This window comes from Mesorhizobium sp. WSM4850 (genome assembly GCF_055811735.1).
In genome coordinates, this window is sequence record NZ_JBVVPV010000052.1 from 1 (window position 1) to 44,080 (window position 44,080).

At 61.9% G+C, this 44,080-nt stretch carries 43 protein-coding genes and 3 pseudogenes; 25 read left to right on the forward strand and 21 right to left on the reverse strand.

Annotated elements, in window-relative coordinates; genetic code table 11:
- Positions 1–829, forward strand: an 829-nt coding sequence (locus AC0L2Z_RS30400; RefSeq protein WP_473630090.1) for a peptidylprolyl isomerase, incomplete at its 5' end; no start/stop codon positions are given.
- A gap of 79 nt (positions 830–908) precedes the next feature.
- On the opposite strand, the gene AC0L2Z_RS30405 is transcribed toward AC0L2Z_RS30400, so the two are convergent.
- Positions 909–1,550 (reverse strand): TetR/AcrR family transcriptional regulator, encoded by a 642-nt coding sequence (locus AC0L2Z_RS30405; protein WP_051505619.1) that lies wholly within the window; start codon positions 1,548–1,550, stop codon positions 909–911.
- A gap of 195 nt (positions 1,551–1,745) precedes the next feature.
- Here AC0L2Z_RS30405 and argJ point away from each other — a divergent pair, with 195 nt between their 5' ends.
- The 5 genes from argJ to AC0L2Z_RS30430 all read left to right on the forward strand — a co-directional run bounded on the left by argJ (position 1,746) and on the right by AC0L2Z_RS30430 (position 4,917).
- Positions 1,746–2,987 (forward strand): bifunctional glutamate N-acetyltransferase/amino-acid acetyltransferase ArgJ, encoded by a 1,242-nt coding sequence (gene argJ, locus AC0L2Z_RS30410; RefSeq protein ID WP_473630091.1) that lies wholly within the window; start codon positions 1,746–1,748, stop codon positions 2,985–2,987.
- Positions 2,987–3,766, forward strand: coding sequence for a GNAT family N-acetyltransferase (locus AC0L2Z_RS30415; RefSeq protein ID WP_473630092.1), 780 nt, complete (start codon positions 2,987–2,989; stop codon positions 3,764–3,766). The genes argJ and AC0L2Z_RS30415 overlap by 1 nt, the downstream gene beginning before the upstream one ends.
- A complete protein-coding gene (locus AC0L2Z_RS30420) occupies positions 3,763–4,185 on the forward strand; it encodes a (deoxy)nucleoside triphosphate pyrophosphohydrolase (protein ID WP_023797288.1) in 423 nt (140 codons plus the stop codon). The genes AC0L2Z_RS30415 and AC0L2Z_RS30420 overlap by 4 nt, the downstream gene beginning before the upstream one ends.
- A 112-nt stretch (positions 4,186–4,297) precedes the next feature.
- Complete coding sequence (locus AC0L2Z_RS30425; RefSeq protein WP_023797289.1) at positions 4,298–4,639, forward strand: hypothetical protein; 342 nt, start codon at positions 4,298–4,300, stop codon at positions 4,637–4,639.
- 98 nt (positions 4,640–4,737) lie between these two features.
- A complete protein-coding gene (locus AC0L2Z_RS30430) occupies positions 4,738–4,917 on the forward strand; it encodes a Flp family type IVb pilin (RefSeq protein WP_473630093.1) in 180 nt (59 codons plus the stop codon).
- A 28-nt stretch (positions 4,918–4,945) separates the two neighbouring features.
- On the opposite strand, the gene AC0L2Z_RS30435 is transcribed toward AC0L2Z_RS30430, so the two are convergent.
- The gene (locus AC0L2Z_RS30435) at positions 4,946–5,833 is read right to left on the reverse strand and encodes a methyltransferase domain-containing protein (RefSeq protein WP_473630094.1); all 888 of its coding nucleotides are present in this window, start codon (positions 5,831–5,833) and stop codon (positions 4,946–4,948) included.
- A 53-nt stretch (positions 5,834–5,886) separates the two neighbouring features.
- Here AC0L2Z_RS30435 and AC0L2Z_RS30440 point away from each other — a divergent pair.
- The 3 genes and pseudogenes from AC0L2Z_RS30440 to AC0L2Z_RS30450 all read left to right on the forward strand — a co-directional run.
- Positions 5,887–6,321 (forward strand): annotated as a pseudogene (locus AC0L2Z_RS30440) (ComF family protein); the annotation flags it as partial.
- Between the two features lie 417 nt (positions 6,322–6,738).
- Positions 6,739–6,951, forward strand: coding sequence for a helix-turn-helix domain-containing protein (locus tag AC0L2Z_RS30445; RefSeq protein WP_473630095.1), 213 nt, complete (start codon positions 6,739–6,741; stop codon positions 6,949–6,951).
- A 207-nt stretch (positions 6,952–7,158) separates the two neighbouring features.
- Complete coding sequence (locus AC0L2Z_RS30450; protein WP_473630096.1) at positions 7,159–7,467, forward strand: hypothetical protein; 309 nt, start codon at positions 7,159–7,161, stop codon at positions 7,465–7,467.
- 35 nt (positions 7,468–7,502) lie between these two features.
- On the opposite strand, the gene AC0L2Z_RS30455 is transcribed toward AC0L2Z_RS30450, so the two are convergent.
- From AC0L2Z_RS30455 to AC0L2Z_RS30475, 5 genes are all read right to left on the reverse strand, one after another.
- Positions 7,503–8,144, reverse strand: a complete 642-nt coding sequence (locus tag AC0L2Z_RS30455; protein ID WP_473630097.1) for a hypothetical protein — start codon at positions 8,142–8,144, stop codon at positions 7,503–7,505.
- A 31-nt stretch (positions 8,145–8,175) separates the two neighbouring features.
- Positions 8,176–8,976: a hypothetical protein gene (locus tag AC0L2Z_RS30460; protein WP_473630098.1), complete on the reverse strand. Its 801-nt coding sequence runs from the start codon at positions 8,974–8,976 to the stop codon at positions 8,176–8,178.
- Positions 8,973–11,174, reverse strand: coding sequence for a hypothetical protein (locus tag AC0L2Z_RS30465; protein WP_473630099.1), 2,202 nt, complete (start codon positions 11,172–11,174; stop codon positions 8,973–8,975). Before AC0L2Z_RS30465 ends, AC0L2Z_RS30460 begins: the two co-directional genes overlap by 4 nt.
- A 189-nt stretch (positions 11,175–11,363) precedes the next feature.
- Positions 11,364–13,838 (reverse strand): phage tail length tape measure family protein, encoded by a 2,475-nt coding sequence (locus AC0L2Z_RS30470; RefSeq protein WP_473630100.1) that lies wholly within the window; start codon positions 13,836–13,838, stop codon positions 11,364–11,366.
- Positions 13,822–14,055, reverse strand: coding sequence for a hypothetical protein (locus AC0L2Z_RS30475; RefSeq protein WP_473630101.1), 234 nt, complete (start codon positions 14,053–14,055; stop codon positions 13,822–13,824). The genes AC0L2Z_RS30470 and AC0L2Z_RS30475 overlap by 17 nt, the downstream gene beginning before the upstream one ends.
- 125 nt (positions 14,056–14,180) lie before the next feature.
- Between AC0L2Z_RS30475 and AC0L2Z_RS30480 the strand changes: the two genes are divergently transcribed.
- Positions 14,181–14,966, forward strand: a complete 786-nt coding sequence (locus AC0L2Z_RS30480; protein WP_473630102.1) for a hypothetical protein — start codon at positions 14,181–14,183, stop codon at positions 14,964–14,966.
- Between the two features lie 362 nt (positions 14,967–15,328).
- On the opposite strand, the gene AC0L2Z_RS30485 is transcribed toward AC0L2Z_RS30480, so the two are convergent.
- The 10 genes from AC0L2Z_RS30485 to AC0L2Z_RS30530 form a co-directional block, all read right to left on the reverse strand.
- Positions 15,329–15,670: a P27 family phage terminase small subunit gene (locus AC0L2Z_RS30485; protein ID WP_473630103.1), complete on the reverse strand. Its 342-nt coding sequence runs from the start codon at positions 15,668–15,670 to the stop codon at positions 15,329–15,331.
- A 114-nt stretch (positions 15,671–15,784) separates the two neighbouring features.
- Positions 15,785–16,303, reverse strand: coding sequence for an HK97 family phage prohead protease (locus AC0L2Z_RS30490; RefSeq protein ID WP_473630104.1), 519 nt, complete (start codon positions 16,301–16,303; stop codon positions 15,785–15,787).
- Positions 16,304–16,473: 170 nt separating this feature from the next.
- Positions 16,474–17,097 (reverse strand): hypothetical protein, encoded by a 624-nt coding sequence (locus AC0L2Z_RS30495; protein WP_473630105.1) that lies wholly within the window; start codon positions 17,095–17,097, stop codon positions 16,474–16,476.
- A 3-nt stretch (positions 17,098–17,100) separates the two neighbouring features.
- Complete coding sequence (locus AC0L2Z_RS30500) at positions 17,101–17,619, reverse strand: hypothetical protein (RefSeq protein ID WP_473630106.1); 519 nt, start codon at positions 17,617–17,619, stop codon at positions 17,101–17,103.
- 212 nt (positions 17,620–17,831) lie between these two features.
- Positions 17,832–18,971 (reverse strand): hypothetical protein, encoded by a 1,140-nt coding sequence (locus AC0L2Z_RS30505; protein ID WP_473630107.1) that lies wholly within the window; start codon positions 18,969–18,971, stop codon positions 17,832–17,834.
- A gap of 123 nt (positions 18,972–19,094) precedes the next feature.
- Positions 19,095–19,229 carry a hypothetical protein gene (locus AC0L2Z_RS30510; RefSeq protein WP_473630108.1) on the reverse strand — a complete coding sequence of 45 codons (135 nt, stop codon included), beginning with the start codon at positions 19,227–19,229 and terminating at the stop codon, positions 19,095–19,097.
- A gap of 9 nt (positions 19,230–19,238) precedes the next feature.
- Positions 19,239–19,457, reverse strand: coding sequence for a hypothetical protein (locus AC0L2Z_RS30515; protein ID WP_292223656.1), 219 nt, complete (start codon positions 19,455–19,457; stop codon positions 19,239–19,241).
- Between the two features lie 175 nt (positions 19,458–19,632).
- Positions 19,633–20,925 carry an AAA family ATPase gene (locus tag AC0L2Z_RS30520; RefSeq protein WP_473630109.1) on the reverse strand — a complete coding sequence of 431 codons (1,293 nt, stop codon included), beginning with the start codon at positions 20,923–20,925 and terminating at the stop codon, positions 19,633–19,635.
- Between the two features lie 301 nt (positions 20,926–21,226).
- Positions 21,227–21,433, reverse strand: coding sequence for a helix-turn-helix transcriptional regulator (locus AC0L2Z_RS30525; RefSeq protein ID WP_473630110.1), 207 nt, complete (start codon positions 21,431–21,433; stop codon positions 21,227–21,229).
- Between the two features lie 193 nt (positions 21,434–21,626).
- Positions 21,627–22,781 carry a tyrosine-type recombinase/integrase gene (locus AC0L2Z_RS30530; RefSeq protein ID WP_473630111.1) on the reverse strand — a complete coding sequence of 385 codons (1,155 nt, stop codon included), beginning with the start codon at positions 22,779–22,781 and terminating at the stop codon, positions 21,627–21,629.
- A 125-nt stretch (positions 22,782–22,906) separates the two neighbouring features.
- Between AC0L2Z_RS30530 and AC0L2Z_RS30535 the strand changes: the two are divergent.
- The 4 genes and pseudogenes from AC0L2Z_RS30535 to AC0L2Z_RS30550 form a co-directional block, all read left to right on the forward strand.
- Positions 22,907–23,281, forward strand: a pseudogene (locus tag AC0L2Z_RS30535) (ComF family protein); the annotation flags it as partial.
- A gap of 27 nt (positions 23,282–23,308) precedes the next feature.
- Positions 23,309–23,578 carry a glutaredoxin 3 gene (grxC, locus tag AC0L2Z_RS30540; protein WP_027153348.1) on the forward strand — a complete coding sequence of 90 codons (270 nt, stop codon included), beginning with the start codon at positions 23,309–23,311 and terminating at the stop codon, positions 23,576–23,578.
- 10 nt (positions 23,579–23,588) lie between these two features.
- Positions 23,589–24,470, forward strand: coding sequence for a carbon-nitrogen hydrolase family protein (locus AC0L2Z_RS30545; protein WP_473630112.1), 882 nt, complete (start codon positions 23,589–23,591; stop codon positions 24,468–24,470).
- On the forward strand, positions 24,467–24,892 hold the full coding sequence (locus tag AC0L2Z_RS30550; RefSeq protein ID WP_473630113.1) for a DUF1178 family protein: 426 nt from the start codon (positions 24,467–24,469) through the stop codon (positions 24,890–24,892). Before AC0L2Z_RS30545 ends, AC0L2Z_RS30550 begins: the two co-directional genes overlap by 4 nt.
- A gap of 146 nt (positions 24,893–25,038) precedes the next feature.
- Here AC0L2Z_RS30550 and AC0L2Z_RS30555 read toward each other — a convergent pair whose 3' ends face one another.
- Together AC0L2Z_RS30555 and AC0L2Z_RS30560 are read right to left on the reverse strand one after the other, a co-directional pair.
- Positions 25,039–25,305 (reverse strand): ankyrin repeat domain-containing protein, encoded by a 267-nt coding sequence (locus tag AC0L2Z_RS30555; RefSeq protein WP_473482546.1) that lies wholly within the window; start codon positions 25,303–25,305, stop codon positions 25,039–25,041.
- On the reverse strand, positions 25,302–25,793 hold the full coding sequence (locus AC0L2Z_RS30560) for a MarR family winged helix-turn-helix transcriptional regulator (protein WP_287245796.1): 492 nt from the start codon (positions 25,791–25,793) through the stop codon (positions 25,302–25,304). Before AC0L2Z_RS30560 ends, AC0L2Z_RS30555 begins: the two co-directional genes overlap by 4 nt.
- Positions 25,794–25,881: 88 nt before the next feature.
- On the opposite strand from AC0L2Z_RS30560, the gene AC0L2Z_RS30565 reads away from it, so the two are divergent.
- Positions 25,882–26,811 carry a DMT family transporter gene (locus AC0L2Z_RS30565; RefSeq protein ID WP_287286337.1) on the forward strand — a complete coding sequence of 310 codons (930 nt, stop codon included), beginning with the start codon at positions 25,882–25,884 and terminating at the stop codon, positions 26,809–26,811.
- A gap of 19 nt (positions 26,812–26,830) precedes the next feature.
- Here the strand turns inward: AC0L2Z_RS30565 and ubiG are convergent, their stop codons facing one another.
- Positions 26,831–27,580, reverse strand: coding sequence for a bifunctional 2-polyprenyl-6-hydroxyphenol methylase/3-demethylubiquinol 3-O-methyltransferase UbiG (gene ubiG, locus AC0L2Z_RS30570; protein WP_473630114.1), 750 nt, complete (start codon positions 27,578–27,580; stop codon positions 26,831–26,833).
- Between the two features lie 358 nt (positions 27,581–27,938).
- Here ubiG and AC0L2Z_RS30575 point away from each other — a divergent pair, with 358 nt between their 5' ends.
- From AC0L2Z_RS30575 to AC0L2Z_RS30615, 9 genes are all read left to right on the forward strand, one after another.
- Entirely contained in the window at positions 27,939–29,192 is a 1,254-nt protein-coding gene (locus AC0L2Z_RS30575; RefSeq protein ID WP_023797301.1) for an aspartate kinase, read from the forward strand.
- A 181-nt stretch (positions 29,193–29,373) separates the two neighbouring features.
- Positions 29,374–31,644 carry a phosphoenolpyruvate--protein phosphotransferase gene (gene ptsP / locus AC0L2Z_RS30580; RefSeq protein ID WP_473630115.1) on the forward strand — a complete coding sequence of 757 codons (2,271 nt, stop codon included), beginning with the start codon at positions 29,374–29,376 and terminating at the stop codon, positions 31,642–31,644.
- A 9-nt stretch (positions 31,645–31,653) separates the two neighbouring features.
- The gene (gene prfA, locus AC0L2Z_RS30585; protein ID WP_473630116.1) at positions 31,654–32,733 is read left to right on the forward strand and encodes a peptide chain release factor 1; all 1,080 of its coding nucleotides are present in this window, start codon (positions 31,654–31,656) and stop codon (positions 32,731–32,733) included.
- Positions 32,734–32,873: 140 nt separating this feature from the next.
- Positions 32,874–33,764 (forward strand): peptide chain release factor N(5)-glutamine methyltransferase, encoded by an 891-nt coding sequence (gene prmC, locus AC0L2Z_RS30590; protein ID WP_473630117.1) that lies wholly within the window; start codon positions 32,874–32,876, stop codon positions 33,762–33,764.
- Between the two features lie 302 nt (positions 33,765–34,066).
- Positions 34,067–35,026 (forward strand): DUF4167 domain-containing protein, encoded by a 960-nt coding sequence (locus tag AC0L2Z_RS30595; RefSeq protein WP_473630118.1) that lies wholly within the window; start codon positions 34,067–34,069, stop codon positions 35,024–35,026.
- A 224-nt stretch (positions 35,027–35,250) separates the two neighbouring features.
- Entirely contained in the window at positions 35,251–37,857 is a 2,607-nt protein-coding gene (gene clpB / locus AC0L2Z_RS30600) for an ATP-dependent chaperone ClpB (protein WP_473630119.1), read from the forward strand.
- Positions 37,858–37,901: 44 nt separating this feature from the next.
- Positions 37,902–38,267, forward strand: coding sequence for an MmcQ/YjbR family DNA-binding protein (locus tag AC0L2Z_RS30605; RefSeq protein WP_027153335.1), 366 nt, complete (start codon positions 37,902–37,904; stop codon positions 38,265–38,267).
- Positions 38,268–38,519: 252 nt separating this feature from the next.
- Complete coding sequence (locus tag AC0L2Z_RS30610; RefSeq protein ID WP_473630120.1) at positions 38,520–39,998, forward strand: L,D-transpeptidase family protein; 1,479 nt, start codon at positions 38,520–38,522, stop codon at positions 39,996–39,998.
- A gap of 137 nt (positions 39,999–40,135) precedes the next feature.
- Entirely contained in the window at positions 40,136–41,683 is a 1,548-nt protein-coding gene (locus AC0L2Z_RS30615) for an MFS transporter (protein WP_473630121.1), read from the forward strand.
- A 20-nt stretch (positions 41,684–41,703) separates the two neighbouring features.
- Here the strand turns inward: AC0L2Z_RS30615 and AC0L2Z_RS30620 are convergent, their stop codons facing one another.
- Positions 41,704–43,665: a M23 family metallopeptidase gene (locus AC0L2Z_RS30620; protein ID WP_023797309.1), complete on the reverse strand. Its 1,962-nt coding sequence runs from the start codon at positions 43,663–43,665 to the stop codon at positions 41,704–41,706.
- Between the two features lie 234 nt (positions 43,666–43,899).
- Between AC0L2Z_RS30620 and AC0L2Z_RS30625 the strand changes: the two are divergent.
- Positions 43,900–44,080: pseudogene (locus AC0L2Z_RS30625) on the forward strand (hypothetical protein); the annotation flags it as partial.

The following is a 44,080-nucleotide window of genomic DNA, read 5'->3' on the forward strand; positions in this document are numbered from 1 at the left end:
GTTCCAGTCGGTCCCGCCGACCAGGACGGCGCCCCAGCCGGCCGCGCCGGTCGATCCGAACGCCGTGGTCGCCACGATCAACGGCCAGTCGCTGACCGAGGCAGATCTTGCGCTTGCCGAAGGCGAGTTGTCGCAGCAGTTCGCGCAGATGCCGCCCGAACAGCGCCGCGCCGCAGCCCTTTCGGCAGCGATCGAAATCAAGGTCATGGCCGCCCAGGCGGTCACCACCGGCCTCGACAAGGATCCCGACTTCCAGCGCCGCATGGCGTTCCTGCAGCAGCGCGCCCTGCATGGCGAAATGGTCGAGAAGGATGTCGTCGGCAAGATCACCGATGCCGAGGTTCGCGCCCGCTACGACCAGGAAATCGCCAACACGCCGCCGGCCAACGAGGTCCATGCCCGTCACATCCTCGTGAAGACGAAGGAAGCGGCCGATGCGATCATCAAGCAGCTCGATGGCGGCGCCGATTTCCAGAAACTCGCCAACGAGCACACCAGCGATCCGAGCGGCAAGACCAGCGGCGGCGATCTCGGCTGGTTCGGACCCGGTCAGATGGTGCCGGAATTCGACAAGGCGGTGTTCGCGCTGGCGGTCGGCAAGTACACCGAGCAGCCGGTGCAGTCGCAGTTCGGCTGGCACGTCATTCAGGTCGAGGACAAGCGCGCCAAGCAGCCGCCGGCCTTCGACCAGGTCAAGGATCAGGCCCGTCAGGCAGTCATCCGCGACAAATACATCGCGCTGGTCAAGTCGCTGCGCGCCCAGGCCAAGGTCGAGATCCCGGACGAGAAGCTGAAGAAGACGGTCGACGCGCTGGAAAACACGAAGTAGGCGAGGGCGAGGCTAGGGCAGTCGGTTCTTCCCTTCTCCCACAACAAGGGGAGAAGGGAAGCGCGGCGCCGAGATCGCCCTATCCTACGATGCGTCGACGCCTTGAACGCTGCCGGATCGCCGGCGGCGAGTTCCCCGGTGGAGCTATGCCCTTCAACAGATAGCCAACCGCCTTGCGCAGCGTCGTTTCGTCTTCGTCGAGGCGATTGGTCAAAAGATGCGTCCAGGCAAACGAGGCGACCAGGTCGGCGACGAGCGTGGAATCGACGTCGGCCGCGACTTCGCCTCTTGCCTTGGCGCGTTCGATCATCTGGCCGGAATGGGCATGGCGTCCTTTGGTGTATTCGGCAAGCACGGCGGCCACGGTCGCGTCCGACTGCGCCTCGGCGATCAGCGATCTGAAGATGCTGCCTGACGATGTTTCGCGCCAGTGCGAGAACAGGCTTTTGAGGAAGCCGACGAGATCGTCCTCGAGGTTGCCAGTATCGGGATAGTCGACGCGCTTTAGCCGCTGATAGACGTCGAACAGCAAGGCGGCCTTGCTCGGCCACCAGCGATAGATTGTCGGCTTTCCCGCACGCGCCCGCCGCGCCACCGCTTCGATCGAGAAGCCGGAATAACCGGCCTCGACCAGAACTGCCTCGGCGGCGTCGAGAATGGCGTCGGCGCTGTCGGGGTTGCGCCGCGCGCCGATCGACCTGCGCCCCCGATCCAGCCCCATCCTGTTTTCCTTCGATGCTTTTTCGTCGGCAGATCGTACACGCTCTCTCGACGAAACGAAACGGTCCGTTTCGCGCAACTGAGCGTTTCGTTTCGATGAGAAAGGGCATGTGCCCAACCATCAAACGCCCTTGCGCCGGCGCCCGCTATCGGGCAAACCGGCGTTCCCGTTGCGTTTTTCCCGCCCGAGGTCTTCATGTCAGCCACGATTTCGCCGCTTGCGCCGAAGAAATATCCCAAAATGCCTGACATCGAGGGCGTCCGCATCGCCACAGCCGAGGCCGGGATAAAGTACAAGAACCGCACCGACCTGCTGACCATGGTCTTCGATGCCGGCACCACGGTCGCCGGCGTGTTCACCAAGTCGAAATGCCCGTCGGCGCCGGTCGATTTCTGCCGGCAGAATCTTTGCGCCGGCAAGGCGCGCGTCCTGGTCGTCAATTCCGGCAATGCCAATGCCTTCACCGGCAGTAAGGGCCGAGCCTCCACGGTAATGACCGGCGAAGCTGCGGCCAAGGCTGCGGGCTGCACGCCGGACGAGGTGTTTCTGGCCTCGACCGGCGTCATCGGCGAGCCGCTGGATGCCGGCAAGTTCGGCCATTTGCTCGCCGGACTGGTCAAGGACGGCAGGCCGGACCTGTGGACCGAAGCCGCCAAGGCGATCATGACCACCGACACCTATCCGAAACTGGCGACCGCGACGGTAAAACTCGGCGACGCCGACGTCACCATCAACGGCATTGCCAAGGGCGCCGGCATGATCGCGCCCGACATGGCAACGATGCTCTCCTTCATCGCCACCGACGCGCCGATCGCAGCCCCCGTGCTGCAGGATCTTTTGTCGCGCGGCACCGCCATGACGTTCAATGCGGTCACCGTCGACAGCGACACCTCGACCAGCGACACGCTGCTGATGTTCGCCACCGGCACGGCCGCCCGACGCGGCGCGCCTGATATCACGAATGCCGGCGATGCGCGCCTCGGCGCCTTCCGCCGCGCGCTCGGCAAGGTGCTGAAAGCGCTGGCACTGCAAGTGGTGCGCGACGGCGAGGGCGCGCGAAAACAGGTCGAGGTCACCGTCACCGGCGCGAAATCGGCCCGCTCGGCCAAGCGCATCGCGCTGTCGATCGCCAATTCGCCGCTGGTCAAGACGGCGGTCGCCGGCGAAGACGCCAATTGGGGCCGCGTCGTCATGGCCGTCGGCAAGGCCGGCGAACCGGCCGACCGCGACCTGCTGTCGATCTGGTTCGGCGACATCAGGCTGGCGCATCAGGGCGAGCGCGACGCCGCCTACTCCGAGGAGGCGACGTCGGCCTACATGAAGCGCGACGAGATCCGCATCCGTGCCGATATCGGCATCGGCCGCGGCAAGGCGACGGTGTGGACTTGCGACCTCACCAAGGAGTATGTCGCCATCAACGGCGATTATCGGAGTTGATGGCGTTGGTTTCCAGACATTCGGCAAGCGTGCTTGCCATCGTGCGCCGCTACGAGGCGGCCGGCTTTCGCGCCTGGCCGGCGGCGGCCGTGCATTATGACGGCACCTGGGTGGTGCGGCTGACGGCGGGCCATCCGGCCAAGCGGCTGAATTCCGTCAACCCGCTCGATCCGGGCGACATCCAGCACATTGCCGATCGCATCGGCCGCGCCAGCCGCCGTTTCGACGCCTATGGCCGGCCGCTGACCTTCCGCATATCGCCGCTGTCGGGGCCGATCCTTGCCAAACATCTCGACAGCGAGGGCTGGAGCACATTCGACGAATCGCTGGTGATGCGGCTGCCGCTGGCGGACGCCCAGCTCGATGCCGCCATGGACCAGATCCCGCTGAAGGACATCAGCCGCTTCATCGGCGCGGCGCTCAAGGTAAGCGGCTCGGATGTGTCTCTGCGGCCGGGCCTGTCGGAGATCATCGGCGCCATCCAGCCGGAAGCCGGGCTGTTCGCGCTCGAAGACGGCACCGAGCCGCTGGCGACGCTGATCTGCGTCCATGACGGCGATCTTGCCGGGCTGTTCGAGATCGCCACCGACAAATCGGTGCGCAACCAGGGCCATGGGGGGCACATCATCCTGTCGGCGCTGAAATGGGCACGGCTGCGCGGCGCCGGGGAAGCCTGGCTGCAGGTCGAGGCCGACAACGCGCCGGCGCTGGCGCTTTATCGTTCGCTCGGGTTCGACGAAGTCTATCGTTACCATTATCGCCGGCCGCCCGGCGCATGACCGGCCCGCACCCTGTCGGCAAGCGCCTGCTCCTGGTCGCAGCCTGCGCGCTGGTCGATACCGACGGCCGCGTGCTTCTGGCGCAGCGCCCCGAAGGCAAGCAACTGGCCGGCCTGTGGGAGTTTCCGGGCGGCAAGGTCGAGCCCGGCGAGACGCCGGAAGAATGCCTCATCCGCGAATTGTACGAGGAGATCGGCATCGAAACCGATATTCCCTGCCTGGCGCCGTTCACCTTCGCCAGCCATTCCTACGATGATTTTCACCTGCTGATGCCGCTGTTCGTCTGCCGTCGCTTCCGCGGCATCGCGCAGCCGAAGGAGGGGCAGGTGCTGAAATGGGTGCGGCCGCGCCAGATGCGCGATTTTCCGATGCCGCCGGCCGACGCGCCGCTGATCCAGTTCCTCATCGATCTTCTGTGATTTTGCCCTCCGAGACATAGACAACGTTAATGGAAGATTTATCTGGCCGTGAAAAAATGACGGCAGAAATCGAAGGAAGGTCGTGTCCAGGCCTTCGCCGGAGGGCGGTTGCATGAGCCTCGACAGGGACTGGGATTCGATCCGACCCGACCGCAGCTTTAGGGCTGCCGGCATGGGAATATTGCGGATCACGCTTTTGTTCGGCTCGGCCGCGGTGGCGCTGGCCCTGATCGCCACGCCCTTGCTCGACAACCGGACGCGATCAGCCCGCGACGATTTTGCCGGCGGCCTCGACAGGATGAGCACAGGGTCGGTTGAAAGCACGGGTTCGATTGGAAGCACGGGCTCGACCGGCCGTCGTGATACCTACACGCTGCGCAGGAGCGTGCTGCAGCCGCTGCCCACTTCGATCTGCGTGATACGCGACAATGGCCAGCGCAGCGGCGACTGCTGACACCGGCCAAAGCGGTGCTTTCATCGCCTGTTAAGCCTGTGTCATTAACCTTTCTTAACAGGTCCGCGCTAGGGTTCCGGCAAGCGGGATCGAGGGCCATGAAAACATTGGTGCAACGATTTTGGGAAGACAAGACCGGCGCGACGGCTGTCGAATATGGGCTGATCGTGGCCGTGCTGTCGCTTACCATCGTAGGCGGCGTCGGCAAGGTCGCCGACGCAATCACGTGGCTGTTCAGCGACAATGCCAGCAAGCTTGTGAAGGCTTTCGCGCAGTAACCGACCAGCCGCGTCCATAATAAACCGGTCAGCGCCGGCCGGGATTTTCCAGGATTGTCTTCAGCGACAGTTTTGCCGAGCCCGGCTTCAGCGGTTTTTGCTGCGAGGCGTCGGGCGCCCAGCCTGACATCCAAACGATCGGAAAACTCGCCCTGACGCGGCCATCGGCATCCGAAAATCGTTCGGCATAGATTTCGGCGGCGCGGGCAAACAGCTTTCGTGTGGCCGGTCGCCTGCTGCGGTCGATGAGCGCGCTGGTCTCGCCCATCGCCCGCAGGTCCGCCATCAGGCCGAACAGGGAATCGTAGCGCACCGTCACCGTCTCGACGTCGGCGACGGGCAAGGCCAGACCGGCGCGTTGCAAAAGCGCGCCGGCGTCGCGCACGTCGGTGAACGGGATGACGCGCGGGCTGGCGCCGCCGTAAAACTCGGTCTCGGCGGCGAGCAGGCATTCGCGCAGCTCGGAAAGCGTGCCGGCGCCGGCAAAAGCGCCTAGGAAGAGACCGTCCGGCTTCAGTGCGCGGCGGATCTGCACCAGCATGCCGGGAATGTCGTTCATTGCCTGAAGCGACAAAAGCGACACCGCGAGGTCGAGGCATTCCGGCTCGAATGGCACGGTCTCCAACGGCGCCACCAGTCCTGCGGCATCGCCCCCCGCCCCGTCGCCCAGGAAAGCCGCATCCGCCTCGACGCGCACGATGTCCGCCACCTTGCCGCTTGTCGCGAGCACGTCGACTGCCGCCGGCGTCTGGCAAAACAGGACGGCCGCCCTGTCGAATTTGCGTTCCACTGCGCCCAGCCGGTCGGCGAGTTCCTCGGCCGCCCGCCGCATCAGGAAGTCCGCGCCGGCAGCCGGGCTGGCGAGGGCCCGGCGCTTGTGCGCCAGCCAGAGAGAAGTATCGACTATAGGTTGCAACTGACAGTTCCTGGTTTCCGCACTCTGATATAGGGTGGCGGAGAAAGAACCACGTGGCCGATCCAATGCCGGATATCAAGAGTGTCGCTCGAAAGGCGTTGGACTGGCCGGCGCGCATCCTGTTTCCGCCGGTTTGCGCCGGTTGCCGACGGCATGTCTCGCAGCCCGGCGTGCTGTGCGGCGCCTGCTGGCCGAAACTCAGGCTTCTGGAGCGGCCATGGTGCCCGGTGATGGGCACGCCATTCACCCATCATATGGGCGAGGGGTTCCTGTCGGCCGAGGCGATCGCCGACCCGCCGCCCTTCGAGCGGGCACGGGCCGCGGTCGCTTACTCAGGGGTCGCCCGCCAGATGGTGCAAGGGCTGAAATACCAGGACCGCACCGATCTGGCGCCGTGGATGGCGCGCTGGATGCTGCGCGCCGGTGCCGAACTGATCGCGGAAGCCGATGTGGTCGTGCCGGTGCCGCTGCACTGGCGGCGCTTTTGGCCTTTAAGTGCTTGATTTACATACATCAATGTCATTATTACCATATCGCTAAACATAGCGAGCGTGGTTGACAATATGGACAAACACAAAAAACCCCGCGCAAGGCGGGGCTTTGTCGTTGGCTATGGCCCCGTAGCGGTCAGGCGGCGCAGCCATCGTAAACCGCGAACTTCTCGGACGGACTTTTTACTGACATGCAATCGGCGAACGCATCCGCAGCCCACTGGCTAGGTGCTCGCCACCATTCCACCGGCCGATCCCTCTCATCTAAGCGAGCTACCATCGATCCCAAGTATTTGCCCCGGTTGGCGTTAACTGTCTGCCCGCGCATCTGATTCTCCTCGTTGCGTTATGGCTATCAACCGAATATGTTGATACGCCTGACGCAAACAAGCGTCAACAGAAAATGTTGATACAATGACACCTGCCCAATGCCGTGCCGCACGAGCGCTTCTCGATTGGACGCAGCCGCGACTGGCCGACGCAGCGAAACTAGGCCTGTCGACCGTTGTCGATTTTGAGAAACAGCGGCGGCATACAATTTCAGAGGATGCCAAGACGGCCATCCGTACCGCCATCGAGGCGGCCGGCGTCGAGTTCATCAATCACAGCGGCGTCCGGCTGAAATAAAGGACGCGCCCCTATTACCAAATTCAGGGCGCGCCCTGACGTCGAGCGTCAACGTCGGTTCTCGCTTACCAGCGCATCCGATCCGATGCGCCACCCGCAAGATAGATCGCATTGCCTCTCGCGGCAACTCGACTTCCGCCCCGTCGCGCCCTCCAGACATATTAGCAACAACTTGACTAAAATGCCGCCCGCACCAGACTCAATTCCATGGTGCGGGCAATAGGCATTGGGGACGTGGTTGCAATCACTGCCACAGTCAGGCGGAGGGTCACGGACGACGTCGTAAGCGTCTCTCTCCCAAGCTACAATTTCCCGCATTCAATCCGGGATACATCTAAGGTCAAGCGAGGCCAGCAGATCGAGCTTACCGGCGAAGTCACGCGCATAGACGAGGAGGGCGGCAGGGTGACAATAGCCATGGGACCGCCTGTGACAGTCGACATCGACAAGGTGAAGCTAATCGAGAAGTACAGGCCACCGAAGCGCAAAAAGCCGTTGCGCGATATGGTGGACTAAGCGCCGCCTTTCGGCGCCGATCTGCCTGGCCCTGTTTAGGGAGGAGTCCAATCGGATTGGGATCTGTTTTCGATGCAAATCGAGAAGCCTTCCGGAATGTTGTTTAATTGGCGCCTCTCTTGCGTTGCCTCGTCAAATTCATAGAGAAAGTACTCACAACTCTGGGGATTAGGATTCTTGTCGCCGACCACTATCGTGGCGACGTCCGCAAATTGGTGATCCTTAATAGTGAAGGTGCATTCCCAGTCAATGTTAAGCTCCTTTCCCAGGAGCAGACAGTACTGTCTCAGCGTATCGACAAGATCAAACTCGCCGGATCTCCCGCTTTTGGCCCAAATGGCCGTTCGGAAAAAGCGATACTGCTTCCCTTTGACATCGAATTCGATCGCAGTTTGAAAGGAGGTCTGGCGGGATGGCTCCCTTAGCGTGCCGTGTTTGATCGAGTCGGCTGCGTCTTTCATTATTGTGTGTAAAGCAGCCAATTGCCCGGTTGTGGGTGGAGGATGCCCCGTTGCTTCATGGAAGTGAGCCGCCTGGACCGCCAGGTTAGTTGCCATTGTGAGGACATCACTTGCACCCGGTTCAATGATGATATTCGCAGCTGCCCGGTGAATAAGGTCCACGAGCGGGTCTCCGAGTTGGTGCTTGAACTTCGCCGCCAGCAACGCGTTCGACATGGTTCCCCCCGTAACTCCATAACTTGTAGCGCTAAGCCGCCAAGTCAGCGGCACGCGCCCGCATGTGCATCCTGAGCGCGATAAGATCTGGCGCGGTCGGGATATACGGCAGATGCATGTAGTCGGCCAACTTTCCGTTGAACCAGCTGTCTTCGGTGTTCGTGTAGTACCCGATGCGATAGGCGCTGACGTCGCTTGGCGCGGCTCCGGAAGTTCCCGTTATCGTGTCCGACACCGACTCCGTGCCGAGCAGATCGTGTATCGTCACAAGATCGTTTGTCCAGTCGAAGACGGCAGCCGCGGCACACCATCCGTCTACCCGCACCGGGTCTGGTATGGACACGATGGTTACTGTGCCTGCTGTGGTGCGTAGAGCGCGGGCCTGCAAGGCACCGGAGGCGTCCTCGCGCAGCATGGCGCGGTTGCTAGTGGTGGCGAGGGAAGCCTGCGCGATAATCTCGCGCGGCTTCGCTGGGAGGAAGCCATCCGTCACCTTCCACAGCGCCGCGAAAGTGTACTGGCCGGTGTTCAAGCCACCGAAACCAAAAGTTCCCATGGTGTACCCAGTAGGAGCCACCACAAGCGTTTTATCGAACGTAGCGACATTTACACCGTTCACAGCCTCGACGGCGGCGCAGTTCTGGTTGCTGGTTGCACCATAGAGTTGACCGCCGATCATATTGACGAACTCGTCTATCATGCCACTGGCAATAGTGACGTTGTCGGCGTTGAGCCTAATGCCCCCCGCTGACAGGAACCGGAATTTAGCGCTTGTCGGCAATCCCGCAGGAGCGGCCGCGTCCTTATTCAGGTGCAGAATCCGAGTGGTCATATGAACGTGCTCCTGAAAGCAGACAGATCGATGGTGATCCTGTCGGCGTTGGTGTTGTAGAACATCGCATACCCGCCGCGCGCGCCACTGCCGCGCCAGTAGGATACTCTGGAGGTAAGCTCCTCCTTGACTGCGGAACTCTCCCAATATTGCCTAGCATGACCCTCGGGCCTGGCGATTTTGCCTTCTGCTCTGTCGATCGTGAGTGTGTCCCAATCGTCCACACCCTGCCTTGTGCAGAGCACCAGGTCGCCGTAGGTAAGCCACCAGCGAGCCGCCAAGATCTCTGTCGGGCGATCGGTAAGGCACGCCCCGGCAACATAACTGGACGTTCCCGCTCCAGCCACGTACTCACCATCTAACGAGACCTCCTCCTGTATCTTCCCCCCGCACCCACAGACAGTCTCAATGGTGGTGGCATCGGTGGCCGGGTTGTAAGTGGCTATCTTGTAGTCACCGGTTATGGAGGAGATGCCAACGGTTGGAAAATCGGCGTAGAGAAAGCGCACCAATCCGTCATCGTACTCGCGGGCATCAAACAGCCTAAGTCTGCGATCTCCTGTGGCAGTGGCGATCACGGTCACGTCGGCATCGTCGAGGATGTCGATAGGCGTCACCTCGGCGGTAATGTCTGCTGATATAACCGTACCGTCCCCAGCAACCAGAGACCAATCCCACAGCAGCTTGGCGAGAGTGATCTTTTTAGCCCCAGCCACCGTAGGGTGCCGCACTGAGGCAATCCACCTGCCGGAATTGTCGTCGGTCGGAGATGCAATGAAGTAAGCCCCATCACCACCAATCTTGTTCTTGTAGTGGGTCCACGATGCCATGGTGCCAGCAGGGTCGCACTTGAAGAACGCCCAAACACCCGAGTCGAAGTCGCCAATGCGGTAGCAGCCTCGCAACTCGTTCAGGCTGGCCCCATTCCACCACAACTGACCGTAGCTGTGGTACTCCCCGGCGACCGTTGGTGTCTGGCCAACCAAGGCTAGATCTTCAGGATTTGCCGTTGTTGACCGCCAGAAGCGGGACCATTGGAGGGCGCTGTGGTCACTCTGGAATGCTACCATCCTGATAGGGGCGGCAGGGTTGGGGTGCAACAGGACTGCCGGACGGTTGTGGTCATCTTGCGAGCCTCTCGCCGCGTACAGACCGGAACTTTCCTCGGAGTAGCCGATGAGAACCTTCTTGGCGCTCGCTGCGTACCGCTCTCGGTAGCCAATCCACAAAGGCCCTGGCCGCCCGACAAGGCCAGATCCGCTATCCACGAGCGGTCCCTCCTGCTTGCCCAGTGATCCCCACAACTGTGTTCCATAATCGTCCTCGATGGTGCGCGGCCACACCCATTGCGACCACATCTCATTAGGACTGACGAGATACTTTGTGCTGTCGGCGTAAGCAGTGTCAGATCCGGACGATGCGCCTGGCATGTCGTCCTCGTGCAGAGGCGTCATAAAGCGAAATTGGCCATCCAGCGTCACCGCCGCAACTACCGAACCGCCGACCTCTATGACGGCCGATACGCCTGCATTGTCGCCGCCACTCACCGTTTCGGCGATAGCCTCAACTTCTGTCTCCAGATCGGCCACCACTCCGGAGAGAGCGCTGGCCGACGTCGTTCTAACGATCACAAGCGCCGTCGTGCCCACCGTGATTGGTGCAAGCGTCTGCACCGCCCACGTTTCGCCGGCATGCGTTCCGGCATCGACATCAAAGCGTGCGCCGACTATTTCGTCTGCGGTGTCCATGTCCGTTGAGCGGGCAGCCGCGCCGGATGCCTGGACCACCCATACGCCGTTCTCAGCGGGCGCAGTCTGCCCCGTAAGAGCGACGCGATCGCCAGTCACCAGTGTCAGCGCATCAAGCGTGTCGCCATTCTCGAGCGCTGTCGCAATGACGACGTTGGTAGTCATCAGAATGCGCACGGACTGTTTTGCTGGCTTTACTCCGCTAAGCGCCAGCGCCTCGACGTCTTCAACGCGTTCGGTCAGCGCGTCGGTGATGACTTCGACGGCTGCCAAAGTATCGGCATCGCCATCTATTATCTGGTCAGCCAGCAGTTCAAGCTGAGCATCAACAATAGGTCCAATGCCGCGGATCTGTGATTTGAGCGGCTTGTTGGCGCCGCTAGACGGAACGCCGTCTGTGACATAGTCGCGGTACGCAGCGTCAAAGGCCGCTGCTACTTCGTTCGCCATAATTCTAGTGTCCAAAATGAAAAGACCCGCCGAAGCGAGCCTTTTGAGTGATCCGACCAGGGCCGGCAGTGCTGTTCTATTCAGTCGAATCCGGAGCCATCATCGAATGTGCTGCCATCATCAAATGGTGTGCCGGCGTCGTCGGTTTCGTCTTCTGGTTCTGGGTCTGGGTCGTGCATTGGGTTCCTTTTACATCTGCCGCGATTGTGCCGATGCGATATAGCCCGACATGTTCTTCTTGGTTTCCTTCTGCCCTCGTGTGACAGAAGCCTGCACAATGCCTGGAGACGCCTTCCGGACGGTGTCCTGCGAAACCGACTCAACAAACGGCGTCAGATTGCCAACACTGTCAGCCGAAACGCCGACGGTGATGTGCATGTTGCCGGCGCCACCGCTGTTGCCCCCAACGGTCGGCCCACGAAGGTCGACGGGGATCCTGCGCCCGTCCGGAAGCGGAACCGCGGCCTCTGGCCCGGCCTCGCCGAAGATGGCTGCCGATTTAGACACGCCGCCTCGAGCAAACGTCTTCAGTGGCTGCTTTTTGCCGCCAGCGTAGACGCCACCGTCCTTTGCAAACAGGAAGCTAAACAGACCACCTAAAAGACCTCCGCCGCCGCCTGGCGTACCCATGCCATCGAACAGCGCATTTAGACCTATCTCTAGTAGCTTATCTGCAACCTTGTTTAGCGCATTAGACAGCGCCTCAGTGGCGCTCTTGCCGTCCTTCATATCGGATATAAAGCCGCCAATAACGTCCTTGCCGAAGGCCGAAGACTCCTGAAGCGTTGTGGACAGTTGCTCCTGGCTTGCTTTTAGTTGGTCGCCGGCCGTAGCCGCCTTCGCATAGTTCTCTGCGAGCGCGTCGATCTTGGCGGCCAACTCAGGCGTGACGACTACGCCGGCCTTTTTGGCTTCATTCAGCAACTTCTGCTTTATCGCCGCTTTTTCGACGGCGAAGCCGTAGTCATTAACTGCGGGATTCAGCTTTGACTGAGCTTCAAACTCCGCATTTAGCAGGTCGATACGCGCCTGGATGTCGTTGATGTCGCCAGCAAAGACGCCTTCTGGCGTCATCTTTGGCTTGCCACGGCCTCCGGATGTCGGTGCGTTCGCGCGATTCTGCGCATACGAAATGGCGTCATTGACCGTGGCACCGCCGCCCAAGATGGTCGGGTTGGCCTTGATCGACGCAGCCGAGATCAGACCGGCAAGCGGAGTGCCGCTAGCAGCCGAAAGCACCTTCGCAGCGTCGCCCGCACCAAGGAAGTGCGCCAACTGCAGCGCGGCTTCATCAACGTGTACGCCGGCCGCCTGCAACACCGCGGCATTCTCGCGCGCGTAAGCCTCAATCAGTGAGCGGCTGACGTTGCCGTCCTTGCGGAGTGCCAAGATAGCGCCACGAGTCATGCCCTCGGCGCGATCAGGGAAGTATCGCTTGAACAGATCCAGCCAGGTAGACTCGATGAACTGTCCGGCGCCAGTTGCGGAAGAATTTGGATTCTTGGCGCTGTTGTTTCCGCCGCTCTCGGCGCTGACTACTCGATCAACAAAACTCTCAATCGCGCCGCCAGCCTTGTCCAACTGAATTTCGAACTGCGACTTGGTTTGGCTCGCATCGAAGTCTAGTTGCTGCTGCGGATTTAGGAAGTTTCCGCCACCGCTGGTTAGCGGCGACAGCGTGCCGAGTGGCGATTGCTTGTAAAACTCACGAAGTGCGTCGTCAGCCCGAAGCTGTTGACCGGCCTTCGCGGCCCGCTCGAATTCATCGGCCATGTGGCCGATCGCGTCCGCCATATCTTTGGCGGTCTGGATATGCGTCGTCTTGTAAAGCTGCGTTAGCGCCGATTGCACATCTTTCATGTGTTCGACGGCTGAAACGCCCTTATCGACGTCTGCCGACATCCCAGCAAACGCGGTCTGCAGTTTCAGGACGTTCCCGTCTAACTGGCCGCTTGCCTGTAGCTTAGCCAGCAGATCGACCAACTCGACGTTGATGTCTTTTATTTTTGCTCGCAGTGGCTCGTACTCGCCAGCCACAGCGGCGTCGATCGCGCCCTTGATGTCCTGCTCGTCTGCGAGCTTCTTGCGCTCATCGTTATAAGCTTTCAGCGCGGGGAGTGCGTCGCCCCATTTATCAGCAACCTTGCCGATAAGTTCCGCCTGCTCCTTAAGCGTCTTCTCAGAAGCCTCGCTATCGGACAGCATCTGCACGAAATACTGAACGGCTGCGCCGCCCAATCCGATGATAGCAAAGGTCGCCAGCGATACAGGATTGACCATGGACGCAAAGGCGCCACCAAGCGCCCTAACCGCGCCCCCAGCGCCGCCCCCAGCCATGCCAAGGGCCTGCGTAACTTGGCTGCCCTGCTGCACCATAATAGTGAACGGAGACGTGCCGCTAGCCAGGCCCATGGCAATGTCATTAAGCTGGAATGACAACTGCGAAACGGCTGCGCCTGTGCGCCTAGTCGTGTCTACTGCGGCCTTGCCGCCCCGTTGAAAGCTCTTCGCAACGTTGTCATTAGCGCGCGCAAAGTCGCCGTCAATCTTGCTGGCTGCGCGCTCTGCGCTCTTGGCAATAGCCGCTGCCTGCTTCTCGACCTTTGCCTGCGACAATTCAATCTGAACTACAAGCCGCGCGAGGTCTTCAGTGGTCGCGGCCATCAGCGCCACCTTGCTCGATGCTGACTGTCCCGCCGCTGAAAACCACTGCGGCTACGGCAAGCGCCGCGGCGATATCGGGTGCAGATACCTCATCGAGGAGTCCGCGGGCCAAGGCGTTTATCGCGAGAGAGGCCTGGATAGAGCCAGCGGTCGGCTTGGCCTGCTTGCGAGCACGGCTGTTCGGTCGCGCCGAGGCGCGTTGGGTAGGCTTGGTCATTTGGGATCCTGTGAAAAGCGTGCATAGCCGCGCGATTTGCGCACCCGGCACAGATGAATCAGCTAGTTCTAAGGGTGATTGCCGACGGCGACCTGCTTTCGGAATAGTTTTGAGGGGCGGGCCAGGTGTTAAACAAAATTTCGAGGGCGGTTATTTTAACTGCCGCTCTTTTCGTGGTGATTAGTGCAGTTTGGCAAGCGTTCCGCAATGCGTGCGCGCCTGTCGCGCAGTACGGTGCCTGCACGGCCTCGTCCTATTTCTATTGGAGTTGGTTCTACGATTATCAAACCCTGATTACGGGCTTACTGGCACTCGCCGGCGCTTGGTGGGGTGTGCGCGCCATCAACATGCAAATGACGCAAGAGGCCCGCGCTGAGGCGGAAAGATTGGCAAGCCGCCGAGCGGCAGCGCGCGCGACTTTGCCTATGTCGTTAAGCCTCCTGTCCGAATACGCCGAAGAGTGCGCCACCATGCTAAGAGGGCTGTTAGACAAGTGTGTCGACGGGGCGCTCCCACGATCAGTCAAAATTGAAGAATTCCCTACTCTCCCCGCCGAAGCAATTCAGGCATTCAAGGAAATGACCGAGGTGTCACCTCCAGCCGACAGAGAAACGTTGGCAGCAATCTTGACCAAAATACAGATTCAGAGATCAAGGATAAGCTCGATTGCCCCCGAAAGGCGCCCAAGGGAAATGATCGTAGCGTCAGCAAATTTGGAAGAATACATCCTAGATGCTGCCGAAATCTACGCTCGGTCTGCATCTCTGTATGAATACGCGAGGCGCAAATCCGAAACGATTCCGAGTCCGGTTATTCGCACCGAGGAGCAAATCAGCGCGCTAGGCAACCTGGGAATATTTGACGAGTTGCGCGACAGATTAGTGACCACACTGAGAAGGCGCGCAGGGTAGTAACCGCTCACCCTTCAGCAGCAACCCATGCCGCTGTAGGTATTCCGCCTCGGTCTCGTCTTCAAAGAATGGTGACGCTAGCTGCGCGCCATGCCGTCGCTCCCCCGCATAGGGCAGTGCATAGGTCCAAAAGTTGGCGGGCCGCGTGCCCGCTGGGTTAGTCTTCAACCATTCTCGGATTGCGCGCTCGCCATCTTGACGCCAACACTCGCGTAACTCCTCGTCGCTTGAGAAGTATTTGAACCCAAGAAAGTCGTCGTGGCGAGGATCCGGCTCGGGAGGGAGCGCGCCGCCGCAGGCCCAGGTAATCCAAGCATCCGAAACGGTCTGCTTTCGCTTCGATTTTCGCAATTTTCTTGGCATTAATAGCCCCGATTATCGGCTAGAGCAGGTGGTCTGGGGGCTTCGTTGCCGCCGTCGTCGTTAAGGCAAAGCTCTCGCAACAGACGCGCATAGGCGAGGCGCGAATCCCTTTCGATCGCAACGCATGGGTGAGCACGCGGACAGCCGAAGCGGTCGGTAAAAACGACGCCCTCAACGGCAAGCCGTTGCCGCGCTTGCTCTCCACGGTCCAGCGCCTCGCAGGCTAAGACCAGAAGATTCATGTCGTGATCTTCTAAATCGAAATTCTGGATGACAGATCGAAACCATTTCTTCGCCGCTAGCGACAAGTGCGCAGGCGGCTTTTGAGCCTTTTCGGCCATGTTTCACCTATTCAGATTCTTGATTCAACCGGGGAGTCGGCAGCGCGTAAACTGGTTGCCGCGCGGTCAGCGGGATGGGCCGCGGCAAGCCCATCATGACCCCCTTGGGGTGGCCTATCTGATGCCTCGCAGTCGGTGTGCCGCTTCCCTGCGCCTGATACGTTCCGCGGCCGCTGTGGCATTGGTGGATGCGCGGGATAGCGAAGCAGATGTCTCGGGGTAGGCTGGCATGGGTGTCAACGTGACCTCCCAGAGTGTGGCCTCCTCAACGATACGCAATGGCAACTGCTCATAGTCGCCTTCGTCCCACGTCTCTCGAGTCACGGTGAAGCCGAAGCTGCAGCCTTTAACGTCTTGACGGCCCACTGTTCCGATCGCCGTGATACCATCAGGGGTCGTCTCGTCAGGGTTAAGCCCGAACCATAAACCAATGCGATCAGAACGCAGATCCAGCGTGCCGGCCGCTGTTCGGCCAAGCGGCCGATCATAATTATGATTCCACAGCGCCAGGATGTCTGGTCTGCTTTGGAGGCTCTTGTCGAAAGCTCCGGGAGCGATCTTCTCGCGGAACAAATTGCCGATGGTGGTTTCGCTGTTGAAGACGACCGCGTATCCAGAAATAAGCTCAGCCATCCCGCCTTACTCGCCGCTCCATTTTGGCCAACTGGATTCGCTTCGAGATCAGCGCTGCGCTCTCGTCGCTACCGGCATGCTGCTTGGCACCCGGCAGGCGAACCATGCGGCGGATTGGACGTCGCTTGCCGCCTTCGGTCGCATGCTCAACTCGGGTTTCAGTCAAGCTCTCACTGTGCATAGCCAGCATCCCTTACGTCCTTTAGGTACGTTGCGACCTTCCGTTGCGCGTCGCGATGGTCCCCCATGAAGAACGGGCGGATTGGCCCGAGCGACGCCCAAGAAACACCTTCTGCCTCGATGGCAAGGATCAGTTCATTGAGTTCGCCGTGTGCCACGTCAGCCGCCTTCAGGGCGGTCACGACGGCTGCAACGCGCTTGGCAACTTCCGGTCTTACGGCGTCGCATACCGCCTTGTTGGCTTTGGTTCCCAGCGCCATGCGGCGTTTCTGGATCTCTGCGAGTGCGGTCTCGCCAACGGCAAGACGATGGCGCGTCTCGGCGATAGCCTTGCGCTTCATTGCCTTGGTGGAGGGGGCGTCGCCGAGCAAAGCTGCCACGTCAGGATGCACCTCTGGCGTGTCATCGACAGCCAACTCCCGTTCGAGGAGCTTGAGCTCGGCGCGATCTCCACGGACGGCATCGCTGATGCCGGTTTCTTTTTCTACTATAATACCTAGTTCGGGCAGCGATTCCGCCTGTGAAGGCACCCGGTAGCCGTCAGCTTTGGGCGCGATGCGAGGCGGACGCGGGTCTGTGGCGGGCCGTGGCTTAATTTTGTTGAAGATGGGCAATGGTCATTCCTCCCCGAAAAGATCGTTGATTGCGCCCGCGAAAGCGGCGCCATTGATTACAGTCGATCGGCGATGGCCGTTGGATTGCCAGCGTGACGCGTCAGCGCCAGGCTCTACGAAGCGGCGGGTGGAACCGTCGGCGTAGTGGATGGCAATCTCGCGCCACGTGGACACGACTTCGATGCGCAGATGGCGCGCGTTCTCGGGATAGTCCGCCAGGCCGTCCAAGAAGTTCCCGGCCGCATACTGTAGGCTGGCCGGCAGTACATCGACTGGCGTGCCTGCCGGCGTTAGTTCGCGGTAAGTTGCTACGGCTTCGGCAACCCGCGAAAGAGGCGCGTCAGACGCGAGTCCGATCAGGAGCGTGACGAAGTCAGCACGATCGAGTTCAGGCGCCTTGCCTGGTGCGCCGGCAGGCAGCAGGCCATGTTCGGTCAGGCGGCGAGCAACGGTCACACCGCGCGTCTTTGGAATGCCAATTCGCCGATCAATATCGGCGATGGCGTCATTGGTTCTGGTCACGATTGTTCCCTTTGGAATTTTGCACAAAATTCAATTTGGAGGTTAAAAAAGAGAGCCGCACGCCCGAAGGCGGCGGCGGTATTGCCGGTTAGGCGGCAAATTGGTCCCGTCTGTGGTACTTCCACAATGACGGGTTGCGCATGACGGTGACGAGGCGTCGAGCGCAAACTAATGTCTTCAATATATACGCGCCCACGCGGCCCGATTTGGACTCACGCCGCGAGTTTTGTTTTTGCGTTGTCGTTTACCGGGACAAGAGCTTGCGCCTCGGCGAGCAATGCGCGTTTTCCTAGCCTGTCGAGCCGTGTGGGAACAGGCTTTGACTTATCGCGCACCGCCTCGCCAATGTCGGTCAGTGTGCCGCGGCTGGCGACTTCCTCGAGAATGGGCGAGAGCGGCTTGCCATCAGGGATTTGCCAGTTAGGCGCCGGCACGCCCGCCGTCTGCTTAGCACCGGTTATGCCAGCTATGAATCGAGCACCGTTCGCCGTAACAGTCTCAGGGTGGCGCATTGCCGGCCAGGGCAGGAAGTCAAAGGCCACACTGCCGTCGACACCCAAAGCAGCGAGTTCGGCCCTGGCCTCCGCCACGCCATAGCGGCCATGCTTATCCCACGCGTCGGGCGCCTTCCGCAGTTGCGGAGTCAACATCGGCATCAACGCTGGCGCTGCGGACATAGGGCGCTGATAGCCTTCCGCACGCAGTGGCGAGGCAGAGGCCGCGGGAAGGGCCAAGTAGGCGGCAATCGCTGCTTTCGTCCTGTGTGGCCGCTTGCCTCCGCGGGGCTTGCTGGCGATATAGGTAGGCCGCTGCTCCTCTCCGTTTGCATCGTAGTAACTTACCAGCAGTCCGTCGCGCTGCTTGCTGGCTCCTTTGCCCGTTGCGAACACCATGCCCGCTAGATGCGCCCGCGTCGTGCCGTAGGTGGGGCGAAGGTGGCGTCCGTCCGTATCTACTAGCATTCCGCAATGGCAGCGCATTGACCAGCCTAGCGGCCCGCTGCGCCCGGTATAGGGCCATTCAATCCAGCCGAGCGACCTGCAGATATCGCGTTCGCTTGGCCGCATCTCGTGGAGCACTTCCTGCCAGATTTCATCCGGGCCGTCCTGCACCGTCTCTGCCATGGTTTCGGACGTCACTGCCTCATCCGGCACGGCATGCACCTCGACGTCGTCCGGCGTCGCGCTGATGGGGTTAAGGAAGCTTGGCACGGCATCCGTGTGCATCTGACGTCGCGCATTGCGTATCTCGGCTGCAACGGCCTTGGCCGCCTCTGGGGCTTTCCCGTGCAGCCATTTCAGAGACGGCAGGCCGCCGCGGAATCTTGCGTTGTCATTATCTGGAGTGGTCATTGTGGGTGGTCATCCCATCTTGAGAAACCGGCTAGGCCGGGCAAAAAAAATCAAACACAATCAAAAAAATGCGAATGAGGCGGGTGCGGTGAAACTCGATTCCGTTTAAGAATCGAGTGCCCCCTATGCAGCCTTGTCCTTCCGCTCATTGTCATTCGCCGGCTTCAGGTCTGGCCGCAGGCGATAAAACTCGGCCCAACTGATGCGGCGTACCTGTACCGTTTCGGCGCCAATGGTGACGGTGCGGGCTGTGTTCATGCTGCTTCCTTATGCTGACCGCCTCCGCGGAAAGTACGGCTCTGGCTTGCGGACGTAATCGACAACGAGAAGACACTGCAGGCCACCGGTCGTCTCAATCACATAGGCCGGCTCGCCGTCCGCCTTGATCGTTGCTCCAACTACCTGGCACGGCTTCCATGTCGACGTGCCGTCAGTCTTGAAGGCCTCGAATTCGGCATCGTATGAATCGATAGCAAATGCGGTCATTGGGAATTGCTTTCATGTTCTCTCCTCGTTTCTTATTCAGGTGTGTCGAAGTGCCCGCCGGTTTCCACCGGCGGTAGGTGCTTCCACCGCCAGCGGGGTATAAGGGGTGGTGGTGGCTAGGCTGGTGGAAGGCGGTGGTAGGGCGGTGGAAGCCCGGTGGAAGGCTGCGGTGGTATCATGCCGCTCCGTAATCTTCAGAAGCCAAGATGAGGCGCTTTCTCTGTCGCGAAGCCGGACCCTCGATAACGATTTTGACTTCTCCCGACTCCAAAAGCCGCTGCATCGCGTCCGCGAACTGCCGCTTTGAAACGCCGTTGGCGTCCGTGTGTTTCGCCATCTTGGCGGGCGCATAGTTCGTGCCGGTTACGTCAGAAACCGTCTGGCCAGTCCGATTGAAGGTCGAGAGTAACTTCTTGAAAGCGTCGTCGGCCCGACCATTCATCAACCAGGCGACAGGAGACGGTTTGCCGTCATCCAACACGAACACGCCTTCCTGCCAGCGCATTCGTATCTCTCCACCCTTCTTGCCGTAGTTGGCCTTCATTGTGGTGAGGATACGAACATCGGGGTCTGCACCGTCTCCGCTTGGGGTAGTTAGATACAGCCTCGATCGAGCGCTGTTGTTCCATGCCGTGCTGCCCGAGGATCCAGTGCCGGTCTGCATGCCCGCCACCGAAGGGTGTGAGAGCAACAGCACCGCCATATCCAATTCGATCGCCTGCTTGCGAAGCAGGCCGATGAATTGGCGGACATGGTTGCGCTTGATCTCGTCGCCTCCGAACAGGTCTGCAGACGTATCCAGCACCAGGAAGCCGGGGCGGAATTCGATAAGTCGCTCAACCAGCTTGACCATATTTTCGGTCGGCTGCATCACTCCCGCCTTATCAGGAACGGCGAGCAAGGCGTCGCGGCCAGCCATGGGGAGAAGCCGAAAGTCTGCCAGATCGGACAGGTGGCGATGATGCTCGTAGGTGATGGCGGCCAGCCGCCGGTGGAACTCGTCAGCCTCATCCTCGGCGCCCAAATACATGACGCGTCCGGCCATCGGGCGAAGTCCAATCGTTTCGCACCCCATGGCACTTGCGGCCGCTATTTGCAGGGCAAGGAGGGATTTGCCCACACCGCCATCGCCGTTAAGGATCGTCACTTGCCGCCGAGGGATCAGGCCATCAAGAAACCATTCGCGGGTTGGTACTGGCTTGTCCTGCCACTGCGCAGGACAAAAGTATGGGAAGTCGTTGTCGTTGTCGGCGACTGGATTGCTCTCGGTCAAAGTATGGCGAATGGCCTGCTGTACCCCGTCCAACCATCTAGTTGAGAATTTCAGGTTGAAGCGCCCGCCACTAGGGTAATTGAAGACGCAAGCAGCGCCGTCCGGGTCAATCGCGAGCCTCCCCCCGTGCTCGGATTGCCATTCCTCGGCCGCCCTGACATCAATCTCTTTAGGCTCAGGCTGCGTTGCGGTCATGCGGCTTTAGCTCCTTGAGCGCAGCCAGAGCAGCGCGGGCGATTTCTTCAACGAGATTTGGCGAGAAGGTTGCGCAGCGGCGTCCCATAGCGTTCGGGGAATACACGGCGTGCCCACCGACTGCGCGTTCGGTGAGGCGCAGGCCGAAGAGGCGCAACTCGTCGGTAAGCGCTATGTCGAAGCGCGCGATGACGTTCCCGCAGCCAGGCGGCTCGGGTTGAATTGATAGAATCTGCAAGTGGGTGGTTCCCGTTTGGAAGGTGGCCGCCGTTGGTTCGGCGGTGGGTTTTTATGCTGGTGGCTAGGCCGCCCTCGCCGCGATCTTCGCTGCTATCCAGTCGGAGACCTCTGAGTGAACAAAGGCCACGCGGCGGTCGCCGAGTGAAACGGCAATCGGAAACCGGCCTTCGGCGCGGTACCTGTTGACCATTGTGCGCGACATAGACGTCATCTTCGCGGCGTCATTCAAGGACACAAGTGTGGGCGAGTTATTGTTGGCGTGATTCATGGTTCCTCCTCGCAGCCCGACAGAATCCGGACGCGGTTCAACTGCAAATTTGAAAGCTGGGAGGTTACGTCACCGTCCACATGGGAGCGGCGGGATGCTGGTCTGGTCATCCTGCAGGCGGACCAAAGGTCTGCGCGTCATTCTACTGCCACCTATATAAGTTTTAGCGGCCAAATCAGCAACTCTGGCATAGCTACTTGGTGCCGCTGGCACAATATGCCGCCCAATCCGCCATCAACTCGCGACGCTTCTCCAGCGCGGATCCGCGCCTGTAGGCGCGTTCTGTGGCGTCGCCCACCTTGTGCGCCAAGGCCATTTCGGCGATTTCCCGCGGGTGGTCGGTCATGTCGCCAGCCCAGTCCCTGAAAGCGGAACGGAGTCCGTGCACGGTAAACCCCGGCCGCTTCTCGGCCATGACTTCGCGCATGCGACTATGACCAATCGGCCGCCGATCCCGCAACCGCTCAGAGGCGAACACATAGCCGCCCTTAGGTTCGCCCAGCACGGCTATCGCGGCGTCCGAAAGCGGCACGACATGCTCTTTACCCATCTTCGTCCGCGCGGCGGGTATGGTCCACAGCTTCTTGTCTAAGTCGATTTCATCCCAGTGCGCTTCGCGCGCCTCGCCTGTTCGCACTGCCGTCAGGACGGTGAACCGCAGGCATCTCTCTTCCGTCCGCTCGCCAAGCTCTTTTAGGAATGCTGGCACGTCCGCGTACCGCATAGCGGCGTGGTTCGCGCCGGTGACCCGGCTAGCTTCGGATAGTACGTGTTCAAGGTGGCCAGTCCAGCGAGCCGGGTTGTCGCCGCTGCGCAACTTCTTTGCTTTGGCGTAGTCAAGTACGTTCTCGATCTTACCGCGTACCCGCTGGCCTGTTGCCGGCCTCGTCGCCCAAAGCGGCTTGAGCACTTCCTCAATGAGATCGGTGTTCACGTTGTCGACCGCCACATTGCGGAGCTTGGCCGCATGCACCAGAAGATGATGGCGCCACTCGGCTTGTGTCTTCGCCGACCAGTCTCCGGCGTCATCGATATAGCGCTCGGCGATTTCACTAAAAGTTGCCCGGCTAGCCTTTCGCGTGGCGCGCTCGGCGTATGGATCGCGATCTTCGGCGAGCATGGTACGGAATTCATCTGCCTTCCGCCTGGCATTTGCGAGGTTGACGGTCACCGGCCCGCCGTAACTGCCAAGTCCCAATTCGCGCCGGACACCGTTGCGGCGGTATATGAAAAACCAGGACTTGCTTCCCGCAGGGTGCACGCGGAGATATAACATTTCCCCATCGCCATAGACGCCCGGTTTGGTGAGTGCCTTGACCTTTGAATCGGTTAGCTTGTGCCGGGCCATACCATACCGCCTAACATAACGAGAGCGGTTGCCACTATGGATAACCATAATAACTATGTCAACGAAAAGGTAAGTGCTAGCAAGGTGTTATGCAGAAAAACCATATAACTTCAATAGCACTCTGGCCGCTGCACTGGCGGCGCTTTTTCAGGCGTCAGTTCAACCAGTCGGCGGAACTGGCAAGGGCGGTATCGCAGCTTGGCGGCCTGCCTTTCGCGCCCTCCGCGGTCAGGCGCGTCAAACTCACCCGCCAGCAGGTCGGGCTGGAGCGACGGGAACGCGAAGAAAATGTGCGTGCCGCCTTCAGAGTGCCGGAGGAGGCCGAGATCGAGATCGCCGGCCGCCGGGTGCTCCTGATCGACGATGTCTGTACCACCGGCGCCACTGTCCGCGCCGTCGCCAAGGCGCTGAAGAAGGGCGGTGCCGGGACCGTCGACGTGCTGACCTTTGCGCGCGTGCTGCCGGGGGACTTTCGGGCCGACGAGTCCGCGACTATATAGATTGGGAAAAGGCAGGATTGCTGACCGATGGTCGACGTGACGATCTATACACGGATGATGTGCGGCTATTGCGTGGCGGCCAAGCGGCTGCTCGAGCGCAAGGGTGTCGCCTACACCGAGCATGACGCCTCCTTCTCGCCGGAACTGCGCCGGGAAATGATTTCCCGCGCGAATGGCCGTTCGACCTTTCCGCAGATATTCATCGGCGACACACATGTCGGCGGCTGTGACGATCTCCATGAACTGGAGGCAGAGGGTCGGCTGGACCGTCTGCTCGCCAATGGCTCGACGAATTGAGGACATGACGATGGGTGCTTTCAAGGCGGCGGCGATCCAGATGCGATCGGGTACCAGCCCCGAGCGCAACGCGGTCGATCTGGAGAGGCTGGTGCGCGAGGCCGCTGGCCAGGGTGCGACCTATATCCAGTCACCGGAAATGACCGGTGCGCTGATCCGCGACAGCCAGGCGCGGGCCGCCGCCTTCACGTCCGAGGACAAGGACATCATCGCTTCGACCGCGCGAAAGCTGGCTAAAGACCTTGGCGTCTTCCTGCATATCGGCTCGACCGCCATCCTGCGCGCTGACGGCAAGCTCGCCAACCGCGCGCTTCTGTTCGGGCCGGATGGCGCCACCATTGCCACCTACGACAAGATCCACATGTTCGACGTCGACCTCGACAATGGCGAAAGCTGGCGCGAATCCGCCGCCTACGAACCAGGCGCCGAGGCCGTCATCACCGAGATCAGCGGCGCTGGGATCGATGGGGCCAAGCTGGGTTTCGCCGTCTGTTACGATTTGCGCTTTCCGCAACTGTTCCGCGCCGAGGCGATGGCCGGCGCCGACCTGCTTTCGGTGCCCGCCGCTTTCACCCGCCAGACCGGCGAGGCGCACTGGCACGTGCTGCTGCGGGCGCGCGCCATCGAGAACGGCGCCTATGTCGTTGCCGCGGCGCAAGGCGGCCTGCACGAGGACGGCCGCGAGACCTATGGCCATTCGCTGATCGTCGATCCTTGGGGCCGTATCGTCGCCGAAGCGTCACATGACGAACCGGCGGTGATCGTCGCCGAGATCGAGCCGGCGCAGTCGGCCGCCGCGCGCAAGAAGATCCCGAATCTGAAAAATTCACGCGACTTCGCCGTGAACGCCACTCCGGTCGAGGCGCAAAGTCTCAGGGGTGCGGCGTCTTGATTCGCTTTTCACTGATCTGTGACCACGAGCATGAATTCGAAGGCTGGTTTCGCAGCAACGACGATTTCGACACCCAGAATAAGCGTGGCTTCGTCGATTGCCCGACCTGCGGCTCGCACAAGGTCGAGAAGGCGTTGATGGCGCCGGCCGTCTCCACCGGGCGCAGCCGAGAAAAGATCGCGCTCGCCATGGGCGAGGCCCAGAAGCAGGCGTTGGCGCAATTGAAGGCGATGGCCGAGAAGGTGCGCGAGAACGCCGACTATGTCGGCGACAAGTTTGCCGAGGAGGCGCGCAAGATCCATTTCGGCGAGAGCGATCCGCGCGGCATCTATGGCGAGGCGACGCTGGAGGAGGCCAAGAGCCTGGCCGAGGACGGCGTCGAATTCATGCCGGTGCCGGCATTCCCGGAGGATCGTAACTGATAGACTGGTGTGACGGTTGGTACCGGGACGGGATTCCGCTTCGACCCGTTGCGGTCCTTGGACCATGTCGCAAACCGGATTATGCGAATCGGGCGCGAAACTGTCGCTTTAATCGGGGTTTTCGCGACAGTCGCAAAATCCGCCGCCTATGTGCGGGTGATCGGCCAACATCCGGACATGGTGGCAAAGGCTGCCGCATAGCTGGCGTTGCCCGCATGCGACTTCTCGGCACCGCGTTTTAGAAGAAGTTCGATCGAGGCGGCGTCAATGGCATCGGGCGCTGCGATGTGAAGAACCGTCTGCCCCGCCTTGTCCTGTGCGTTGATATCGATGCCCTGCGACAACAGGAGGTCGAGGATCGCGACCTCCTGCGGAAACGTCGCACGGATCGGCACCAACCGCCTGATCTTCACCCCCGGCTGACGCTCCCTATCAACTTCTCAAGCAGGCCAGCGAGTGTGTCCTGTTCGGCGCGCGTCAGCCCGGAAAGTATCTCGTGTTCGTTGGCGACGTGAGCGGCGACAGCCTCATCGACCAATGCCAGACCTTTATCGGTCAGTTGCACGACAACCCCGCGCCGGTCGTTGGGATGCGGCCCGCGTTTGATCAATCCGGTTTTCTCAAGCCGGTCGAGCCGGTTGGTCATGGCGCCCGACGTCACCATCGTCGCCTCATAGAGGGCAGTGGGCGTCAGCGCGTAAGGTGATCCGGAACGGCGCAGCGTCGCCAGCACATCGAATTCCCCGGATTGCAGCCCGAAACGCGCAAACAGCGGAGCGAGGTGCTCTCGTGCAATCAGCGACGAGGCTTCGCTCAACCGTCCAAGCACGGCCATCGGAGAAACATCCAGATCCGGCCGCTCTCGTTTCCACTGCTCGATCGCCTTCGCGGCGCGATCCATCTATCTCACCGTTAAATATCTTGACGTTAAGAATGTTTGCATTATCTTACCTCAAGACAAAAGAGCCGCAAGGACAATAAGGTTCGTTATGAAATTTCTCTGGGATTCAGCGCTCGGTCTTTTGCTCGTCACCGGCGGCCTGCTCGGCCTGACGCTGCCGTTCGGCAAGATCGCTACGGCGGCCGGTGTTTCGGCCATGGTCTGGGCCCTCGTCATCTCGCTCGGCGCCGGCGGCGTGCTTTTGTGCGTCCTGCTGCTGCGCGGGCAGCGCATCCGGCTCACCCCGCACAGGCTGCGCTATTTCTTCGTCACCGCAGCGGTGTCCTACGCCTTTCCCAATCTGTTGATGTTCTCGACCATTCCGCATCTCGGCGCCGGCTACACCGGTATCATGTTCACGCTGTCGCCGGTGGTCACACTGGTGTTTTCGATCCTGCTCGGCGTCCGGCGTCCCAATCTGCTTGGTATCGTCGGCATTGCCGTCGGCTTCGTTGGTGCTGTCATGGTGGCGGTGACGCGCGGCGAGGCTGGCCAGCCGGCCGAATTTTTCTGGGTGGCGGCGGGGCTGCTCATTCCGGTCAGCCTTGCCGCCGGCAATATCTACCGCACGGTCGACTGGCCGCTAGGGACCGGACCGATCGAGCTTGCCGTCGGCAGCCATCTGGCATCGGCCGCGCTGCTTGTTTGCGGCATCTTCACGCTGCAGGGCGGCGGTTCGCTCGCCCTGCTCGCCGGCGCGCCGCTGGTCGTCGTCGGGCAGGTCGCATCAGCCGCGGCGATGTTCGCTTTCTTCTTCCGGCTGCAGGCGGTCGGCGGCCCGGTCTATCTCAGCCAGATCGGCTATGTCGCGGCGGCGGTCGGATTGTCTGCCGGGACGATGTTTCTCGGCGAGCACTATCAATTGCTGACCTGGGCCGGCGCTGCCATCATTGTCGCCGGCGTGTTCATCACCACCAAGGCGCAAAGCCAGATCGCCCCGAAGACGCAAAGTCAGACGGGTGAGAAGGTGGCGGCGTGAGAAGGCGTCGTGAGAAAGTTCAGGCGGGTGCCTTCTCTGCCAGAACCATGTAGTTGACGTCCATGTCCTTCGAACGCTGCCAGCGGTCGGCGAGCGGATTGTAGGTGACGCCGGTGCGGTCGATGATGGTCAGGCCAGCGCCGGCAAGCGCCTTTTCCAACTCGTCTGGCCGCACCAGCTTGCCGAACTGGTGGGTGCCGCGCGGCAACCAGCGCAGCACATATTCGGCGCCGATAATGGCCAGACCGAGCGCCTTCAGCGTGCGGTTGATGGTGGCGACGACCATGATGCCGCCGGGCTTGAGCATCTCGCCGCATTTGGCCACGAACAGGTCGATGTCGGCAACATGCTCGACCACTTCCATGTTGAGGATGACGTCGAATTTCTCACCGGCGTCAGCCAGGTCCTCTGCTGTCGTGGCACGGTAATCCACCGTCACGCCGACCTCCGCCGCATGCAGCCTGGCCACTTCGATGTTGGTGGCGGATGCGTCGGCGCCGACCACTTCGGCGCCAAGCCGCGCCATCGGTTCGCACAACAGCCCGCCGCCGCAGCCGATGTCGAGGATGCGCAGGCCCTCGAACGGCCGCGCCGCGCGCGGGTCGCGGCCGAAGCGCCCCGCCACCTGGTCGCGTATATAGGCAAGCCGGATCGGATTGAACTTGTGCAGCGGGCGGAATTTGCCGTTCGGATTCCACCATTCGGCGGCAAGAGCGGAAAAACGCTCCACTTCTCCGGCATCGATCGTCGATCGTCGGGGTTCTGGCATCGTGGTCTCCCGCAGACTCAAAAATTCAGAGCGCGATCGGGCGCAAAACCGGATACCACTTTTGCTGATCGCGCTCTGGTGCGCTAGGAAGTCGGTCGAGAGCCGGCGAATGTCAAGGCAGCAAATTTCGGCTGTTGCCGGCTGCGCCTCTGCGACAGGCGTTCGGGTAGGCGCGTTGCGCTCGTATGTCGCCTTCGTCGCCTAAGGGGGCAAGCAGGGGGGGCAAGCGGAGGCACGCCTTGCGAAACCCAAAGCATTTGGCTAAGGAGGCCGCAAATTCAGCGGCTGGCCCAGCCCGACGCTCCGTTTCCGTTTTTCGGCCGCCGTTTCGGCACCCAGTCAAAGGCATTTCGCTTCCATGGCGCGCATCGTGATGAAATTCGGCGGAACCTCCGTCGCCGACATCGTCCGCATCCGCAATGTGGCGCGCCATGTCAAACGCGAGGTCGATGCCGGCCATGAGGTCGCGGTGGTCGTCTCGGCGATGGCCGGCAAGACCAACGAGCTCGTGCAGTGGACGCGCGAAGCCTCGCCGATGCACGATGCCCGCGAATATGACGCCGTCGTTGCCTCCGGCGAGCAGGTGACTGCCGGCCTGCTGGCGATCGCGCTGCAGAACATGGGCGTCCATGCCCGTTCCTGGCAAGGCTGGCAGATCCCGATCAAGACCGACAATGCGCATGGCGCGGCGCGCATTCTCGACATCGACGGCGCGTTCCTGATCAAGCGCTTCGGCGAGGGCCAGGTGGCGGTGGTCGCCGGCTTCCAGGGCATCGGCCCGGACAACCGAATCGCGACGCTCGGCCGCGGCGGCTCCGACACCAGTGCCGTCGCCATCGCGGCGGCGGTCAAGGCAGACCGCTGCGACATCTACACCGACGTCGACGGGGTCTACACCACCGACCCGCGCATCGAGCCGAAGGCGCGGCGGCTGGCCAAGATTTCCTTCGAGGAAATGCTTGAAATGGCCTCGCTCGGCGCCAAGGTCCTGCAGGTACGCTCGGTCGAGCTTGCCATGGTGCATAGGGTGCGTACTTTCGTGCGGTCGTCGTTCGACGATCCCGACGCGCCGGGAATGGGGGATTTGCTCAATCCGCCCGGAACGCTTATTTGCGACGAGGAAGAGATCGTGGAACAGCAGGTCGTCACCGGAATTGCCTACGCCAAGGACGAAGCGCAGATTTCGTTGCGCCGTGTCGGTGACCGGCCCGGCGTCGCCGCCGGCATTTTCGGGCCGCTGGCCGAAGCCAACATCAATGTCGACATGATCGTCCAGAACATTTCCGAGGACGGCAAGTTCACCGACATGACCTTCACCGTGCCGTCCGGCGATGTCGACAAGGCGCTTGCCGTGCTCGAGCGGCTGAAGACCACGATCGGCTATGACGTCGTGCAGTCGGAAGCCGGCATGTCGAAAGTCTCGGTCATCGGCATCGGCATGAGGAGCCATGCCGGCGTCGCCGCCACCGCCTTCAAGGCGCTGGCCGACAAATCGATCAACATCCGTGCGATCACGACATCCGAGATCAAGATTTCGATCCTGATCGACGGTCCCTACACAGAACTTGCTGTTCGCACTTTGCATTCCATCTACGGTCTGGATAAGCAGTAGCAGACTGCTCGGTCCGGAAATCGGAGGTCGATCTTCGGAAAGCACGATGCAGCAGTTCGAAGTCTTGGAGCGTCCTTTGTGGGTCCAATTGGACCGACGCCGCTCTATTTGAGTTGTTGCGTGAGCGCCGGCCGCGGGAGAAACTGCGGCGGGCATAATGTCCATTGGAGAACAAGCCGCGATGCGTGATACGGCCAGTGGCCCGCGCGTTTTGCTGAAACGGCTCCGCGAGCTCATGCAGGAGCCGCTGGAGCCGCAGGAGCGGCTCGACCGCATCGTGCGCGACATCGCCGCCAATATGGTCGCTGAAGTGTGCTCGCTCTACGTGCTGCGCGCCGATTCGGTGCTCGAACTCTATGCCACCGAGGGCCTGAATCCGAAGGCCGTCCATTTGGCGCAGCTCAGGCTGGGGGAAGGCCTCGTCGGCACGATCGCGGCCTCGGCACGGCCGCTCAATCTCTCCAACGCGCAGGAACATCCAGCCTTCGCCTACCTGCCGGAGACGGGGGAGGAGATCTACAATTCCTTCCTCGGCGTGCCGGTGCTCAGGGCGGGGCGCACGCTCGGTGTGCTGGTCGTCCAGAACAAGACCATGCGCCACTATCGCGACGACGAAGTCGAGGCGCTGGAAACGACGGCGATGGTGATCGCCGAGATGATCGCCACCGGCGACCTTGCCCGGCTGACCCGGCCCGGCCTCGAACTCGATCTGCGCCGCCCGGTGAGCTTTACCGGCCTGTCCTTCAACGAGGGCGTCGGACTTGGCCATGTCGTGCTGCATGAGCCGCGCATCGTCGTCACCAATCTGTTCAACGAGGACAGCGATGAAGAGATCAAGCGGCTCGATGCGTCGCTCGGTTCGCTCCGGCTCTCCATCGACGACATGCTGGAACGCCGCGAAGTCGCCTTCGAGGGCGAGCACCGCCAGGTGCTCGAAGCCTATCGCATGTTCGCCAACGACAGCGGCTGGGTGCGCCGGTTGGAAGAGGCGGTACGCAACGGCCTGACGGCGGAAGCGGCGGTGGAAAAAGTGCAGAGCGACATGCGTGCCCGCATGCTGCACATGACCGATCCTTATCTGCGCGAGCGGATGAGCGATTTCGACGATCTCGCCAACCGGCTGCTGCGCCAGCTGATGGGGCGCGGGCCGGACGATGTCGCGGTCTCGCTGCCGAAGGACGCCATCATCGTCGCCCGCTCGATGGGGGCCGCCGAACTGCTCGATTATCCCAGAGACAAGCTGCGCGGGCTGGTGCTGGAGGACGGCGCAGCGACCAGCCACGTCGTTATCGTGGCGCGGGCCATGGGCATACCGGTTGCGGGCCAGATGAAGGGCGCCGTTTCCATGGCGGAAAACGGCGACGCCATCATTGTCGACGGCGAAGAAGGCGCCATCCACCTGCGCCCCCAGCCGGACCTCGAAGCCGCCTATGCCGAAAAGGTCCGCTTCCGGGCGCGGCGGCAGGAGGTCTATCGCGAGCTGCGCAAGAAGCCGTCGATGACCAAGGACGGCGTCCAGGTCGACCTTTTGATGAATGCGGGCCTGGCCGTCGATCTGCCGCAGCTTGCCGAGGCCGGCGCCGCCGGTATCGGCCTGTTCCGCACCGAGCTGCAGTTCATGGTCGCCTCGACCTTTCCGCGGGCGGAAGCCCAGGAACGACTCTACCGTGACGTGCTCGACGCGGCGCGCGGCAAGCCGGTGACATTCCGCACCATCGATATCGGCGGCGACAAGGTGCTGCCCTACTTCAAGGACACGATCCAGGAAGAGAACCCGGCGCTCGGCTGGCGCGCCATCCGCCTGACGCTCGACCGGCCGGGCCTGTTGCGTACCCAGATCCGAGCGCTTTTGAAGGCATGCGGCGGGCGTGAACTGAAGCTGATGCTGCCGATGGTGACGGAGCTCGGCGAGATCGCCCAGGCGCGCGAAATCGTCGATCGCGAAGTGCGGCATCTGTCGCGTTTTGCCCATCATCTGCCGACCAGCCTGAAGCTCGGGGCCATGCTGGAAGTGCCTTCGCTGCTGTTCCAGCTCGATGAGCTGATGAAGGCCGTCGATTTCGTCTCGGTCGGCTCGAACGATCTGTTCCAGTTCGTCATGGCGGTCGATCGCGGCAACACGCAGCTGGCCGACCGCTTCGATGTGCTGTCGACGCCGTTCCTGCGCGCGCTGAAGCAGATTGCCGACGCCGGGGTGCGCAATCAAACCCCGGTGACCTTGTGCGGCGAGCTGGCCGGCAAGCCGATCTCGGCGATGGCGCTGATCGGCCTTGGCTACCGATCGATCTCGATGTCGCCGGCCTCGATCGGTCCGGTCAAGGCGATGCTGACGGAACTGCCGCTGGCCGAGCTGGAAGCGTTCTTCGACGACAATCTCATGGCGCCGGCCCAGGGGTTGCCGATGCGGGCGCTGCTGCAGGCCTTTGCCGACGACCGCTCCATTCCGCTATAGACTTTCGCCATGATCAACCTGCCCCGCGACCGCATGGACCAAGTCGTCAAGCGTTTCGACATGCTCGAAGCGCAAATGTCGGCCGGGCCGGCGGCGGACGCCTATGTCAAGATGGCGTCGGAATATGCCGACATGCAGGAGATGGTGGCTAAGATCAGGGCGCTGCGCACCGCCGAGCATGAACAGGCCGACCTGCAGGCGATGCTCGCCGACAAAAGCACCGATGCCGAAATGCGGGCACTGGCCGAGGCCGATCTGCCGGAGGTCAAGGAACGCATCGAAGCGCTGCAGAAGGACATCCAGATCCTGCTTCTGCCCAAGGATGCCGCCGACGACAAGAATGCCATCCTCGAAATCCGCGCCGGCACCGGCGGCGACGAGGCGGCTCTCTTTGCCGGCGACCTGTTTCGCATGTACGAACGCTATGCCGCGGGACGCGGCTGGCGTTTCGAGACGGCGTCGGCCAGCGAGGGCGAGGTCGGCGGCTACAAGGAAATCATCGCCACGATTTCGGGCAAGGGGGTCTTTGCCCATCTGAAATTCGAGTCCGGTGTGCATCGTGTGCAGCGCGTGCCGGCGACCGAGGCCGGCGGGCGCATCCACACCTCGGCGGCGACGGTTGCCGTGCTGCCTGAAGCGGAAGAGGTCGACATCGACATCAGGGCCGAAGACATCCGCATCGATACGATGCGCGCCTCGGGTTCGGGCGGCCAGCACGTCAATACCACCGATTCGGCAGTGCGCATCACCCATCTGCCGACCGGCATCATGGTCGTACAGGCGGAGAAGTCGCAGCACCAGAACCGGGCCAAAGCCATGCAGATCCTGCGCGCCAGGCTTTACGACCTCGAGCGCAGCAAGGCTGACGAGGAACGCTCCGAATCGCGCAAATCGCAGGTCGGTTCGGGCGATCGCTCGGAGCGCATCCGCACCTATAATTTCCCGCAGGGCCGCGTCACCGACCATCGCATCAATCTGACGCTCTATAAGCTCGACCGGGTGATGATGGGCGAACTCGACGAGATCATCGACGCGCTGATCGCCGATCACCAGTCGAAGCTGCTCGCCGATATCGGCCTCGATGGCTGACACTCTGCCCAGTAGGCCGGTGTGGCTTTGAATTCGAAATTCGTATCACGTTGGGGCAGCGCAATGACGAATTTCGGATTCAAAATCACACCAGCAGATTGCTGGTATCTAGGTGGTGGATTTGAGGTCCCTGGACGCTGATGCCAACAAATAGCAGGAACCTCAAATCCACCACACTAGGGCTGCTGCTGAAAGCGGCGCGGGCACGCCTTGCTGCGGCCGCAGTCGCCGATCCGGCGCTGGATGCGAGGCTGATCGTCGAACATTTTTCCGGTACGACCCGCACACAAGCCATCGCCGATCCCGAATGCGGTGTCGACGCCGGCGCGATTGCCGCGATCGATGCAGCCTTGAGGCGGCGGGTCGCCGGTGAGCCGGTGCATCGCATCCTCGGCCATCGCGAGTTCTATGGCTTGCGCCTGTCGCTGTCACCGGAAACGCTGGAGCCGCGACCGGACACCGAAACGCTGGTCGAAGCGGTGCTGCCCTTCGTGAAGGCGACAGCGGGACGGCAGGGCGAGTGCCGCATCCTTGATCTCGGCACCGGCACCGGCGCCATCGCGCTGGCGCTGCTCAGCGCCGTTCCGGCGGCGGTCGCCACCGGGGTCGATATTTCGCAAGGCGCGCTGGTGACCGCCATGCGCAATGCCGGGGAATTGGGGTTGGCCGATCGGTTCCAGGTGCTCAAATCCGACTGGTTCGAAAAAGTTTTTGGCCGATACCATGTAATTGCCGCCAACCCGCCCTATATAGCGTCCATAGACATCGAAAATCTGCAGGGCGAAGTCCGCGATTTCGATCCGCGCCAAGCCCTCGATGGCGGCGTGGACGGTCTGAGTTCCTACAGGATTATCGCCGCCGAGGCGGCAGGTTTTTTGGAAGCCGAGGGCAGGATTGCGGTCGAGATCGGCCACACCCAACGTAAAGAGGTCACGGGCATATTCTCCGCAGCCGGCTATATGCCGGCGGGGGTATTCCGCGACTTTGGCGGAAACGAGAGGGTTCTGATCTTTGAACTGACAAAGCCGTGATGCAGTGCAAAAAAAGCGCTTGGCAATGCCGGGGAATGCGGCTAGGGTCGCTTAACCGGATGAGACGAAGCAGGCAGTGCTCTTAGCGATTCGGTTTCCTTGGAAATAGCTGCCTTCTTGCGCAAACGACGCCCAAGCTTCGTGCGGGAATCGTCCGGCAAGTGATGTAACCGGAACAGGATGACACGTGGCGCCAACGCAATCGATGCGGGCGAACGCCGGTGAAGAGACGAAACGGCTGGCTGCATGAGCGCCTCCGTTCGTGAAAAAGTTTTCGAAAATTTCAAAATGAAGAGAGTCGAATGAGGCCACAACAGCAGAACAGGCGCATGCGCGGTCGCAACAACAATGGCGGCGGCAACAACAATAACAACAACCGCAAGGGTCCAAATCCCCTGACGCGCAATTACGAGAGCAACGGTCCGGACGTGAAGATCCGCGGATCGGCTCAGCAGATTGCCGAAAAATACGCAACCCTTGCCCGTGACGCGCAAAGCTCCGGCGACCGGGTGATGGCGGAAAACTATCTCCAGCACGCCGAGCACTACAATCGCATCATCGCTGCCGCGCAGGCGCAGCTGCCGATCCAGAGCGCTCAGCAGAACCGCGACGATTTCGACGATGACGGCGACGAAGATCGCGACGAGTTCGACAATGCCGGCAACAGCAATGTCGGCGAGACTGCGGCTCCGGTGGTCAACCACGGTGCAGGCCCGCAGCCGGTCATCGACGGCACGCCGGCCGAATTGACGTTCAACCAGGAAAACGGCCGTGACAATCGTGATGCCAGTGGGCGTGATGCCAGTGGGCGCGATGCCGGCGGGCGAGACAACCGCCATCGCGACCGTCGCCCCAATGGCGGCTACGGCCAGAACGGCCAGCGCGGCGAATTTGGTGCGCGCGGCGAGCAGGGCGGACAGCGCGGTGATCAGAACCGGCGCAACGAGAGACCGGTTCAGAACGAAACCCCCGTGCAGGTGGAAGCTGTGTCTCCGAACGAGCCTGTTTCTGTGGCCGAACCCGCGCCGCAGTTCGAAAGCTTTTCGCCAGCGGCTCTGGCTGCCCAGGCCGAGATGAACGAAGCCGCCGCCGAAAGCGGCGCTGCCCGCCGCCCCAGGCGTCCGCGCCGTCCGCGCGTCAATGCTGATCAGGTGGCTGATCAGGTGGATGGCGGTAACGACAATGCTGGCGGCGGTAACGTGAATGCTGCTCCGGCGGAAGACGCCGGTGGCGAGCCCACCATCGTCGACGTCAACAACTGATCGAGCAAAGCCCAGACATTCCTGGACGGCGGAGAGAAATCTCCGCCGTTTTTGTATGTGCGCCCCCCGGGAAATATTATGAGTCCGCCGTTATCGGGACGTCTTGAGGGTCCGTGGATTGCGCCCCATATCTCGCGTGAACAGGACCCGGCTCGAACGGGCGGGTCCGTCACCGCAATCTGATCCGGTGCCGCAAAGCGGGCCGGTGACGGAAGGAGACAGATATGAACCTTGAAAAATATTCCGAGCGCGTGCGCGGCTTCATCCAGTCGGCGCAGACCCTGGCGCTCTCGCGCAACCACCAGCAGTTCACCCCCGAACACATATTGAAAGTGCTCGTCGACGACGACGAGGGCCTGGCACCGTCGTTGATCGAGCGCGCCGGCGGCAGCGTCCGCGACGTCAAGCTGGGCGTCGAGACGGCACTTGAGGCAATGCCCAAGGTGGAGGGCGGCAACGGCCAGCTCTATCTGGCGCAACCGCTGGCCAAAGTGTTCTCGACCGCCGAGGAACTGGCAAAGAAGGCCGGCGACAGCTTCGTCACGGTCGAGCGGCTGCTGACGGCGCTGGCGGTCGAAAAATCCGCCAAGACCGCCGACATCCTGACCAAGGCCGGCGTGACTCCACAGGCGCTGAACCAGGTGATCAACGACGTCCGCAAGGGTCGCACCGCCGATTCGGCGAGCGCCGAGCAGGGCTATGATGCGCTTAAGAAGTACGCGCGCGATCTCACCGCCGACGGTCGCGCCGGCAAGCTCGACCCGGTCATCGGCCGCGACGACGAGATCCGCCGCACCATCCAGGTGCTGTCGCGCCGCACCAAGAACAATCCGGTGCTGATCGGTGAACCAGGCGTCGGCAAGACGGCGATCGCCGAAGGGCTGGCGTTGCGCATCGTCAATGGCGATGTACCGGAATCGCTCAAGGACAAGCAGTTGATGGCGCTCGATATGGGATCGCTGATCGCCGGCGCCAAATATCGCGGCGAATTCGAGGAGCGGCTGAAGGCGGTTCTTTCGGAAGTCACCGCTGCGGCCGGCGGCATCATCCTGTTCATTGATGAGATGCACACGCTGGTCGGCGCCGGCAAGGCGGATGGCGCCATGGATGCATCGAACCTGTTGAAACCGGCGTTGGCACGCGGCGAACTCCACTGCGTCGGCGCGACGACGCTCGACGAATACCGCAAGCATGTCGAGAAGGACGCCGCCCTTGCCCGCCGCTTCCAGCCGGTCTTCGTCAATGAGCCAACAGTGGAGGACACGGTCTCCATCCTGCGCGGCCTGAAGGAGAAGTACGAGCAGCACCACAAAGTGCGCATCTCGGATTCGGCGCTGGTCGCGGCAGCGTCGCTGTCCAACCGCTACATCGCCGACCGCTTCCTGCCGGACAAGGCGATCGACCTTGTCGACGAGGCCGCGTCGCGGCTGCGGATGCAGGTCGATTCGAAGCCCGAAGCGCTGGACGAGATCGACCGCCGCATCATGCAGCTCAAGATCGAGCGTGAGGCGCTGAAGGTCGAGAAGGACGACGCGTCGAAGGACCGGCTCGCCCGGCTCGAAAAGGATCTTTCCGCCCTGGAAGAGGAATCGACCGAACTGACCTCGAAGTGGCAGGCCGAAAAGCAGAAGCTCGGGCTCGCCGCCGACCTGAAGAAACAGCTCGACGAGGCGCGCAACGAGCTCGCCATCGCCCAGCGCAAAGGTGAATTCCAGCGCGCCGGCGAGCTTGCCTATGGCAAGATTCCGGAGCTCGAAAAGAAGCTGACACAGGCCGAGGCGCAAGACGGCAAGGTCGGCATGGTCGAAGAGGTGGTCACCCCCGATCACGTCGCCCACATCGTGTCGCGCTGGACCGGCATTCCGGTCGACAAGATGCTGCAAGGCGAGCGTGACAAGCTGCTGCGCATGGAAGACGAAATCGGCAAGCGTGTCGTAGGCCAGGGCGAGGCGGTGCAGGCCGTGTCGAAAGCGGTTCGCCGTGCCCGCGCCGGCCTGCAGGATCCGAACCGGCCGATCGGTTCGTTCATGTTCCTCGGACCGACGGGCGTCGGCAAGACCGAACTGACCAAGGCGCTTGCCAGCTTCCTGTTCGACGACGAGAGCGCCATGGTGCGCATCGACATGTCGGAGTTCATGGAGAAGCACTCGGTCGCCCGGCTGATCGGCGCGCCTCCCGGCTACGTCGGCTATGAGGAGGGCGGCGCGTTGACCGAAGCGGTGCGGCGCCGCCCCTACCAGGTCGTGCTGTTCGACGAGATCGAGAAAGCGCATCCGGACGTGTTCAACGTGCTGCTGCAGGTGCTCGATGATGGCCGCCTGACCGACGGTCAGGGCCGCACGGTCGATTTCCGCAACACGCTGATCATCATGACGTCGAACCTCGGCGCCGAATATCTGGTCAGTCTCGGCGAGAACCAAGACGTCGATGTCGTCCGCGACGAGGTGATGGGAGTCGTCAGGGCGTCGTTCCGGCCGGAGTTCCTCAACCGCGTCGACGAGGTGATCCTGTTCCACCGGCTGCGCCGCCAGGATATGGGCCGCATCGTCGAGATCCAGCTCAAGCGGCTGGAAAGTCTGCTCGTCGATCGCAAGATCACGCTTTCGCTGGATCAGGAGGCGATCGACTGGCTGGCCGCCAAGGGCTACGATCCGGCCTATGGCGCGCGACCGTTGAAGCGGGTGATGCAGAAGGAACTGCAGGATCCGCTGGCGGAGAAGATCCTGCTCGGCGACATCCTCGACAGTTCGACCGTCAAGGTCACCGCTGGTTCCGACCGGTTGAACTTCCGGTCGAAGCCGACGATCGTAGCGACCGAGGCGGCGGCCTGATTTTCGAGGCCGCCGCATAATCAAAAAATTAAACGGGGGCGCAGATGACGTTGGACGACTACAACAGCTTCTGCGCCTCGCTGCCGTCGGCGACCCATGTCGTCCAGTGGGGCGGTGCTCATGTCTGGAAAGTCGGAGCCAAGGTCTTTGCGATCGGCGGTTGGAGCGATGGCAAGGAGCCGTTCGTCACCTTCAAATGCTCCGACATCGCTTATGACATCTTGAAGGAACAGCCGGGCCTTCGGCCCGCGCCCTATCTTGCCTCACGCGGCATGAAATGGATCCAGCGCCAGACAAGCCAAAGCATGGACGATGACGCGCTAAAAGACTATCTGCGCGAAAGCCACCGCCTTGTCGTGCTCAAGCTGACGAAGCAGGCGCGCAAGGAATTGGGATTCGCCGCCAGCTAGTGTTCTTGCTCCAGGCCGCCAGAAATCCGCCATCTTCATGCCCGGTTCATGTTGGAACCTTATGGTTGGCAACTGATTTGCTGGCGAAGGGTTCGCCTGCCGCAAAGGCCCGAAAATCGAATTGGATTTTCGGGAAGCATGATGCGGAGTTTTTTAAGTGTTAGAGCGTCCCTGCGCGTCCGAAGGGACGCGCGGCGCTCTAAAGAGACAACGCCGGGCGGCGGCAATTACGGACCGGAGAATTTGGCCAGCATGTTCCGCACGATCTTCACCCTTTCGGCGTTCGCCGCCGGGCTGCTTTCTTCGAGTGTAATGGCCGCGCCGACGCAGGACATCGCGCCGCGATCTGCCCGCGCCGCGGATGCCCGAGCCGCGGATAGCCATGCTGTGCTGGTCGCCCAGAACGGCGATTTCGACGTCTACTACGACGCCAGAGGAAACCGCGTCATCGTCGATACGGAAACCGGCAAGGTGCTCGCCATCCAGCCGCCGCAGACCAGGTTCGATCGCCGCGCACTCCGCCGCGAGGGCTTGCGCAATCTCGGACCGGTCGAGGACGACCGCTATTATCTCGACGATCCGGACGACACGGCGCGCTTGCGCCGCAGGCAATTGGAAGAGGAGGGCCTGATCGTCGTACCGCCGGTCGAGGAATATGATCCCTACGGCGATCCGGTGGACGCTTTTCCCGAAGCACCGGTGGATGGCGGCAACTATGGCAACAATTATCCGGAAGCGCCGCAGCCGGTAAGGCCGCGCACCGTCAAGCGCCAGCCGCTCAACGAGGCTGCGATCGAACCGGTCGAACCGACGGCGCCGGGCGACCAGGCGGCACTGCCGCCAAAGATCGACGGGAAGATTGTCGTCGATCCGTCGCTTTCACTCGGTGCACGCCAGGAGGTCGCGGCGCTGCAAGTGCTGCTCGACCGCGCCGGCGCTTCGCCCGGCGTCGTCGACGGACGCTTCGGCTCGAATGTCGACAAGGCGCTCGCCGCCTATAACGAGATCACCGGCAGCAATCTGCGGTCGACCGATGTGGTCGGCATCCAGGCGGCGCTTGAGCAATCCGGCGGCGATGCCTTCGCCTCCTACAGCATCACGCCCGAGGATGCGGCCGGCCCCTATGTCGCCTCGGTGCCGGAAGACTACGGCCAGAAGGCGCAACTCGAACGGCTGAGCTACACCTCAGTCACCGAAGCGCTGGCCGAGCGGTTCCACATGGACGAGAACTATCTGGAGGCGCTCAATCCGGAAGCCAATTTCAACCGTCCCGGCACGATCATCAAGGTCGCCAATTTCGGCAGGCTGGTGGCCACGCCGGTGGCACGCATCATCGCTGACAAGGGCAAGAAGCAGGCCCGCGCCTATGACGCGTCGGGAAAGCTGATCGCGGCCTATCCAGCCACCATCGGCTCGGCGGACACGCCTTCACCCACCGGCACGCATGCGGTGTCGCGGGTCGCTCTCGACCCGAACTACACCTACAATCCGAACATCAATTTCAAGCAGGGCGAAAACAACAAGATCCTGACCATCCCGCCGGGCCCGAACGGCCCCGTCGGCTCGGTCTGGATTGCGCTGGACAAGCCGACCTACGGCATTCACGGCACACCCGACCCCTCCAAGATCGGCAAGACCGAAAGTCATGGCTGCGTGCGGCTGACCAATTGGGACGCGCGCGAACTGGCAAAAATCGTGTCGCCGGGGGTCACGGTGGAATTCATCGACTGAGCCCTATCCCAAATCATCGCGCAGTCTTGGGCCAACCCGGGAGCAGGCTCTTTGGGCGACGTGATCCTGTTCTGGTTTCAACGACAGCAACCCTTTGGCCGGTTGTTGCCGGCGCATAGGAGGTCTAAGCAGGCTTCATGCGTTCTCCAAGCGAAGTCGGCGCCGAAGCCGTCCCCCTGGTCAAGCAGCTGCCGGCCGATACGTTCTGCCCGCAATCGCGACGCAGGTTCGTGCTGATCGCGGCGATCCTGGCTTCCGCGCTTGGCTTCATCGACGGCTCGATCCTGGCCATCGCCACGCCGGCGATCCGCGTCGATCTTGGCGCCAGTTTCGCCGAGGCGCAGTGGATTTCAAACGCCTATGCGCTGACGCTTTCGGCACTCATCCTTGTTGGCGGCGCCGCCGGCGACCGTTTTGGCCTGCGGCATGCTTTCGTGGCAGGCATCGCGCTGTTCATTGCCGCCTCGCTTGTCTGCGCGGTGGCGCCGAATCCACCAATGCTCATTGCGTTTCGCGCCATCCAGGGCATCGGTGCTGCCATCATGGTGCCAGGCAGCCTCGCTATTATCGCCAAGGCCTATCCGAAGAAGGAGCGCGGCAGGGCGATCGGCATCTGGGCGGCAGCCTCGGCGCTGACGACGGCGCTTGGCCCGGTGCTGGGCGGCGTAGTCTTGTCGGCCTTCGGCGACGGCATCTGGCGGGTGATCTTCGCGGTCAATCTGCCGCTTGGTCTTGTCTCGATCTATCTTCTCGCCAAGGTCCCGGCCGACGCGCCGACCGAAAGGCGCAGCCTCGATCTCGGCGGCGCTGCACTCGCCACCTTGGCGTTCGGAGCGCTTGCCTACGGCTTGACTTCGATGAGTGCAGAGGGCGAGGGGCAAATGTCCGGCCCGAGCATTGCCGCCGGCGCGGTGCTGCTCATCGTGTTCATTGTCTTCGAGCGCCGCCAGCGCGAACCGATGATCGATCTCTCGCTGTTTCGGGTCGGCGCCTTCGCCGGCGCCAATGTGGCGACCTTCTTCCTCTATTTCGCACTGTCGGCCAACCTGTTCTATCTGCCGATGCTGCTTATCGCCGGATGGGGGCTGAGCGCCGCCGAGGTCGGCTTCATCTTCCTGCCGCTGTCGGTCTTGATCGCGCTGTTGTCGGGGCCGGTCGGCCAGTGGTCCGACCGGATCGGTCCGCGTTTTCCGATCGCCAGCGGCAGTCTCGTCGTCGCTGTCGCCTTTGCCGGGCTTGCCGTGCTGGCCTATGCTGGCTTCCACAGTTTCTGGTGGGGCGTGTTTCCGCTGATGGCGCTGATGGGGCTCGGCATGGCGCTGGTGGTGTCGCCGCTGTCGACGGCGGTGATGACGGCGGTCGAGGACAAGGATACCGGTGCTGCCTCGGGAATCAACAATGCCGTCTCGCGCATTGGCGGCCTGATCGCAGTGGCGGCGATGGGGTCACTGGCGGCCTGGGTCTATGCAGCCGTGCTGAACAGCGGTGCCGCATCCGGCATTCCGGGTTTCGGCGAACCGGCGCCGGATGTCGATGCAGCAAGGCTTGCCGCCAGCGACGCAGCGTTCGCAGCAGTCGCCTTGGTGACCGCGCTGCTTTGCCTGCTCTCGGCGATCGTGGCGTGGACAACTGTTTCCGGCGAGCGACTGCCATGGCCGCGTGGATCCGAGGCTCCGCAGCGCTGAGCAGCCAGGCCCAACTCAGCTCAGCCTTCAATCTTGGCGCTCGCGACCTTCAGCGAATCATTGTCTTCCTGCTTGAGCAGATCATCGATGCGCCCGCGCTCGCGCTTGAAGGCAACGAGGTCGTCGCCCTTCAGCACCTTGCCGACCGGCAGGCGAACGCGCATCGGGTCGACCTTGGTGCCGTTGACGATCAGCTCGTAGTGGAGATGCGGACCGGTGGCGAGGCCGGTCTGGCCGAGAAAGCCGATGGTCTGGCCTTGGCGGACGCGCACGCCCGGCGCGATGCCTTTGGCAAATGCGCTCTGGTGATTGTAGGAGGTCTCGTAGCCATTGGCGTGACGGAGGATGATCTGTTTGCCATAGCCGCCGGCCCAGCCGGCCTTCTCGACGACACCGTTGCCGGCGGCGATGATCGGCGTGCCGATGGCGGCTGACCAATCGACGCCGGTATGCAAGCGCACATAGCCGAGGATCGGATGCCTGCGGGCACCGAAGCCGGAGCGGAATTTTCCTGCGGGCAGGGGATTGCGCAGCAGGAATTGCTGGGCGCTGCGGCCGTCCTCGTCGAAATAGTCGGTGCTGCCGTCCTGCATCTGGAACCGGTAGAAATTACGCGTCGTGCCGCCGAAGCTCGCCGAGACATAGAGCAGCTCGGATTCGTCGGATGCCCGGTCGTCGCCATCCGGCTGCGAGAACAGCACCTCGATGCGGTCCGACGGATTGAGCCGCGACTGGAAATCGACGCCGGACGCCAGGAGCTTGATCAGCCGCTTGGTCATCGCCTTGGACATGCCGTAGGAGTAGGCGGCGCGGTAGATGCCGTCATAGACGTTCGGCAGATTGCCGCGCACCACCACCGGCGGCGAATCATCGAACGCGGTCAGCAATTCGGGATTGGGCTCCGGCTCCTGCGCCGGCACATATTGGCCGTGATCATCGAGCGCGATGGTGACGATATGCTGGGCCCTGTCGTAGATGCCGGTGCGAACGACCTTGGCGGCGTCGCCATGGATCTCGAGGCCGACGCGCAGCACGGTTCCCGCCTTGAGCGCTGTCGCATTCAGCAATTTGGCGATCGCCTCGGCCATACCGGTGGCGTCCTCGCCGGTATAGCCCGAATCGGCGAAAGCCTCGACGATGTTGCGGTCCCTGGTGAAGGGGATGATCTCCTCGGCGAAGGCCGGCGCCTGATCGTCGGGGGCAGCACGCGGCGACACCGAGACGTTTTCCGGAACGATCCTGACGTCGTAGGAGCCGGCCATGCTCTCGGCGAATGCATCGCCGAATCGCTGCGGGTCGACATAATGCAGCGATGCGACCTGCACGGCGCCGTCGCTCAGACCCGTGCCGGCCTCGCGCACCACCTTTTCCACCTCGTCGGCGGACAAGTCACTCTTTTCGTCGAACGCTGCCGTCTCGATTGGGAAATCGACCGTTTTCAGGCTCAACTCGCTTTCGACCTTGGCGCCATAGATCTGGCCTGCGGCGGCGGTCGCCGGCTGACCGGCATTGCCGTCGCGGTCGTCGCCAAACACCTGCATCGGATTGAAAGGCGGATAGGCGCGGCTGGTCGTGTGCCCGGCGGCAAGCGCCATCTTGATCTGCACGAAAGGCATGGTGTGGATGACATCGCGGTCGCCGACCTTGGTCACCATCGGCACTTCCATGCGCCGGCGGTCCTTGGCCTTGGCGATCTGGCGCGGCGCCACCAGCCTGGTAGTCTTGGCGATCTCGCCGGAATCGTCGCCTCTCGCAAGGCTGATCAGTTCGGCGATTTCGGGCGGCGTCGCCAATTGCTGACGGCCGTCGAGGGCTGCGAACAGCGCCACACCCATCAGCACGCTCGACGTCACGCCGGTAAGAAAAGTGCCCGACAGCCAGCGCGCCGAAACCTCGCGCCGGTCGGGCGGGCCACTGCGACCGTCCGCAATCAGCGGCGGCTCGTTGCCGAGTTCGGCTATGACATTTTCCGTATCTGGCATCCAGAAAGGCTGCTTCTTCCCCGGGCGGGACGGCTTGTCGCTTTTGTTGTGGCCATGACATTTGCCTGTCACGGCGGGCGAAGTCAACGAAGCGGCTGGCTTCGGCCGAGATCCCCAGTCATACTTCTCTCTTAGTGGCTCTCTTACAGTCTCTTGTAAGGCGCCGCGCCGGTGGTGCTGCGCCAGCTTCGTTGGCCTTGGTGTCAAACCGCAATGCGGCGGCAATAGGGCTCCGTGGCGATGTTCGGCTTTGTTATCCCCATGCCGCCGCGGAAGTCGGCTACCGAAAATCGGCGCCGCAATCTTTCGTCGCAAAAAATTCAAAAAAGACCGAAATCGTTGTTGACACTTTGGATGGGCGCCGACTATATACGCCTCACCAACGAGGGCGGCGCGCCGCTGGCGACGAAGAAGT

Coding starts and splice junctions, on each gene's coding strand:
- AC0L2Z_RS30475 (WP_473630101.1), bottom strand. CDS start 14,055: ATGACCAAGCCTACCCAACGCGCCTCGGCGCGACCGAACAGCCGTGCT.
- AC0L2Z_RS30445 (WP_473630095.1), top strand. CDS start 6,739: ATGACACCTGCCCAATGCCGTGCCGCACGAGCGCTTCTCGATTGGACG.
- AC0L2Z_RS30415 (WP_473630092.1), top strand. CDS start 2,987: ATGGCGTTGGTTTCCAGACATTCGGCAAGCGTGCTTGCCATCGTGCGC.
- ubiG (WP_473630114.1), bottom strand. CDS start 27,580: ATGCCAGAACCCCGACGATCGACGATCGATGCCGGAGAAGTGGAGCGT.
- AC0L2Z_RS30420 (WP_023797288.1), top strand. CDS start 3,763: ATGACCGGCCCGCACCCTGTCGGCAAGCGCCTGCTCCTGGTCGCAGCC.
- AC0L2Z_RS30510 (WP_473630108.1), bottom strand. CDS start 19,229: ATGAACACAGCCCGCACCGTCACCATTGGCGCCGAAACGGTACAGGTA.
- AC0L2Z_RS30575 (WP_023797301.1), top strand. CDS start 27,939: ATGGCGCGCATCGTGATGAAATTCGGCGGAACCTCCGTCGCCGACATC.
- AC0L2Z_RS30565 (WP_287286337.1), top strand. CDS start 25,882: ATGAAATTTCTCTGGGATTCAGCGCTCGGTCTTTTGCTCGTCACCGGC.
- AC0L2Z_RS30545 (WP_473630112.1), top strand. CDS start 23,589: ATGGGTGCTTTCAAGGCGGCGGCGATCCAGATGCGATCGGGTACCAGC.
- AC0L2Z_RS30450 (WP_473630096.1), top strand. CDS start 7,159: ATGGTGCGGGCAATAGGCATTGGGGACGTGGTTGCAATCACTGCCACA.
- AC0L2Z_RS30470 (WP_473630100.1), bottom strand. CDS start 13,838: ATGGCCGCGACCACTGAAGACCTCGCGCGGCTTGTAGTTCAGATTGAA.
- AC0L2Z_RS30595 (WP_473630118.1), top strand. CDS start 34,067: ATGAGGCCACAACAGCAGAACAGGCGCATGCGCGGTCGCAACAACAAT.
- AC0L2Z_RS30430 (WP_473630093.1), top strand. CDS start 4,738: ATGAAAACATTGGTGCAACGATTTTGGGAAGACAAGACCGGCGCGACG.
- clpB (WP_473630119.1), top strand. CDS start 35,251: ATGAACCTTGAAAAATATTCCGAGCGCGTGCGCGGCTTCATCCAGTCG.
- AC0L2Z_RS30620 (WP_023797309.1), bottom strand. CDS start 43,665: ATGCCAGATACGGAAAATGTCATAGCCGAACTCGGCAACGAGCCGCCG.
- AC0L2Z_RS30465 (WP_473630099.1), bottom strand. CDS start 11,174: ATGGCGAACGAAGTAGCAGCGGCCTTTGACGCTGCGTACCGCGACTAT.
- AC0L2Z_RS30505 (WP_473630107.1), bottom strand. CDS start 18,971: ATGACCACTCCAGATAATGACAACGCAAGATTCCGCGGCGGCCTGCCG.
- ptsP (WP_473630115.1), top strand. CDS start 29,374: ATGCGTGATACGGCCAGTGGCCCGCGCGTTTTGCTGAAACGGCTCCGC.
- AC0L2Z_RS30615 (WP_473630121.1), top strand. CDS start 40,136: ATGCGTTCTCCAAGCGAAGTCGGCGCCGAAGCCGTCCCCCTGGTCAAG.
- AC0L2Z_RS30560 (WP_287245796.1), bottom strand. CDS start 25,793: ATGGATCGCGCCGCGAAGGCGATCGAGCAGTGGAAACGAGAGCGGCCG.
- argJ (WP_473630091.1), top strand. CDS start 1,746: ATGTCAGCCACGATTTCGCCGCTTGCGCCGAAGAAATATCCCAAAATG.
- AC0L2Z_RS30425 (WP_023797289.1), top strand. CDS start 4,298: ATGAGCCTCGACAGGGACTGGGATTCGATCCGACCCGACCGCAGCTTT.
- AC0L2Z_RS30490 (WP_473630104.1), bottom strand. CDS start 16,303: ATGGCTGAGCTTATTTCTGGATACGCGGTCGTCTTCAACAGCGAAACC.
- AC0L2Z_RS30405 (WP_051505619.1), bottom strand. CDS start 1,550: ATGGGGCTGGATCGGGGGCGCAGGTCGATCGGCGCGCGGCGCAACCCC.
- prmC (WP_473630117.1), top strand. CDS start 32,874: ATGCCAACAAATAGCAGGAACCTCAAATCCACCACACTAGGGCTGCTG.
- AC0L2Z_RS30605 (WP_027153335.1), top strand. CDS start 37,902: ATGACGTTGGACGACTACAACAGCTTCTGCGCCTCGCTGCCGTCGGCG.
- AC0L2Z_RS30525 (WP_473630110.1), bottom strand. CDS start 21,433: ATGAATCACGCCAACAATAACTCGCCCACACTTGTGTCCTTGAATGAC.
- AC0L2Z_RS30610 (WP_473630120.1), top strand. CDS start 38,520: ATGTTCCGCACGATCTTCACCCTTTCGGCGTTCGCCGCCGGGCTGCTT.
- AC0L2Z_RS30515 (WP_292223656.1), bottom strand. CDS start 19,457: ATGACCGCATTTGCTATCGATTCATACGATGCCGAATTCGAGGCCTTC.
- AC0L2Z_RS30485 (WP_473630103.1), bottom strand. CDS start 15,670: ATGGCCGAAAAGGCTCAAAAGCCGCCTGCGCACTTGTCGCTAGCGGCG.
- prfA (WP_473630116.1), top strand. CDS start 31,654: ATGATCAACCTGCCCCGCGACCGCATGGACCAAGTCGTCAAGCGTTTC.
- grxC (WP_027153348.1), top strand. CDS start 23,309: ATGGTCGACGTGACGATCTATACACGGATGATGTGCGGCTATTGCGTG.
- AC0L2Z_RS30460 (WP_473630098.1), bottom strand. CDS start 8,976: ATGACCACTCGGATTCTGCACCTGAATAAGGACGCGGCCGCTCCTGCG.
- AC0L2Z_RS30530 (WP_473630111.1), bottom strand. CDS start 22,781: ATGGCCCGGCACAAGCTAACCGATTCAAAGGTCAAGGCACTCACCAAA.
- AC0L2Z_RS30520 (WP_473630109.1), bottom strand. CDS start 20,925: ATGACCGCAACGCAGCCTGAGCCTAAAGAGATTGATGTCAGGGCGGCC.
- AC0L2Z_RS30455 (WP_473630097.1), bottom strand. CDS start 8,144: ATGTCGAACGCGTTGCTGGCGGCGAAGTTCAAGCACCAACTCGGAGAC.